Consider the following 56,097-nt stretch of genomic DNA (forward strand, 5'->3'; position numbering starts at 1 on the left):
GCGCGGCATCCTCACGCCCGCGCTGGAACGCCTCGGCATGCCCCTTCACCTCGGGCATCTCGCCCTCGACGGTTTCCAGCCAGCCTTCCCAGCGCTGCTGCATGGGCCGGATCAGGCCGCCGCCGACACCGACGACGAGCACACCGCCGATGACCGCGAGCACGGTGACGAGGATGGGCATGGTGACCGACGTCGCCACCCCGATCTGATTGAGCGCCGCGACAATGCCTACGCCCCAAATGAATACGGCCGCGATCCGGCCCATCATGCGCCCGTAGGACAGGCCGCTGAGCATATTCGCGATCATGTCCATCACCACGCGCGCGATGGCGCCCGCAATGCAGACGATGACGATCGCGACCGCCAGTTTGGGCAGCCAGCCGACGATGCCGTCGAGCATGGTGCTGATCGGATTCGGCCCGAACACACCGAAACCCAGCTGCAGCGTGATCAGCAGCACCGCGTAATACACCAGCTTGGCCATGATGCCGGTGGCGTCGTAGCTGCTGCGCGCCAGCATGTCCTGAATGCCGCCGCGCTCAGCCAGCCGGTCGAAACCGACCCGATTCAGAACCCTGGTCACCAGCCGGGCGATGATCTTCGCCACGATCCAGCCGACAATGAGAATGGCCAGGAAACCGACAAATTTCGGCACGAACGTGGCCACCGAGCTCCACGCGTCCGAGAGGCCCTGCTGGAAATCGATAGCCGAACTCGAGGTGGTCATGAACCCCGTCCCTTCGCTATCTGCTCCGGTTGTCCCGGCCGAATGCCGGAACTACTCCAAGGGCGGTTATACCCCGCTGTCGATCACCGGATTCGGCGGTTTGCGAAATAGTTGCCAAATCGGGTGCCTGTGATTTGCCGGACATTCACGCGGAACGCCGAAACCCTCCCGGAGCGAAGGCTCCGGGAGGGCTCTGACGGGGTCGGAACGAGTGCGAGCGCGCTGCCGGCTCGGTCCGCGCTACGCGAGGCTCAGTACGCGCTGTTGACGTTGTCCATCGAGCCGTAGCGGGCGGCGGCGTAGTTGCACGCGGCCACGATATTGGCGACCGGATCCCAGACGTCGGTCGAGGTGCCGCTCACGTGGTACGCGTTGAAGGTGGGATCGATGACCTGCAGCAGGCCCTTGGACGGGATGCCCATGGCCGCATTGGAGTCGTACAGGTTGATCGCCTGCGGGTTGCCGCTGGACTCACGCAGCACATTGCGCAGGATGCCCTCGTAGCTGCCGGGGATGCCGTGGGCGGACATGATGTCCAGCGCCTGACGAATCCAGCCGTCCAGGTTGTTCGCGTAGGACGGCGCGGGCGGTGCGGGCGGCGCGACCGGAGCGGGCGCCGGCATGGGGGCGGGGGCCGGAGCCGCGGCCGGAGCCACCTTGGCCACAGCCGCCGGAAGGGCCGCGGCGGCCGGGGCAGCGGGAACCGTCGCGGCGGCCAGGGTCTCCTTCAGGGCGACCGGGTGCACGTCACCGGAGGCGGTGCCCGCGGCGGTGATGATGGAGCCGAAGACTCCGAGCGCAAGAGCGGCGGTGCCGACCGTACGGGCGGCAGCAACCACCTTGCTACGTCTAGCAGGGCAACGCAGAGCAGTCAGGGTATTCGTAGGCATGATGGATGTAGATTCCTGTTCGGTTTCTGGGGCTCGCAGGCCTGAAAAAGGCAGCGCTCGACTACGGGACGTCTCTCGACGTCCGGCGTTGCACTGGGGCTGTTTCTGGTTTCTGTTGTGAGACCCGTTACGGGCCAGGGAAATTCGGTGCTTCAGGAGGTCTGCGGAGACTGCGTCGGCCGCTTCGGGCCGCGGTGCCTCATCACACCGCTGTCGTGTTCGGGTTCCGCATCTGTGTCGACATCTCCTCGCACCAACCAGACTTGTGGTCTGTTTCCAACAAGGTCACAGCTTGATTGCGCTCGTTTAACACAGCATGAATCAAACATGAACAGAAGGTGAACCGGCCCGCTTGGAGATCCTTAGACCTGCATCAATACAAGCACTGACCTGGTGATCCAATTGAAACCATTAAGTGTTTCAGATCACAGAACAATTTAGCCCGACTTTTGCGATATACCCGTTTCAGCCCATTTCTCGGCGTTTCGCGATAGCCAGGCGATCATTCAGCAATGCCCGGTGCCAATCACACGCGTATCACTGGACAACCTGCGTAACGGCAGATCGCGGTGAGCCGAATCGCCGTAAAGCGCGCATGAGCAGGGGCAGTGTGAACATCACGAGCAGTAGCCGAATGGTCTGCACACTGGTGATGAGCGGCAGATTCGCATTCATTTTGTCGGCCGTCGCGAGCACCGCGTTGATTCCGCCGGGCGTGGTCGCGAGATACAGATCCGACAGCTCCAGATCGACGAACTGCGCCAATCCCAGCGCCATGGCCGCCACCAGACCCGACAGCGCGAGCACCGCGACGGCCATGGCCGGAATCATGCGCGCCATCTCCCGCACCACCTGCCGGGTGAAGCGGGTGCCGACCTCGAACCCGATGAGTACGAACAGCAGATCCTTGAACAGATGCGTGGGCGCATAACCGTGACTGACACCCGCGGCGGTGAGCACCGCGGTCAGCAGCATGGGGCCCAGCAGCGCCGCATTCGGCAGTCCGATGCGACGGCCGACCCAAATCCCTATGAGGCACAACATGATTGCCGTCGAGATTCCGGCGACCTGATCACCGCGGCCGACGATCATCCAGTACGGCAGTGAGGGATCCGTCACCGAACCGCCGAGAGTCGCTGAGCTGTAAGCGATTCCCTCTTGGTCGTCGAGCAGCGCGGCCACCGCGGGCGCGCTCAGCGCGACCAGCGCAACGCGCAGATACTGCATGAAAGCCACTCGGCGCGGGTCCGCATCGAGCTCATCGGCGGCGGAAACGACGGCGGCGGAACCACCGGCCAGCATGCCCAGCGTCGCGGTCGGCACATCCACCTTGGCGACCCGGGCGAAGACGAGAGCCACCGCGACACTGACCAGAATGGTGGCCGCCGTGACCAGCAGCACGGGCAGCAGATCGAGGCCGATCGAGGTCAGCAGCGATACCTGCAGATAGCTGCCCATCAGCACGCCCAGCATGGCCTGCACGCCGATACTCACCTGGCGTGGCAGCGGCCGCGGCAGGCGATTGGTCATGGCCAGGACCGCACCCACCACGATCGCGAGAATCATCTGCGGAGCCGGAAACCCCAGGCGATCCAGCAGCGTCGCACCGCCCAGCACAGCGGCCGACAACGCTACCCAGGTCAGCAACTGTCTCGGGTTCATGGTCACCAAGCCTGCCCGGCGACCATGAACAGACAGTAACGATGCAGTTATCTCACCGGCCGGACGCCGTGTGATCTCCGATGCAGGAGCGAACTACGCAAGCGCTCCGTCGCTGAGGAAGCCCAGCAGGTCGTGGCGGGTGATGACGCCGACCGGCTTGCCGTCGTCGACCACCATGAGTGCATCGGTGGACTCGAGCAGCTTGGTCGCCGCCGACACCGGCTCGCCGGAGCCGATCAGCGGGAATGCCGGGCTCATATGCTGCGCCACCGAATCGGTGAGCTTGGCCCGGCCCTCGAAGACCGCGGACAGCAGATCGCGCTCGGTCACGCTGCCCGCGACCTCGCCGGCCATGACGGGCGGCTCGGCGCCGACCACCGGCATCTGCGAGACGCCGTACTCGCGCAGGATCTCGATGGCATCGCGCAGCGTCTCCTGCGGGTGGGTGTGCACCAGATCCGGCAGCTCACCGGTCTTGCCGCGCAGCACATCGCCGACGTGCACCTCGGCGGTCGAACCGTCCAAGCGCGAACGCAGGAAGCCGTAGGAGCTCATCCACTGATCGTTGAAGATCTTGGACAGGTAGCCGCGGCCACCGTCCGGGAGCAGGACGACGACCACCGCATCGGGATCGCGCTCGGCGACCTTGAGCGCCGCCACCACGGCCATACCGCAGGAGCCGCCGACCAGCAGGCCCTCCTCGCGCGCCAGGCGACGGGTCATCTCGAAGGAGTCCGCGTCGGAGACGGCGATGATCTCGTCCGGAATGGCCGGGTCGTAGGCGCTGGGCCAGAAGTCCTCGCCGACACCCTCGACCAGATACGGGCGGCCGGTGCCGCCGGAGTACACCGAACCCTCGGGATCGGCGCCGATGACCTGGACCTTGCCGCCCGAGATCTCCTTCAGGTAGCGACCGGTGCCGGTGATGGTGCCGCCGGTGCCGACGCCCGCCACGAAGTGCGTGACCTTGCCGTCGGTATCGCGCCAGATCTCCGGGCCGGTGGTCTCGTAGTGCGATTCCGGACCGCCCGGATTGGAGTACTGGTTCGGCTTCCAGGCGCCGTCGATCTCGCGCACCAGGCGATCGGAGACGTTGTAGTAGCTGTCCGGGTCCTCCGGCGCGACCGCGGTCGGGCAGACCACGACCTCGGCGCCGTAGGCGCGCAGCACATTCCGCTTGTCCTCGCTGACCTTGTCCGGGCAGACGAAGACGCAGTGGTAGCCGCGCTGCTGCGCAACCAGCGCCAGGCCCACACCGGTATTGCCGGAGGTCGGTTCGACGATGGTGCCGCCGGGCTTGAGCAACCCGGCTTCCTCGGCGGCGTCGATCATCTTGACCGCGATGCGGTCCTTGGAACTGCCGCCGGGGTTCAGGTACTCGACCTTCGCCGCCACCAGTCCGGAGTTCGGGCCCACCACGGAGTTCAACCGAACGAGTGGGGTGTTTCCGATCAGATCCACGACGGAGTCAGCGATGCGCATACCCCTCATCGTTGCAGAAAGGAGATCGAGGCTTTCGCGCACGTAGGCGATCTCACCGTCGCGGGAAATTACCATCGGCGCATGAGGAGCCCGACCTATGTGCGCGCAGCCCTGATGTTCGGATCCCTCGTGGGCGCGACCATGATCGTTTCCGCCCCGCCGGCCCAGGCTCAGACAGTGGAATTTCCGCAGGTACCGACCATGTTCCGGGACGGGTTGTGCGGCGGCAGCATTCGCGTGTGGGCCGACACCAGTCCCGACTGGCCGGGCCGGGCCATCATCAATGTGCGGGCCCAGCCGATCGTCGGATTCGGTCCGGGCGAGTGGAGCTTCGCTCCCCTGTGCGAGAACCTGACCACTGTCGCCTGGCGCAATATGAACACCGGTGCCACAGGCGAATACCGGGTGGTCGTGACCGCGGGCATCTACGGCAGCGTGCAGTACGCGCTGTTCCAGGACACCGGGCCCGGACACATCGTGGTGACCTCCTACACCGACATGGCCAACATCCCCCAGACCGGCGCTTTCGACGTCCCGCGATAGGTCCCCACTCCAGGTCGTGGCCCGAGAGTGAGGGATATTCCACAGTTCAATGACTGGGATACCGGCCTACCGGATGTTTGATGCAGGACACACCCGTCGTAGATTCGAAGTGGTTCACCCCCGCACTTAAAGGAGTCCTCATGGCTGAGGCCGTTATCGTTTCGTACGCCCGCTCGCCCATCGGCCGCGCTGGCAAGGGTTCGCTCGTGGGCATGCGACCGGACGACCTCGCGGCTCAGATGGTGCAGGCCGCGCTCGACAAGGTTCCCGCCCTGGCCGCCAGCGATATCGACGATCTGATGCTGGGCTGCGGTCAGCCCGCCGGTGAGTCCGGTTTCAATATGGCTCGCGCCGTGGCCGTGCAGCTGGGCTACGACTACCTGCCCGGTGTCACGCTCAACCGCTACTGCTCCTCCTCGCTGCAGACCACCCGGATGGCGCTGCACGCCATCAAGGCCGGCGAGGGCGACGTATTCATTTCTGCAGGCGTGGAGACGGTTTCGCGCTTCCCGAAGGGCACCGCCGACGGCTGGCCCGACACCCACAACCTCACCTTCGCCGAGGCCGAGGCCCGCACCAAGGCCACCGCGGAGTCCAACGCCACCTGGATCGACCCGCGCGAGAACGACATCCTGCCGGACGTCTACATCGCCATGGGCCAGACCGCGGAGAACGTCGCCACCTACACCGGCATCTCCCGTGAGGACCAGGACCACTGGGCCGTGCGTTCGCAGAACCGTGCGGAAGAGGCCATCAAGTCCGGCTTCTTCGAGCGTGAGATCACCCCGGTGACCCTGCCCGACGGCACCATCGTCACCACCGACGACGGCCCGCGCGCCGGCACCACCTACGAGAAGATCTCCTCGCTCAAGCCGGTCTTCCGCCCCGACGGCACCGTCACCGCCGGTAACGCCTGCCCGCTCAACGACGGCGCCGCCGCGCTGGTCATCATGAGCGACACCAAGGCCAAGGCGCTGGGCCTGACCCCGCTGGCCCGCATCGTGTCCACCGGCGTCTCCGGCCTGTCCCCCGAGATCATGGGCCTCGGTCCGATCGAGGCGGTCCGCAAGGCCCTCGGCTACGCCGGCATGACCATCGGCGACCTCGACCTCTACGAGATCAACGAGGCCTTCGCCGTGCAGGTCCTGGGTTCCGCCCGCGAGCTGAACATGGACCACGACAAGCTGAACATCTCCGGTGGCGCGCTCGCCCTCGGCCACCCGTTCGGCATGACCGGCGCCCGCATCACCGCCACCCTCATCAACAATCTCCAGACCCAGGACAAGCAGTTCGGTCTGGAGACCATGTGTGTCGGTGGCGGCCAGGGCATGGCAATGATCATCGAGCGTCTCAGCTGAGTGTGATCTGATCGAAAAGAGGGCCCGGAGCATTCGCTCCGGGCCCTCTTCGTATTACCCGCGAGGTAATCGACTTCGGTACCGCGAGCGAGAAATATCAAGGGCGCCAAAGCAGTACGCAGTATCTAAGGAGCCCCTGATGCCCGGTTACGCCATTGCGCAGCTTTACGACGTGGATCTCAATGCGGAGATTGTGGAGTATCTCGAGCGGATCGACTCGACACTGGCCCCGTTCGGGGGGAAGTTCATCGTGCACGGCGGCGCGCAGCAGGTCATCGAGGGGCCCGCGAGCGCGGTGGCCATTGTCATCGAATTCCCGGACTACCAGGCAGTTCAGGACTGGCACCAGTCCGCGGCGTATCAGGCGATCCTGCCGTTGCGGACCGAGAACTGTTCCAGCATCGCGGTTCTCGCCCAGGATTGCGGCAAGGATCATGTGGCGACGGATGTACTGAAAGAAGCGGCCTCATAGGCCGCAAAAGGGCGGGCCCCGGAATTCCGGGGCCCGCCCTTTCAGGTATTCAGTTGCGCACCACCGTTATCAGTCGCGCTGGAAGTAGCTCAGCAGGCGCAGGATCTCGATGTACAGCCAGACCAGGGTGACGGTCAGGCCGAATGCCACGCCCCACGCGGCCTGCGCCGGTGCATTGGCGCGGATGAGCTGATCGGCCGCGTCGAAGTCCAGCAGGAAGCTGAACGCGGCGACGGCGATGACCACCAGGCTGAAGATGATCGACATGGTGCCGCCGTCACGCAGGCCCAAACCGCCGGGCGTGATGAAGGAGGCGATGAGGTTGCCGACCATCAGCACCAGGATGCCGATCATGGCGGCGACGATCATGCGGGTGAAGCGCGGGGTGACGCGGATGGCGCCGGTCTTGTAGACGACCAGCATGCCGAAGAACACGCCGAAGGTGCCGAGCACCGCCTGCGCGATCAGCCCGGAGCCGCCGACGCCGCCGAAGGAGACATTGGTGAACATGAACGACAGCGCGCCGAGGAACAGACCCTCGAAGGCCGCGTAGCTGAGCACCAGGGCCGGATTGTTCTGCTTACGACCGAAACTCGCGATCATGGCGAGCACGAAGCCGACCAGGCCGCCGACGATCACGAACGGTGCGGCAAGCGAGTGGTTGGACGCGGTGAGCGCGTAGGAGATGATCGCGCCGACGGTCACCACACCCAGCGTGATGCCGGTCTTGGTGACGACGTCATCGATGGTCATGGGCCGGGTGAGCGGCACCGCGGGCTGATTGGGCTGCTGGTACCCGTAGGGCGGGTACTGCGGGGGCTGCTGACCGTACTGGGGATTGGGCTGTCCGGCTCCAGCGGGCGCCGAGCCGAAGCCGGCATAGCCGCCGTTCTGCTGGGGCGTCAGGTTCCGGAAAACCGGGTTGGAGGTGGTGCGCAAGGCGCTTCCCTTTCTGGAGTCGCGGCCCACGGTGGTCGTGGCCTCGTTCTACCGAATCAACGACCCGTACCGCTGGCAAGTTCCCAAGTGGCACGGATCGGACTAGTCGGACTTTACCTGACCTTTACCGTACGTGCTGCCCGGCAAACGTCGGGCATAGTTCCCGGCCATGCCCCGCAGCAGCGGGAAACTAGCCCAGCTGGCTCATGACCCGGTCGGCGATCAGCGCCAGGTGATCCAGATCCCGCAGATCCAGCATCTGCAGGTAGACCCGCGTGGTTCCGGCGATCTCGGCGTAGCGGGCGATCTTCTCGACCACCTCGTCCGGACTGCCGGCCAGGCCATTGGCCTTCAGCTCGTCCACCTCCCGGCCGATGGCCGCCGCGCGCCGAGCCACCTCGGCATCGGTGGCGCCGACACAGGCGACCAGAGCATTGGAGAAGGTCAACTCCTCCGGATCGCGGCCGATGGCCTTGGCGGCCCGGCGAACCCGGTCGAACTGCTCGGCGCAGGTCTCGGGCGATTGGAACGGCACATTGAATTCGTCGGCGTACTGCGCGGCCAGTCGCGGTGTGCGCTTCGCGCCCATACCGCCGATGACCACCGGGATCTTGGCCTGTGCGGGCTTGGGCAGTGCCGGTGAATCGGTGAGCGTGTAGTGCTCGCCGGTGTAGGAGAAGGTCTCTCCGGCCGGGGTGCCCCACAGGCCGGTGATGACGGCCAGCTGCTCCTCGAAGCGCGCGAACTTGTCGGCGGGGAACGGAATGCCGTAGGCGGTGTGCTCGGACTCGAACCAGCCTGCGCCGAAACCGAAGTCGACGCGGCCGCCGGACATGGCGTCGACCTGCGCGACCTCGATGGCCAGCACCCCGGGCGGACGGAAGGTCGCGGCGGTGACCAGGGTGCCGAGGCGGATGCGGCTGGTCTCGCGGGCGAGACCGGCCAGGGTGATCCAGGCGTCGGTCGGCCCGGGCAGCCCGTCGGCATCGCCCATGGCGAGGTAGTGGTCGGAGCGGAAGAAGGCGTCGTAGCCCAGGTCCTCGGTGGCCTTGGCCACGGTGAGCAGGGTGTCGTAACTGGCGCCCTGCTGAGGTTCGGTGAAGATACGAAGATCGATTCGGCCCATGCCTCTATTGTGCTTCCACCGCGGTGGAGGTGTGCAGCCCGCGTACCGAGCGGGTGACAGTGAATTTGCGATTGCGGCCCATCACCTCGGTCTTACCGACCATGCGCTCCATGACCCCGCGGTAATTGAGGTGCGAGTTGTAGACGGTCCACAGTTCGCCGCCGGGACGCAGTACCCGACCGGCCTGCTGGAACATCTTGATGGCGGAGCCGGTGTGCACGGCCGCGCCGACATGGAAGGGCGGATTGCACAGCACCAGATCGGCGCTGTTGTCCGGCGCGCTCGACATGGCGTCATCGCGCAGCACGGTGATCCGATCGGCCACCGCATTGGCCTCGGCGGTGGCACGGGTGGAGGCGACGGCCGCGGCCGACTGATCGGTGGCGGTAATGCGGATTCCGGGCCGGGCCTTGGCCAGCGCCACCGCGAGAATGCCTGTGCCGCAACCTAGGTCGATGGCATCCCTGGCATCGGGCTTCATCCGCCTGAGGTAGTCGAGCAGGAAGCGGGTGCCGATATCCAGCCGCGAACCGGAGAACGCGGCGCCGTGGGCGACCACCTCGAGGCCCTGATCGTCGAGCTGGTTGCGTACCGGAAACTGAGGATCCCCAGCGGTTTTCGGTTCGGTGGCCAGCAGGACGCGGGATTTCTGCCGCCCGCGGCTGGCCTGGACGGCGCCGAAGGATTCGGCCAGCACGTCATTCATGGCGGGGGTCAGGTACTTGTCCCGGCCGCCCGCGTACACCCGCACCTCCGGGGACGCGTAGCGCGCAATGGCATCGGCGATTTCGGCGAGTCCGGACAGCGCGCGCGGCAGCCGCCACAGCACCACCCGCACGTCCGCGAGCAGCCGCTCGCCCAGTTCCATGGCGGTGTATCGATCCGCCAGTCCGACCAGGCGCGCATTATTGGCCAGGGCGAGTTCACCGGTGAGCAGATCCTGGTGCACCCGAATGCCGCGCAGGTCGTAGGCGGCGACGGCGCCGAGCGTCAGCGCGCCGTAACCGTCGTCGATCACCGCCACCCGGCCATCCCCCGCTGCGGCAAGGGAATCGGCGGCGACATCCAGTAGCAACCGATCAGCGGCATCGACCGCATAGAGGTTCACCGCCTCCACATCCGGATACCGCCGCAATCGGCTCAGCACGTCCTCGACCTCAACCACACCTACAGTGTGCTGGATCATTGCCGACGCGTCCCATCGGGCCCGTGTCTGGCGGATGACAAAGGTTGCTCGACCAGCCAAAACGGACAAACCAAACCGATCGGTTCTGCGGCTTGACCCGACTAGTTTCGCGGCATGGTGGCTGCCGCCGCGATCATGACCACCGCCATGGCCGCGACGCCGAGAAAGACCAGGTGGATGGCGGGCGAGAGATCCTGCGGCGCCGGATGTTCGGTGCGGCCGATACGGGAATTCACCAGCGCGCCGAAGAGCGCCACGCCGAGTGCACTGCCCAGCGAGCGGGCGAACATATTGGTGGAGGTGACCACGCCGCGCTCGGACCATTCGACACTGGACTGTGCGGCAATGAGAGTGGGGCTGGCCACCAGGCCCATGCCCGCACCGACAATGAAGCAGCCCAGTGCCACCTGTAGCAGTGTGGAGCCCTCGTTCACCAGCAGGAGCGTGGCCGCGCCGAGGGCCGCGAGCACACTGCCGATGAGAGAGGTCGCGCGGAATCCTATGCGCAGGTAGACCTTTCCGGCCTGTGAGGCGGTCATGGGCCAGCCGAGCGTGAGGGCTCCGACCGTCAGCCCCGCCACCAGCGCACCGGTGCCGAGCACACTCTGCGCGAAGGTCGGCACATACGAGGTGAGGCCGAGCAGTACCGCGCCGACGAGCAGTGAGACCAGACTGCTGGCCACCAGCACGCGGCGGGTGAGAACCCACAGCGGCAGAATCGGATTCGCGGCCCGGCGCTCGACGAGGCCGAACAGAATCAGCACCAGCAGGCCCGCCGCGAAGAGCGCGATGCTGGCCGGCGAGGTCCACGCCCACGCCTGCCCGCCCTCCAGCAGCGCCAGCATGAGCCCGCCCGCTCCGACGGTCAGCAGCCCCGCCCCGAGATAGTCGATGCGATGTCGTTGCCGCGGTGCGCTTTCGGTGAACTTCCGCAGGATCATCCAGGCCGCCACCGCGGCCAGCGGCAGATTGATCAGGAAAATCCAGCGCCAGCTGATGTATTCGGAGAACACTCCGCCGAGCAGTGGGCCGAGCACCGAGGAGGCCGCCCAGACGCTGGCCAGATAGGCCTGCACCTTCGCCCGCTCCTGAACGGTGTAGATATCGCCGGCGATGGTGATGGCCATCGGCCCCACCGCACCCGCGCCGATCCCCTGCACCGCCCGAAAGACAATGAGCCCCAGCATGCTGGTGGCCAGCCCGCACAGCAGCGAACCCAGCGCGAACACCGCAATCCCGAAGAGCATCACCGGCTTCCGCCCCACCATATCGGCGAGCTTCCCGTACACCGGCACCGTCACCGCCTGCGCCAGCAGATAAATACTGAACAGCCAGGGGAATTGCGCGAACCCGCCGAGCTGATCGGTAATCGTCAGCACCGCCGTGGCGATAACAGTCGAGTCCAGCGCCACCAGCGAGGTAGCCAACATAATGGCCCCCAGCACCGGCCCCCGCTCCGACCGCAACCCCACAGCCGCCGCCGATTCGGTAGCAGTCACCAGCAACCCCCTCATCACCTCGACCCGATAATCAAGTCGAACACCGTGCACCCGCACCTATTCCGAAGCCACCGACAGCCGGCCCGCAACCGCGGTAACCGACAAATCGCCCGTGCTCCCCGATCAGAGAATCACACCCGACCCTTCCCCGTCAGGCCCTCCCCCGGCGCGACGGACGGCCGGGCATGGCTCGGCCTGGGATCAGAGGGTGGCGACCAGGTTTCGGAGGACGGGGAGGCTTACGGAGCCGGAGCCCAGGACCTTGTCGTGGAAGGTTTTGATGTCGAAGGCGGGGCCTAGGCGGCGTTCGGTGGCGGCGCGTTGGCGGCGGATTTCGAGTTGGCCGACCTTGTAGGCGACGGCTTGGCCGGGCATGGCGATGTAGCGGTCGACCTCGGTGCGGATTTCGTCTACGCCGACAGGGGCGTTGGCGACCATGAAGTCGATGGCCTGCCGGCGGGTCCAGCCCTTGGCGTGCAGGCCGGTGTCGACGACCAGGCGGCAGGAGCGCCAGGAGTCGGCGGCCAGCATGCCGATGCGGGTGAGATCGTCCGGGTACAGGCCCATTTCGTCGGCGAGGCGTTCGGTGTAGAGCGCCCAGCCCTCCACGAAGGCGGTGTTGGAGAACGACATGCGCTGGAAGCGGGGCAGATGGTCGAGCTCATTGGCAATGGTGAGCTGCAGGTGATGGCCGGGGATGGCCTCGTGGTAGGCGACCGAGGCGGTCTCATACCTATTGCGGCCCTTGGGATCATGCTGGTTGACGAAATACGCGCCGGGGCGCGAACCGTCGGCGGCGGGCGGGAAGTAGTAGGCCGCGGGCGCATCGGCCGCCAGGAACTCCGGCACGGGAAGAATGTCGCAGGACTCGCGGGGCAGCCGGCCGAACCAGTTCCCCATCTCGGCCTGTGCGGCGGCCAGGCACTGCCGCGCATCGACCATGATCTCCTCGCCGTCGCCGTAGCGCAGCCCGGAGTCCTCGCGCAGCCGGGCGAAGATCTCGCCGAGGTCGGTGAGACCGAAGAGCCGGCCGCCCACCTCGGCGTATTCGGTACGCAGCCCGTCCAATTCGTCGAGCCCGAGCTGATGGATCTCGTCCGCGCCCAGATCGGACAGGGTGGTGTGCTGACGCAGCAGGGTGCGATAGATATTCGCGCCGTCCTCGCCGAGCCAGCACAGCCCGGGCTGCTCATCGGAGCGCGCGGCGGGGAGCAGCTCGTCTGCGAGCACATCCCGGTAGGCGCGGAAGGCGGGCCGGATGACATCGCGTGCGACCTCGGCCAGGTCTGCGCGCCAAGCGGTTTCGCCGTCCCAGTTCGGCGGGCCGGGGAAGGTGACGAACGGGTCGGCGGCGATTTCCGAGGCCAGGTACCCGTCCAGCTGGTTGAGCGAACGCTCGATGGCAATGCGCGCCGGGGTGCGCCCGGCGGCCAGCCCGGCGCGGAAGCGCTGCACGGCCTGGTCCAGGAGCTGACCGAACTGCCGGTAGCGCTGCACCAACTTCAGCGCGTTCTCCGGCTCCGGCGCATTGAGCTGCGGAGCCATGGTGAGCAGACTCGCGTGCACACCGGTCATCTGGTCGGAGGCCAGCTCGATCGGCCGCCATTCCAGATTGGCTGCGGCGGAGGCCAGCTCGGTGCGCAGCAGACTGCGGGTGACCTGGTCCTCGGCGGTCAGCCCCTCGGGATCGAGGGCGTCGACCTCGGTCAGCAACTCCCGCCAGGTACCGAGCAGCCGCTGTTCGGCGGCCTCCGACAGATCCTCGATCCGATCGTCGAATCGCCTGTCCCCCAACAGGGTTGCCTCACTGGGCGCCGCCTCCAGCATGGCGTCCCAATACCGGTCGGCAAGAGCGATCAGTTCCTCATGCGCATCCATACGACCCACTGTATCTTTGGCCTCCGCTTCGCTCCGGGGGGTGAAGGCGAGCGTGCCTGGTAGGAAGTTGATCAGCGGCGCGGCGGCAGCGGAATCCGCATCAGATCCTCGGCCACCACGATCTCACCGTCGAACTGCGCCCGAGCCTCGGCCAGATGCACATCGAGCGTCCGATACCGCTGCGAGAAATGCGTGAGCACCAGTGTCCGCACCTTCGCGCGCGCCGCCACCGCACCCGCCTGCCCCGCGGTCAGATGACCGAATTCCGTGGCGAGATGCGTATCGGCATCCACAAAGGTGGCCTCGATGACCAGCATGTCCACCCCCGCGGCCAGTTCGTGCACACCCGCGCACAGCCGCGTATCCATGACGAATGCGAAGCTCTGCCCCCGCCGCAGCTCACTGACCTCGTCGAGCCGAACGGTTCGCCCGTCGAATTCCACCTCGCCGTCCCGCTGCAATTTCCCGACCACGGGCCCGGAGAGCCCGAACTCCCGCAGCCGCTCCGGCACGATGCGGCGCCCGTCGGGTTCGGTGAGCCGATAGCCGAAGGCCTCCACTGGATGCGACAGCGGAGCCGTATGCAGTGCGAAAGGCGCTGCGGGCCCGGGTAGTTCACCGGCTTCGGAGATCGGGTGCGGCCGCAGATCCCCGGTCTGGTGGTACGAGGTGGAGCTGCACAGCCGCTGGAAGTACTGCTCACCGGACGCCGGGTAGTAGACGTCCACCGGGTGCGGCACCTTGTCGAGGCTGATGCGCTGGACAACCCCGGCCAGTCCGAGGCTGTGGTCGCCGTGGAAGTGGGTGATGCCGATGCGGGTGAGATCGGTGGCGGAAACCCCCGCATAGATCATCTGCCGCTGAGTGCCCTCCCCCGGATCGAAGAGCAGTCCTTCGCCGTCCCAGCGCAATAGATATCCATTGTGGTTGCGCTGTTTGGTCGGTACTTGGCTGGCTGTTCCCAGAATGACCAGTTCGCGCTGTGACACGGCGTCAGACTAACGTCCGGCCCGCGTCTACTCCTGGCAGTGCCGTTCCGGGCGCGCCATCCGAACGCCCCGGGCGCGCCCTCCGGAGATACCAGGCGGGGGTATTAGAATGGCCGCCGTGGTGGAACAGCAGGCACACGAAACCCGGTACATCCGGGCATTCGGGCTGTTCACCCTGCTCGCCGGAATCGCGATCATGCATTCGGTGATTTTCGGTATGGGTTCGAGCCATCACGAGTCCACCATGGTCACGGACTCCACCATGGTCACGGACTCCGCGATGGTCACGGTCGCGGGCGCGATGAGCGCCGAGCACACCACGACCGTGCCCGGCTGCCCCGGTGGCGATTGCGACAGCGGCCACGCCGGAATGCACGGCTGTCTCTTCGTACTCACCACGCTCCTGCTGGCGCTCGGATTGGCCCTGCTGGGCCGGCTCCGTCTCCGCCGGCGCGATGCCCCTGCCACCAGGGTGCGGCGATCGAGCCCGCACCGCGCCCGTCCGCCACCGTGGACGGTGCTCTCTTTGGCCGAATTGGCGATTCTGCGCGTCTGATGGACCGCCGCTGCCGCGTATCACGCACGCGGAAGCGGGTTTTCGCATGCTCACCCCCCGGGTCTTCGCATGCCTATCACCAGGTTCTCGAGCAATCACCAAGGAGCACAACCATGTTCACCACCACCCGCATCAAGTTCGCCGTCGTCGCGGGCACCGCCGGACTGGCCCTGATCGCCGCGGGCTGTAGCACCGACGATCCGTCCTCGACTCCCGCCGCGACCGGCACAACGTCCATGTCCGGCATGGATCACGGCTCCGCGACGAGCACGGCGGCACAGCCCGCCACCCGCAGCGATTTCAACGATGCCGATGTCACCTTCTTGCAGATGATGTACCCGCATCACGCGCAGGCGGTGGATATGGCGAAGCTGGTCCCCAGCCGTTCCCAGAATCAGCAGTTGATCACCCTCGCCAAGAATGTGGAGCAGGCGCAGGCGCCGGAGATGCAGCAGATGACAACGCTGCTGCAGGCTTTCGGCAAGGGTGCGCCCAGCGACACGATGGGCCATGAGGGCATGGCCGGCATGATGTCGGCCGATCAGATGAAGTCGCTGGAAGCCCTGTCGGGCCCCGAATTCGACAGGCAGTGGATGCAGATGATGATCGAGCATCACCGGGGCGCGATCGCCATGGCGAATACCGAACTCGCGAGCGGCACGAACGCCGATGCGAAGGCCATGGCCCAGGCGATCGTCACCGGCCAGCAGGCCGAGATCGATCAGATGAACACCATGCTCGCCCAGTAGTCCCCACCGGAAATGGCAACGGGTGCACCGGTTTCCGGTGCACCCGTACCTTGCAGCCGCCGATCGCCGAGCCGGGTCGCAGCGCGCCCGCGATCAGTTGCCGATGACCGTATTCATGATCGTTCCGGCACTGGTGGCGGTGGCGCCGCCGATCATGGCGCCGGCCACCATCTTCGGCGATTCCAGACCGCCGCCGCTCCACTTCTCCCAGGCGAAGCGGCCGCCGCCGTAGGTGATGGCGGTGACGCCGGAGAGCATGGTGAACCAGGTGAAGTACCGGACCAGCTTCATCAGCTTGTCCGCCACCGGCGGGGTCTCCGGTGTCGGGTTGCCGATCTGCGCGACAACAGTCGTGTATGTCTCGTGCATGGCGAGGAGCATGCTCACGATCGGTTCCTCTCGGATGCTGAGGTGATGCCGGTGGGGCGGATCTTGTGTCGCAACTCTCACTAGTTGGAGTCATTACACCTCATCCGGCCAGGTGGAGTCATGACGACACACCACCGGCATCGAACTCGAGCAGCCGATCAGCTACTGATTTTTGGTAACTTCCCGATTCGCCCTGCCGAGCAGCGAATGCTTGCGGCCGTAGAGGAAGTACACGGCGAAGCCGACGGCCATCCAGATGACGAACCGCAGCCAGGTCTCCACCGACAGGTTGAACATGAGCCAGGCACAGGCGATGACCGCCAGAATCGGCACGAACGGCACCAGCGGCACCCGGAAGCCGCGCTTGAGATCGGGGCGGGTGCGGCGCAGCACGATCACGCCGAGCGACACCAGCACGAACGCGAAGAGCGTGCCGATATTGACCATCTCCTCCAGGGTGCCGAAGTCCACGAATCCGGCCAGCACCGCACAGATGACGCCGACGATGGCGGTAATGCGGACCGGCGTGCCCCGGGATCCGGTCTTGGCCAGCTTGCGCGGCATGAGCCCGTCACGCGACATGGCGAACAGCACCCGGGTCTGGCCGAGGAACAGCACCATCACGACGGTGGTCAGACCGGCCAGCGCGCCGATGGAGATGATGTTCTTGGCCCAGGTGACCCCGTGCACCGCGAAAGCCGTGGCCAGAGTGGCGTCCTCACCCTGCAGATCGGTGTAGGGCACCATGCCGGTCAGCACCAGCGACACCGCCACATAGAGCACGGTGACGATGGCCAGCGAGCCGAGAATGCCGCGCGGCACATTGCGCTGCGGGTCCTTGGTCTCCTCGGCCGCAGTGGCGACCACATCGAAGCCGATGAAGGCGAAGAACACGATGCTGGCCGCCGCCAGCAGGCCGTACCAGCCGAAGCTGCTGTGCCCGCCGCCGGTGACGAGCTGGAACAGCGTCTGATGCAGCTTGCTCGTCTCGGCGCCGGTGTTGGGCACCGATTTCGGGATGAACGGCTTGAGATTGGAGGCCTTGAAGTAGGTCAGGCCGACCACGACCACCAGGGCGATGACGGCCAGTTTGATGGCGACCGCGACCGCCGAGACCCGCGAGGACAGCTTGGTGCCCATGGCCAGCAGCACCGCCAGGATCGCGATGAGAAGTACTGCGCCCCAATCGAATTTGATCGAGCCGAAGTGCCAGATCGCGGGGCGGTCACCCATGACCGTGCCGAGGTACTGCGACCAGCCCTTGGCGACGACGGAGGTGCCGAGCGCGAATTCCAGAATGAGGTCCCAGCCGATGATCCAGGCGATCAGTTCACCGAAGGTGGCGTAGGAGAAGGTGTACGCGCTACCGGCCACCGGCACGGTCGAGGCGAATTCCGCGTAGCAGAGCGCGGCCAGCCCGCAGGCCACGGCGGCGAAGACGAAGGCCAGCGAGACCGCGGGTCCGGCCATCTGACCGGCGGTGCGCGCGGTGAGGGTGAAGATACCGGCGCCGACCACCACCGCGACACCGAAAATGGTGAGGTCCCACGAGGTCAGGTCTTTGCGGAGTTTGGCATCCGGCTCGTCGGTGTCGCGCAGGGACTGCTCGACGGACTTGGTGCGGAACAGTCCGGTGGTACGGCCGGCGGGCGGCCCTGACACCTCCGGCTGCGGGTCCGATATCGCCACTATGTCTCCTCTATCTGGCTTCGCGGCAACAATGCAGTATTCCTTGCCATCGCATGCAACCGGCAGACAGAAACCCTGGTCCTGCCCCGGTCAGTGCTCTCGGTCTCGGGGCGAGACCTGAGTTGTCGGCGTCACATCGCACCGTATCACCAACTGGTACGAACCAGTTCAGCAACTGGACGGCCAACATTCGCCGGATTGGCATGGATGACGGTTACCCGCACATCGTCGAACGAACCGCTCCAATCGGTCGCATCTACCCCTTCCCACATATGACAACGGGCTCGGCGGCGGCAGTTTCCTGCCGCCGCCGAGCCCGGCGCGGATCGATGATCAGGGGACGAGTACCGCCCGGCCCCGGATCTGACCTTTGTCCAAGCGCTGCAAGGCTTCTGCGCCGTCGGCGAGATCGAAGCGCTCGACTTCTATGCGCAGCAGGCCGGCCTGGGCCAGGCCTACGCAGTCGTAGAGGTCACTTCGGGTGCCGCCCAGCGACTTTCGCACCGTGGCGCCCCAGGGCCAGCCGGGTCCACCGGCGGGGCCGGAGGTGATTTCCGGTGCGCCGCCGCCAATGCCGACCATGCGATAGGCGCCGTTGGGCGCCACGGTTTCCACTGCCAGCTTGGCGGTGGCGTCCACGCCGACGAAGTCGAAGACCGCTTCCGCGCCACGGCCGCCGGTCAGCTCGAGAATCTCCTTGGCGGTGTCGTCGCCCACCAGCAGGCCCAGGTCCGCACCGCAGGTGGCGGCCAGATCGAGCTTCTCCTGAGCCACGTCCACCGCGATCACCCGCACACCGCTGATGGCCCGCAGGATCTGCACGGCCACATGCCCGAGTCCGCCGATGCCGATGGCGAGGGCGGTTCCACCGGGCCGCAGCACATCCCGCGCGCCGCGAATGGCGTGGTAGGCGGTGAGCGCGGCGTCGGCGACCGGTGCGGCCTGCAGGAAGTCCAGATCGCCGATGGGCACGAACGAGGTGGCCGGAATGCGGACGTACTCCGCCATACCGCCCTCGAGGGTGAGCCCGGGGCACGGCGGCATGGCGGTGCGACCGGCGGCAATGCAGACGTTCTCATTGCCGCTCACACATTCGCGGCAGACCCCGCAGGTCCAGAACAGGTACACCAGACCGCGTTCGCCGATATCGCGTCCGCTGACATCGGAGCCGATGGCCTCGATGGTGCCCGCGATCTCGTGGCCGAGGGTGAGCGGATCTTCGCGCAGCTGGTACGGGAAGTTGACCAGGGTCACGTCCGAGTGGCAGACGCCGGCCGCGCCGACCCGCAGCAGCAGGTCGTTCGGTCCGATATCAGGGACCGGAATGTCGTTGACCGCGACTTTTTCGGGACCGGTCCACTGGAGTGCTCGCATAGTTGTTCCTCGGCTCGACCTTGTGATCTGTCGCACAAGGTAGCACTCACTTTACATTGCGTCTAGCCACTAACAGATTGTCTACCGATATTCGGAAAAGGCTCCCGGGCGGCCGGACGCACACCTAGGCTGCGGTGCCATGAACGAACCGCGGATCGCCATCGTCGGCGCCGGGATCTCCGGCATTGCCATGGGCGTCGCACTGCGGCGGGCCGGATTCACAGATTTCACCCTGTTCGAGAAGGCCGCGGATTACGGCGGCACCTGGCGCGACAACACCTATCCGGGCCTGGTGTGCGATGTGCCGTCGCGCTACTACCAATTCACCTTCGCTATGAATCCCGAATGGTCCCAGCTGTATTCGGGCGGTCCGGAGATCAAGGAGTACCTGGCCGGGGTGGCGCGCGATCAGGGTCTGCGGCGCCACACCAGATTCGGCGCCCAGGTGGTCGGCGCACGGTTCCAGGAGAACGGCTGGCAGGTCACGCTGGCCGGCGGCGAGGTGGAGCGCTTCGACTTCCTCATGTGCGCAACGGGATTCCTGCATCACCCGAATCGACCGGCCATTGCGGGTCTGGACGATTTCGCCGGACCGGTCATGCATTCGTCCCGCTGGGATCACGAGGTCGACCTGACCGGTAAGCGCGTCGGGGTGATCGGCACCGGCTCGACCGGCACCCAGCTGGTGAGCGCACTGGCCGGGCAGGTGCCGAAAGTCGTGATGTTCCAGCGGACTCCGCAGTGGATACTGCCGACGGTCAACAAACCGTATTCGGAGCTGGCCAAGCGGGCGTACCGGCGGCTGCCCGCACTCGGCTCGGCCGCCTATCACACGAATCGCGCGTTCTTCGCGGCCTTCTCGCAGGGCCTGGTGCACGAGGGCCGGGTCCGCAGGCTCATCCAGTGGGTGGTGGAGCGAAACCTGAAGTCGGTCAAGGATCCTGAGCTCCGCCGCAAGCTGACACCGGATTACCAGGCCATGTGCAAACGCCTGGTGGTGTCGGATCGCTTCTATGCCGCCGTGCAGCGACCGGATGTCGAGCTGGTCACCAGCGGCATCGAGGAGGTGCTCGAGAACGGCGTCCGCACCGCGGACGGGCAGACGCACGAGCTCGATATCCTGGTGCTGGCAACAGGATTCGATTCGCACGCCTATATGCAGCCGATGGCGCTCACCGGCGCCGGTGAGCGCACCCTGGATCAGGCCTGGGCGGACGGCCCGCGCGCCTTCGAGGGCGTCATGATGCCGGACTTCCCGAATTTCTTCATGCTGGTCGGCCCGCACAGCCCCTTCGCCAATCATCCGCTCACCGCCGTCGCCGAGGCCCAGTCCTTCCGCATCGTGAGCTGGTTGCAGCGTTGGCGCACAGGAGAATTCGCGGCTGTGGCGCCGACACACGCCGCCACCGATCGCTACAATGCGCAGATGCGGGCCGCCGCCTCGAGCACCGTGTGGACCACCGGCTGCCAGAGCTGGTACCTGGGCAAGGACGGATTGCCCGAGCTGTGGCCGTGGAGTCCGGGCCGCTACGAGAAGCTCATTCGCCGCGCGCCCGATCCGGTCGACTACCACCTGAACCGTCAGATCATGAGCCGGAAATGAGTCCGCTGTGCTGAAATCCCTGTTGCGCTTCACCTCCCGGCTCATGGGCGCGTACTGGTTCGCCGCGGCCCCCGATTGGGAGCTGGCCCGCCGCCGCGCCGAGATGACCACCGCCAACTCGCGCGCACCGCGCAGCTGGACTTCTCCCCCGACTCCGCGGCGTTCCACTGCGGTCCGACCCGGGAACCGCTGATCACCCCCAGGGTCATCGAGCTGTTCCTCGACGCCTACCTCCCGGGGATCCCCGCGGCCCAGCGCCACGCCCTGTCCCCGCTCCACCGCGACCTCACGGGACTGCCTCCCATAGTGGTCCACTCAGCCGGCGAGGATCCGCTCTCCGGCGACGCCCGCCGCCTCGCCGCCCGCGCCACCGAACTCGGTGTCCCCCTGCGACATCGCGAGTACCGCAAGGTCTGGCACGTCTTCCACGCCATGCCCATGAAGTCCGGCCGAGACGCCACCCGAGACCTGGCCGCCATGCTCACCGAAGGCATCTACGGCCACCGCACCGGCTACCGAGCCACCAGCTAGGAACCGAATCACCCGTCATCCCGGCATGGGTTCGGCCGAGATCCACACCGGCAGTGCTCTCACCGGCTTCTGTGGATCCCGGCCAAAATCACGCCTGGATGACGGACCTGCCGCACACCGGGGTCCGCGATTTCAGGCGGCGCACGTCAGGCGATGACGCGGGAGATTGTCGGTGCGACGAATTCCTCGAGCATGGCTCGCTCTTCGGCATCGTCGCGCCCCGGCGCGGAGAGCAGCGAGACGATGATCCGGGTGAGCCAGCGCGCGAGGCGACTGCGTTCCGGGTCGGTGAGGCCCATGGGTGTAAAAAGCCCTGCCGCAATGGATTCGACAACAGTGGAATCCTGGCTGATGCGTCCGGCCGACCCGGCCTCGCCGGGCCGGAACCAGGCGATGAGCAGGGGGTCCGCGCGCACTTCGTGGACCGCCGCGAGCATGGCGTCGACCACCCATTCGCCCGGATCCTCGGTGGTGCGGGCCTGAGCCGCGATGCGCGCGGCAATGCGACGGGTTTCGCGGTGCACGAAGGCCAGCCGCACCGCCTGCCGATTGTCGAAGTATCGATACAGGGTGGCGCGTGAGCAGCCCGCGGCCTTGGCGATATCGCCCATGCCGACGGCGGTGACGCCGCGCTCGGCGAAGAGCGCGGCGGCGGCATCGAGTATGCGTTCGGCGGCGAGGTCGGCGCGATCATCGGACAACCAGTCCCGGCTCATATCGCCTCCCTTCCGCCTGAACACATTCGATCGAGACTACCGATGCGCCTGGAACGGCACGCTCATGGGCCAGCGCACGTAGTTTCCGTTGGACCAGGTGACATTCTCGAGGTCGACGGAGAAGTCGGGGCAGCGGGCGAGCAGTTCTTCGAGCGCCACCCGCGCCTGCATACGCGCGGCGGCCGCGCCGAGGCAGTGGTGATGTCCGTGGCTGAAGGTCATGATCCGCTTGGGATTGCGGCGCACGTCGAGTTCGCCTGCGGTGGCGCCGAATTCCCGCTCGTCGCGATTGGCGGATCCGTACAGCAGCAGCACCTTGCGCCCGGCGGGGATGGTGGTGTCGTGCAGCTCCACATCCCGGGTGGCGGCGCGGGCCAGCCCCTGGACGGGCGAGGTCATGCGCAGGAATTCCTCCACCGCATCGGGGATGAGTTCCGGATTCTCGACCAGCAGTCGCCGCTGCTCGGGGTACTGCTCCAGCAGCTGCACCGCGCCGCCGAGATTGCCCGTGGTGGTGTCGTTTCCGCCGGTGATCATGGTGAAGGCGAAGCCGAGAATGGCCAGGATGCCCTCGTTGTCACCGTCTTCACCGAGTCCCGAGGAGAGCAGATGCGAGATGGTGTCGTCGCCGGGCTCGGCGCGGCGGCGCGCGATGAGCTCCGCGAAGTAGCCCACCATTTCGCCTACGGCAGAGGGCAATTCGCCGCCCGCGGCGATCTTCGCACCGTCGATGGCGCCGCCGACGATGGCATAGGTCCACTCGTCGAACTTGCCCTGATCCGCCTCCGGCACACCGAGATAGTGCGCCACGACCATGGTCGGCAGCGGCTTGAACAGCTCGCCGACAATGTCCCCGGACCCGGCTTTGCGCAGCTGCTCGAGGCGCTCCACGACGAAGGCCCGCACCGCCGGTTCCACCGAATTCACCTGGCGCGGTGTGAATCCCGCCGCCACCCGGCGCCGGAAATCGGTGTGCTCGGGCGGGTCCATGAAGACGAACGGCTTGATCGGAATGCCCGCCGCCTCCAGGCTCATATAGTCCACGGTCAGTCCGGAGGCGGAGGAGAACGTCTCGGGGTCGCGCGCCGCGGCGTAGACGTCCTCATGGCGGGACAGCACATAGAAGTCGTCCTGTTCCCGGTCACCGGGAACGACGCGATGCACCGGATCGTATTCCCGCAGTGCCGCGTACATCGGCCAGGGATTACGCCAGGTGTCCCCCGACATCAGCTCGAAACGCACTTCCTGAGACGCCATTGAACTCATGAACCGACGGTAAGACAAATGGCGCAGTTTGTCTAGAACTTGTTTCAGAAAGCAGCTGCTGTCGCCCCCGATCACGTTCCCTGTATGAGCACGAAGGTGAACTCGGTATCACCGATCCGCACCCGGACCCCGTCTGCGAGAACGGCGCTGTCCACCACCCGCATGCCGTCGACGTGCACACCGTTCGACGACATCAGATCCTTGACCACATAGGTCAGGCCGTTGTCGATGATCAGGGCGTGGTGCCGGCTGACCCGGCCGTCGGCGAGCGCGATGTCATTGTCCGACAGCCGCCCGATACGGGTCATGGCTCCGGTGATCGGGTGCACATTGCCGTCGTGATCCCGCAGAATCGCCTGTGGCTCATGCCAACTGCGGTCGACAATGGTCGTCGCGCGGGTGGCGGAGGCGGCGCCCGCCGCACCCGCGGTGAGCGGATCCTGGCGCAGTATGCGCGCCTCCAGCTCACGAATGCGCGGGCTCGGGTCGATGCCGAGCTCCACGGCGAGCGTGGCGCGCAATCGCCGCGCCGCCTCCAGCGCGTCCGATTGCCGCCCGGCGAGATAGAGCGCGGTAATCAGCTGCTCCCACAGGGATTCGCGCAGCGGATGCTCGCGCACCAGCAGTGTCAGTTCGGCGATGACCGAATCGGCGCGCCCCTGGGCGATATCGGCCTCGGCCCGCGCCTCGATCACGCCCAGCCGCTCGTCGTCGAGCGCCACCGCATAGGCATCGGCGAATTCGAGTCCGCGCAGATCCGACAGCACCGGCCCGCGCCACTGTGCCAGCGCCTCGGACAGCGCCTGGCCCGCCGCCGGAAACCGGCCCGCGGCCAGCGCGCGCAGACCGACCTCGCGGCGGGTCCGGAAGCGGAAGACATCGCAGGCGGCATCGTCGACCACGATCCGATATCCGGTGCCCATGTGCTGCAGCACCGTGCGCGCGTCGATACCGCCGTCGCGCAGCGGTTTCCGCAGATTGGAGACGATGGCGTGCAGACTGACGCGCACATCGGGCGGCGGCGTCTCCTCCCAGACGGCGGCGGCGAGCGCATCCACCGATACCGGCCGGTTCGCATTGAGGGTCAGATACGCCAGTACCGCACGCTGTTTCGGCCCGCCGAGCTGCTGGGGCACACCGTCGATGGTGAGTTGCACCGGGCCCAGTACGCCCACCTGTGCGCGTACCTCGGCCATCGCCGAACTCCTCACGCCCGCCCCTGCTGATCGACCGCAACTCTAACTTTTCCATCGCCGTCGCGCGGGCCGCTGTGACGAACCGGGAGATGAGAAACCGGCCGCCCGGCTCGATAACTCAGCGGGAGCGGCCGGTCTTCGTACGCCTAGGTATCGAGGCGGTAGACCTCCATATTGCCCAGCATCGTCACCGGGAAGTTGGCCTTGACCCAGGCGGTGATCTGCGCCGAGGTCGACTCGGTGTCCGAGCGCCAGCCGCCGTCCTGCTTACGCTGCTGGACCAGGTAGTAGCCCACCTGATGATCGGCCACATAACTCTGGAACTGCGCGAGCGTCGGGGATTCGTCCCGGCCGCTGAAGCCGCCCACCGCCAATAGTGCTGCGCCCGTGCGCAATTCGATGGCACTGACCTGCGATGCGCCGACCGCCGCGGCGGCCCAGCGGTTGTTCGCCGCGGTGATGAGGCTGTCGAGCTGCGGATCGGCGCTGCCGCCGTCCCGGCCGCCCTGCCCGTGCGACGGACGCGGCGGGCCGGCGATCGGACTGCCGCCCTCCTGCGTCTGGGCGACCGTCTCCAGCGTGTACACGGTCGGTCCGATCAGCGCGGAAAACAGTGCGACACCGGCGATCACCAGTCCGTAGCGCCGGAACCTGGTCACTCCCAGCACCATGGCGGCGGCCGCCAGTGCCAGCACGGCGATGCTCCAGCGCAACCCGGGCAACCAGTCGGGCGTGCGGTGCAGCAGCTCGAAGGTCCAGACGCCCGTGGCAATCAGCATGAGCGCCAAGATGATTCGGGCCGCGAGCTGATCACGCCGCTGCCACAGCTGAGTCGCGCCGATGCCGACCAGCGCGGCAATGGCCGGCGCCAGCATGACCGAGTAGTAGGAGTGGAACGAGCGGCTCATATAGCTGAGCACCGCGGCCGTCACCAGCAGCCAGCCGCCCCACAGCACCAGTCCGGCGCGCACCCGGTCGGTGCGGACCACGCGGCGGGTGAGCCACAGTCCGGCGATCAGCCCGATGAGCGCGGCGGGCAGCAGCCAGGAGAATTCGGTCGCGAGTTCGCCGTGGAACAGCCGGGTCACACCGGGGTGGCTGTCGCCGAATCCCCCGAAACCGCCGCGCGGTTGGCCCCCGCCACCGGAGGCCACCACGGCGTCCACCGGCGGAGCAGGTTTCGGCTGCGGTGTGGCGGCGGGATGCCCACCGCCGCCGCCGTGATTGCCGAAGACCCGGCCGAGGCCGTTGTAATCGACGGCCAGCTCCCAGAGCGAGTTCGAGGTGGAGCCGCCGATGAACGGCCGCGAATCCGCGGGCCACAGCTCCACCAGCGCCACATACCACCCGGCCGAAACCACCAGCGCGGCACCGGCGGTCGCCAATTTCGCTATGCGAGAAAGGATTCCGCCCGCTCCGGCGAGCAGCACCACCAGCGCGAGACCGGGGAGCACCAGGAACGCCTGCATCATCTTGGTGAGGAAGCCCAGGCCCATCAGCACGCCCGCGCCCACCAGCCAGCCGGTGCTCTCCGACCGCCAGCGCGCATCGGGCGCGTCAACGGCCCGCACCGTGCAGTAGGCCGCGCCGACCAGTACGAGCGTCAGCAGTGCGTCGGGGTTGTCGTAGCGAAACATCATGGCCGCCACCGGAGTCACCGCGAGCGCGGTTCCGGCGAGCAGTCCGGCCGCGGGACCCGCCCACCGGCGGACAGTGGCGAACAGCAGCCCCACGGCGGCGACGCCCATGAGCGCCTCGGGCGCGAGCATGGACCACGAATTGAATCCGAAAACGCGGCCGGACAGGGCCATGACCCACATGGCGGCCGGCGGCTTGTCCACGGTGATGGCGTTCTGCGGATCCAGCGAGGCGAACAGCAGCGCCTTCCAGCTCTGGGTTCCGGACTGCACGGCCGCGGCGTAGTACGGATTGGTCCACCCCGCACCGCCGAGTCCCCACAGGTAGACCACCGCGGTCACTATCAGTAGGGCAAACAGACCGGGCCGCTCCCAGCGGGGGCGATCCGGCGGGCCGAAGATCAGCGGCTCCCACCGCGATCGGTGGACCGCTTCCACCGATATCTCTTCTTCCGCAACGCTGATGGCTGCCGTCATGCCCGCAGAACCCTCCTTCTACTCCACACGTCTTCGAGCTGGACTCGCGCAGGATATGCAGGTTGTGTGTGGTTCGGGTCCAGCGAAGCTGGGAGTCGCCTGTGAGCGAAAAGTGGCCGATCGCAGCCATCGGCCCGAAGGTCAGTGCCGAACGGTCGGCAGCGTGAAGGCGGCGGTGCGGACCACATCGCCGTGCTTGAAGTCCAGAAAGAGCCGGTAGGTCCCCGGTCCCGGCACAGCGGTGTGGAAGGTGATATCCGGGCCGGGCGCGGTGACGCCGTCGCCGGGCGCACCGTTCGGGTGGACGTGCACGTAGGCCAGATCACCGGCGCGCAGAATCACCAGGTGCCCGTACGCCGCGAGGTACGGCTGCAGATCGGTGACCGGACGGCCGTCCTTGCGCACGGTGAGGGTCAGCAGGCGGCCCGCACCCGGGACGAGATCGCCGTCGAGGGCCACCTCGTACCCGTCCACCTCGGCGATCCGCGCGGGCGCGGGCACCGGCTGCGGGTCGTAGGCGCCCGCAACGGCGAAATCGGCGCCGAGCGTGATGGTCTTGCCGAGCGCGCGCGGCGCGATATCGGTGAACGCCCGATATGCCCCTGCCGCAGGGAGATTCAGCCGCACCGACCAGGCGCCGTCGGCCGCGAGTTCCGGATGCACATGCCAGAAGCCGGTCAGCTCCCGCTGCACGATGATCAGATGCAGCTCGCGATCGTGCAGCGGAGCGTAGTCGAGCACCGCCTCGCCATCCGGTCCGAGAATGCGGAACCGGAACTCGAATTCACCGGTGTGCCTGATGGTTTCGGCGAGTTCGAGGGTGTACCCGTCCTGGCTGACCTGCAAGCCGCCGGGCAGTGCGGCGGCGTGCCCGGCATGGGCGTCGTGACCGGCGTGCGCAGCGTGCGGATCGGCTGCGACGTGGTCGCCGCGAGTGAAGTGGACCACTACCTCCGCCCGTACCGCGAGAAGACGGCCCACAGTGCCGCGCCCAGAATCGTTGCGGCGAAGCCCATTTCGCAAACGGGAAGCCATCCGCCGGCCTGGTACGCCACTCCCGCCGACACCGAACCGGTCACGCCGCCGAGGAAGTAGGTGACCATATAGGCCGTTGTCAATCTGCTGCGCGCCTGGGGAGCGAGGACATAGATGGCGCTCTGGTTGGACAGATGAATGCCTTGAATTCCGAAGTCGAACACCACCAGCGCCACGATCAGCACGACGACCTGATGGCCGCCCCAGGCCAGCAGACCCCAGCTGACCAGCAGCACCGCCCACATCAGCGTGGTGACCAGCCGCAGATATCCGCGGTCGGCGAGGCGGCCCACCACCGGTGCGCCCAGCGCGCCCGCCACCCCGGCGAAACCGAACAGGCCGATGACGAACTCCGGATAGTGGAACGGACTCGAGTGCGCACCGGCGAGCAGGAAGGCCAGTCCGGTCCAGACCGCCGAAAAGCACGCCATGCCGATGAATCCGAATGCCATGCGGTGCCGCAGTACCGCATGCGTCCGAATGAGCGCCGGGATGGAGGCGAGCACCTGCGAGTACCGCTCCTTCGGTGCCGTCGGGGCCGTATTCGGCGCCAGCAGGTACACGCTCACCGCCATGAGCAGCTGAATTCCGGCCGCCACCAGGAGCACCGCCCGCCAGCCGCCGAACTGCGCGATGGCACCGGACAGCACCCGGGACAGCAGAATGCCGAGCAGCAGTCCGCTCATCACCGTGCCTACGATTTCGCCGCGCCGCTCCGGATCCGCGAGCGCCGAGGCCCACGGCACCACCACCTGCGCCGCCGAGGCGGTGATTCCGGTGGCGAACACCGCGATCAGCAGTATCGGGAAGTTCGGCGCCACCGCGGATATCAGCAACGCGGCGACGGAGGTGGCCAGCAGCGCCGGAACCATGCGGCGGCGGTTCAGGAAATCGCCGAGCGGCACCAGCAGCGCCAGGCCGGACAGGTAGCCGACCTGGGCGGCGCTGACCAGCAGGCTCGCGGCCACCGTCGATATCCCCAGATCATCGGCGACCTGCTGCAGCAGCGGCTGCAGATAGTAGTTGCAGGCGGCCGAGGACCCGGCCGTCAGCGCGAAGACGAGCACCGTCAGACGGGTCAGCTTCGCGGTCGCGGCGGGGGCAAGCGTGGTAGTCACACAAGCGATCTTCTGCGTCATTGCCGATCAATGGAAGCGATGAATTTCGATGCCACTATCTATGAAATCGATAGCTGCTTAGGATCGGGTCATGGAGATCCGCCAGATCGAGTGCTTTCTCGCCTGCCACGAGCATCGCTCCTTCACCGCGGCGGCCAAGGCGCTGAATCTGGTGCAGTCGGCCGTATCGACGAGTGTCGCGAAACTGGAGCATGAGCTCGGCGCCCGGCTGTTCGACCGCACACCGCGCGCGCTCGAGCTCACCGATGCGGGTCACGCCATGGTCGAACCGGCGCGGTCGCTGCTGCGCGCCCGCCGCGATATCGTCGATGCGATCGATACGGCGCACGGACAGGTGCGCGGTGAGGTTGTCATCGGCAATCTCATGAACGTGCACAGTGTGGACCTCGCCGCGGCGATCGCCGACATACACGAACACTTTCCACAGGTGACAATGCATATGCGACAGAGCATTTCGGGTGTGGCGGGCAATATCGCCGGATTGCGCGACGGCAGTCTGGACATCGCGTTCCTGATCGGATCGACCATGGATCTGCCGGGGATCACCCAGCACCTGGTGAGCGCGGAGACCCTGGTGCTGTGCACCGCGCCCGAGCATCCGCTGGCGGGCAGGCCCTTTCGCGCCGCGGACCTCATCGGCGTCCGGTTCATCGATTTCGCCCCCGGCTGGGGTATTCGGACCATTGCCGATACCCTGTTCCCCCAGCGGCTTCCGGTCATCGAGGTCGCCGATCAGGTCTTCGCATTGGAGTTGGCCGCGCGGAATTTCGGTATCACGCTGACCGCGCGATCGGTCGCCCAGCGCATGCCGGGAATCGTGTACGCGGAACGTATCGGCGAGCCCATACCCTGGCAGATCTCCATCGGTCACGATGCCCGGCGCACGCCCTCCCATGCCGCTCGCACCGTGATGGACGCTCTGCGCCACGGTGCGGTGCCCCCGGGAACGGGTCATCATGCGCGGTGACGGCGACGGCTGGTCCCGTGATCTCGACGGCGTCCGGCACTGGGGCCGATTCGGTGCGGCCGGGCTGCTGCTGCGGGCGCCACTGGACGAATATGGCGGCGCCGCAGTGCTTTTGCAGCTTCGGGCGCGGGGCCGGGCGGACACCCGGGGCACCTGGACCATCCCCGGCGGTGCGCGCGACAGTCATGAATCCGCCGTCGAGGCGGCGCTGCGCGAGGCCTGGGAGGAGACCCGCGTCGACCTCCGGCGGGTGATCGTGCGCGGTGAGCGCGTCTCGACCACCGCGATCGGCGGGTGGACGTACACCACCGTGGTCGCGGATGCCGCAGCGCTGCTCCCGACCGTGCACGATCGGGAGAGTGATGAACTGCGCTGGCTGCCCGAAGCCGAAATCGAGGCGCTGCCTTTACATCCCGACTTCCGGGCGGCCTGGCCGCGACTGCGGGCGCGACCGGTGTATCTCGGCGGCGACGACGAACTGCACCACCAGGCCGCGCGCACGCTGCCGCGCACCGTCGATCTGGGAGCGCAGGGGTTCGTGCGGTTGTACCGGTCGGGGGCACCGCGGGGCCGTACCGCGCGGCTCACCGAGGGGCCGATTCCCTTCTACCAGAAGCCTTCCGAGGAATTGCTGCTGCGACCGGACCAGGTCTTCGATCAGCAGCAGCCGGCATGATTTCGCCCAGCACTTGACCTCAACAGAGGTTGAGGTACCAGACTGTCGATCATGAGTCGCCGCGACTCCCCCGATCCCTCGCACCGCCTGCCGGCGCGAGCCGCGCCCCGCCGAGTTCCGTACACCCGTCGGCGGGGCGCGAAACCTTTCCAACGCCGCTGCGGACGGTCATGGGCGCTCGATCGGCCCGAGAGCAGATACTCACAGCCCGAGAGCCGATACTCACAGGATGAGTTCCGATGCCCTGGCGGCCCTGCGCACCGAACGCGAGACACTGCTCGGCTTCTGCCGCGATCTCACCGACGCTGAATGGGCGACGCCGAGCCTCGCGGAAGGCTGGCGCGTGCAGGACGTGGTGGCGCATATGACGGCGCTGTCGCGCGCGCTGATCACCCCGGCCGCGATCACGTCCATGTTGTCGCGGGATATCGAGCAGTCGAACAATGCCCCGGTCGACAAGGCGCGATCCCAGTCGCCGCGGCAGGTGCTCGACGGGTTCGAGGCCTGGAGCCGTCGCGGGATCACCGCGCTGCGGGCGTTCACGCTGCCCGGTGTGCGCCGAATCCCCTTGCCGGTGGCGGAAATCGGGACCTATCCGCTGCGCATCTTCCCGTCGCTGTTCCTCTTCGACTGGCACACCCATCTGCGCCACGACATCGCACCCGCCCTCGGCCGTCCCGCCCCGGATACCGACGCCCCGCGCATGGCCGCCATCCTGGCCTGGCTGATGACGCTGCTCGAGCAGTCTCAGCGGACCCGGCTGAACTGGCTCGACGCACCCCTCACCCTCACCCTCGACGGACCGGGCGGCGGCACCTGGCGCATCGAACCCGCCACCGGCGGCCGCCTGCGCGTCCGCCCCGGCGCCCCCGGCGGCGCGGCCGCCCACATCACCGCCCGGGCCCTCGAATTCCCCCAGTGGTCCACCACCCGCCGCCCCTGGACCGAATCCGACGTCACCCTCACCGGAAACACCGACCTCGCAACACATTTCCTCAACTCACTCAACCTCGTCTGAGCTACTGATTGCGGGTCGCGTTGCGGGCGGTGCCGCGGTGGGCGGTGAGGGTGGCGGGGTCCTCCGGCCAGGCATGTTTGGGGTAGCGGCCGCGCAGTTCGGCGCGGACCTGGGGCCAGCCGGTGCGCCAGAAGGAGGCCAGGTCGGCGGTGACCGCGATCGGGCGCCGGGCGGGCGAAAGCAGGTGCAGGAGAATGGATGCGCGGCCGTCGGCCAGGCGCGGCAGGTCGGTCCAGCCGAAGATCTCCTGCACTTTCACCGCGAGCACCGGCGGATCGGCGGAGTAGTCGAGGCGGACATTGCTGCCGGAGGGCACCTCCAGGCGCTCCGGAGCCAGCTCATCGAATCGCGCGGCCTCGGGCCACGGCAGCAGGCGGCGCAGCGCCTGTCCGGCATTGACGCGCTCCAGGTCCGAGCGACGGTGGGCAGTGGAAAGCTCTGGGCCGAGCCAGATTTCGGGATCGGCGAGCAGGGTCGCGTCATCGACGGCGGGCCAGGGTGCGCCGAGGGTGCGGTGCAGAAAGTCCAGGCGCTGACGCAGGGCGACGGCATCGTCGTTCCAGCGCAGCAGCCCGAGTCCGGCCGATTCGAGTCCGCGGCGCAGCGCCTGACCGACCAGGGCGCGATCCGGATGACGTAAAGGCTTCTCGGACAATACGATCGCCCCGAGTCGCTCGACCCGGCGCGCAATGACGTCGCCGTCGACCCAATCCACCTCGTCGACAGTCGCGACCAGACTCGGAGCGGCCCGGCGGGCGAGTTGCTCATCGGCGGTGGCCGCCAATCGAATGCGCCCCTCGGCCTGACCGGGATCACGGGAGGCTCCCGCCACCGCCAGCCAATCCGATTCGGCGACACCGGAACCCGGCGGCAGCGTCACCGCCGTTCCACCCGCCATCAGATAGCTCGCCGACCCGGCCCCGCGCCGCCGCGCCAATCGCTCCGGATATGCCAGTGCGGCAACAAGAGCCGGATCGTCCACCGATGCGGCGGTGCGAGCCCGGCCCGGCGCGCCCTCCGACGCTTCCGTCACCAGCCGGGTGAGCCGCTCGACCTCCCGCAGCCAGCGCGCGGGCCGCTCGGCCCGCAGTGCGCGAATCCCCGCCACCAGATCGACCTTCGACACCACGGTGTCATCGTCGAGCAGCGCGACCACCTCGGCGGCCGACCGCGCTCCCACCTCCGCGGCGCCGTCGAGCAGCGCCCGCGCCAGCCGCGGGTGCAATCCCAGCGCGGCCATTCGCCGTCCGCGATCGGTCACGCCGCCGTCGCCGTCCACTGCGCCCAAGGCCCGCAGTACTTCTCGCCCGGCCGCCAGTCCACCGGCCGGCGGCGGATCCCACCAGCCCAGGCCCGAACCGTCGGGGGTGCCCCAGCAGGCCAGCTCCAGGGCCAGCCGGGTCAGATCGGCGGCCCGAATCTCCGGCTCCGGATAGGCGGGCAGGGTGGCATGCTCGTACTCCGGCCAGCAGCGCCAGACGTGCCCCGGGGCCTCACGCCCGGCTCGCCCCGCGCGCTGATCGGCCACCGCGGTCGAAACCCGCACTGTCGCAAGGCCGGACAGACCACGCCGATGATCTACTCGCGGTATCCGGGACAGTCCGGAATCCACAACGGCCCGCACGCCCGGCACGGTGAGGCTGGATTCCGCTACGGCCGTGGACAATACGACCCGCCGCCGGGTTCCCGGGCGCAAGGCGACATCCTGGGCGGCCGCCAACAGCCTGCCGTGCAGCGGGACCACATCGACCTGCCCCAGACCGGACAGCCGCTCGGCCGTCCGCCGGATCTCAGCCGCACCCGGCAGGAAAACCAGGACATCCCCGTCGATTTCGGCGAGCGCGGTGCGCGTCGCCCGCGCGACCTGCGCCTCGATTCGCTCCTTCGGCAGCGGCGGAACATACGACAGCTCCACCGGATACGCACGCCCGTGCACCTCGAGCACCGGAGCGGGCCGCGCACCGCCGAGCAGCACCGAAAGCCGTTCCGCGGCAACGGTTGCCGAGGTCGCGAGCACTCGCAGATCCGGCCGCAGGCCGCTGCGCGCATCGAGCAGCAGCGCAAGCAATAGATCGGCATCCAGATGCCGCTCATGGCACTCGTCGAGCACCACCACATCCACCCCGGCCAGTTCCGGATCGCTCTGCAAACGCCGCACCAGCAGCCCGGAGGTCACCACCTCGACCCGACTCCGCGCACTCACCCGCCGGTCCCCACGCACGGAATATCCGACCGTCTGCCCGACCTGCTCCCCCAGTAGCGCCGCCATCCGCCCCGCCGCCGCCCGCGCCGCCAATCGCCGCGGCTCCGCCACCACGATCCGCCCACTCGTCCCCGCCGCCAGAGCCAGCGGAACCAGCGTCGTCTTACCGGTCCCCGGCGGTGCGACCAGCACGGCCGTACCCCGCGCGGCCAATGTCCCGACAATCTCGTCGAGCGCGGCACGAACCGGCAGATCAGGAAGTTCAGGCAGCTTCATTGCCGACCAGTCTGCCGCCCGCACCCGATTCGCCTCGACATCAGGGCCGCGTCAGCAGAGTTGCTGCTGGTCGGCCGCGACTCACCAGGCGAAGATGCCCGGCAGCGTCTCGTGCAGCGGCGGCAGACCGTCGTCCTGGCGTTCGGTCAGGCTGAACATTTCGATATCGCGCCAGGGGTGCGCCCAGCGCAGCGAATCCATCTGGAAGGTGACCTGCTCGCCCGATTCCGGCTCCACCACGATCACGGTGTCATCGTCGTACTCGCTGGGACCGACCGCGGTGTCCCACATCCGATCGAAGTGCGGATTCACCTGGCACGCGTGCCGGATCGCGGCGATCTCGTCCTCGGGCACGAGGCCGATCGAGTTCTCCTTGAGGATGTACACGAGCCGGTGCACGATGCTTTCCCAGTTGTAGAGCACCCGCTGCGCCCGCGGGTCGGTCATCATCTGGACGATCACATTCACCGGGCGGTCCGGTGTGCCCAGCGCCGGGTTCAGCCACGGGAACATATCGATCGCGCGCGCATTGGCCGCCAGCACGTAGTACTCCGGAACGCGGTGCAGGAAGGCGGGTCCGGGCATCCGATTCATCAGGTGCAGTTCGCCGGCGGTGACCGCGGACAGCGATCCGGCAGCAATGGCGAGATCCTCGCCCATCACCATCGACCACACCTTGCGGCGCTTGTGGCGGGGCAGGGCGAGCGCATTGCACCAGGAGCGGATCGTCGCCACCGTGGGCACCCGCTGTCCGTTCTCGTACTTCTCGAATCCCGAGTTCGACATGAACAGCAGCGCGGCGACCTGCGCCTGCGTCAGTCCGAGTTCGAGCCGCTGCCGCTGCATGTAATTGCCCAGCATCTTGTGCTCACTGCCCTGGGACTCGGCCTGAACGGCACGCATTGCTCTCCCCTTGCTCTCTCGTCTGTGCTGTGTCAAATAGTTTGGCGCGCAGGCATACACGCCTCATCGTTCAAGCCGGCGGCGAGGTCCAGAACGAGATCGGCCATGGCGGCCAGCGCGAGGACATCGGCATCGGGCGACGGCAGGCGCAATGCCTCACGCACGGCCGAGCGGATCAGCAGCCCGGCCTCCACCAGCGTGTCGGCATTGGTCGCCAGGCGCAATCGGGAGATTTCGCGCGAGCCCTCGACGGTGTCGTAGCGGCGGGGCGCGATCGCCACGATCTGCTGCGCCAGAGCCTCGGTGCGAATCAGCAAGTTGTCCAGGTCATCCCACGCCATCCGCCGGCGCACGCGCGCGGTCGGCCGGGAAGGGGAGATCTGATCGACTTCGCGCACAATGCGTCTGGCGAGTGCGATGAACGCCTCGATTTCCCGCAACCGGTAGGTGCCTGGCAGTTCGTCCGCCAGTGTCGGATCCATTCCCCATACCGCACTAACGGTAGCGCTGTAGCGCTGGAGCATTGCCAGAACGGCCACAGCGCGATGCTGCTGCCCTGCAACGGGTCCGGAACCGAGCCTGATATCCATCCCCTGCCCGATGGCAGCACAGAGCTCCGCACAGTCTCGCTGTGTGCCGCTCGTGCCCGCAACCATGTGGTGAGCGTGTCACGAACCTATAAGTGGCCACTAAATAGTCACGGCCGCAACACAATAAGCGCGCGCCAAGAGAGCATCGACGCCGACGCTGGAACGACTTCGATTGTGCAGCAGCGGCTGCCGGTTCCGCACCGCCCCGAGGCCACCCAAGTTGGGCGGGTTAGTTCAATTGACACGGTGTCGAGCGTCAGTGAGGCGCACCACTTGGCCTTCGACTACGGCGTTGGGTAGCGTCGGCCCATGATCAGGTCGATTAGGCGTTTCGGGGCATTGGCAATTGCGGGAGTTGTCGCAGCCTCACTGTCCACCGTATTGAGCACCGGCACCGCGATCGCCGAGGACAACAACGATCCGATCATCGCATCGAAGAAACTGCTCGCGGATCCGGTGGCTCCCGACGGTTCGAAGCTGGTATCCGGAACTGTCGACGGCCGCAATTTCACACTGCAGGTCCACTCCACCGCGATGGACAAGAACATCACCGTCAAAGTCCAGCGTCCCAATGACGCCTCGCAGCCGCGGCCGGTGCTCTATCTCCTGAACGGCGCGGGCGGCGGCACCGATATGGCAACCTGGTGGCACAACACCAATATCGGCGATTTCCTCGCCACCAAAGATGTGAATGTCGTGATGCCGGTCGGCGGCGCATGGGCCTATTACACCGACTGGAAGCAGGACGATCCGGTCCTCGGGCGCAATGAATGGAAGACCTTCCTGCTCGACGAATTGCCCCCGCTGATCGATCCGGCCCTGAACACCAACGGCGCCAGCGCCATTGCGGCCAATTCGATGACCGCCACCGCGGTGCTGCAGCTCGCGATCGCCAAGCCCGGCTTCTATCAGGCCGTGGCCGGCTACAGCGGCTGCGCCCAGATCGCCGATCCGATCGGCAAGCGTTTCACCAAGCTGGTCGTGGAAACCTACGGCGGCGGCGACGTCAGAAATATGTACGGCGATGACGACGATCCGGCCTGGGCCGCCAACGATCCGGTCATCAATGCCGAAGGCCTGCGCGGCACCAGGCTTTTCCTCTCCGACGGCAGCGGCCTCCCCGGCCCGCACGACCATATCGGCGACCCCACCATGCTGAACCCCACCCAAATGGGCCTGGCCAACCAAATGATCGTCGGCGGCGTCATCGAAGCGGCGGTCAACTACTGCACCCACAATCTCCAGAACCGCCTGAACGACCTGAATATCCCCGCCACCTTCGACTTCCAGCCCACCGGCACCCATTCCTGGGGCTACTGGCAGGACGCCTTCTACGCCTCCTGGCCCACCCTCGCCGCCGGCCTGGGCCTCCCCGCGTAACTCCCCCTCCGGATAGCCGGCAAGTCGAAGCCGGCGCACAACCTCACAGCCCGCATCCTGCGGCTGTGAGGTTTTGTCATTCCAGGGCAAGACAATTCGGCTCAGCTAATTTACAGTTATCGAGATTTACGGGGTCCCCATCGCTGTTTTGCGCTGAATCAAGGAGATATACGACGATGACCAAGGTATTGATCGGCGCGCTTGTGACCGCCTGTACGGTTTCCGGGGTGTTCGCCGCCTGGTCGGCGCCGGAGGCGGCGGCCGTGCCGACCCTCATTCCCGAGCAGGCGACCGTCGGCTACGGGCCCGAGCAGACGTCATTCGTCTCCGCATTCGCCTACAACGTGGCCAATCCCCATGTGGCGCCGGTCGGTGCGAACGATTGGTCGTGCACACCCTCGGCAGAACATCCGCGGCCGGTCGTACTGGTGCACGGCACCTGGGTCAATGAGTACAACAGTTTCGCGCGCCTCTCACCGGAGCTCGCACGGCAGGGCTACTGCGTTTTCGCGGCCGTCTACGGGGATGAAGAAGACAGTCTCATCGGCAGGCTGCCCGTCATTCGCGGCTCCGGTGACCCGGTCGCGGGGGCCAAGGAGGTGGCGCGGTTTGTCGATGCGGTCCTCGAGCACACCGGCAGCAAACAGGTAGATATGGTCGGCTATTCGCTCGGCGGGCCGGTGACCAGACAGTACCTGCGGTTCGAAGGTGGAGCCGATCGCGATGATCCCGCGAAGAACAAGGTGAAAACCGTTGTGACGCTGGGCGGAACCAATCACGGGACCACCCTCGACGGCATCGGCGCGCTCGGCGCGCAGATCAATGCGATCGGCCTGGATGTGCTCGGCCTGACGCAGGTCGTCATCGGGCCCGCCGGCATCGACCAGGTGGTCGGCTCGGACTTCGTGCGAAACCTCAATGCGGAGGGCGATACCGACCCCGGCATCGACTACACCGTGATCGGCACCCGCTTCGATGAGGTGACCACGCCACCGCAATCGACGTTCCTGGGCACCGGCCGCGGTGCGACCGTTCGCAATATCTGGCTGCAGGACGGCTGCACCAGCGACTTCGCCGATCACCTGAGCATGATGTACGACCCGCGCGCCCTCCACTACGTCAGCGCGGCACTGGATCCGACCGCCTACGCGAACCGCGTCCCGCCCTGCGGTTTCCAGCCCCCGGCCTTCTGATCCCGACTACCGCTTGCACATTTCGGTTAATGGCATTAACTTCTAGTTAGTGCCATTAACCACGCTGCAGGAGCTGACATCATGACCGCAATCGCCACCACCCGCACCACTGCCGGGTCCCTCCGCACGGTTCCCGCTCTCGCCGGAATCGGGTACGCACTGTCCTGGGTGATCGCCCTCTCGGTTCCGGTGCCCAACTCCGCATTCGGTGATTCCGGGAGTGCGCTGGTCACCAAGATGGCCGGGCATGCCGTCGCCATGGATGTGAACAACCTGTTCAGCGAGGGACTTCCGGCGATCGGGCTGGTTCTGGTCTCGCTGTGGCTGGCGCGGGCGGCCGGCTGGTCCCGGGCGGGCCGCATTACCGCGGCCGCGGGCGGGGTGGCGGCGGCCATCTCGCTGGTCGAGTTCGGCATCGGACTCGCACTGGCCCGGACGACCACCGCCGATACCGCGCACCTGCTGTTCCACTCCCTGAACCGGCTCGACGGAGTCAAGATGTTCGTGCTGGCGGTGATGGGTGTGGCCGGCGCCATGACCGGGATGCTGCCGCGCTGGCTGCGCTACACGGGGATTGCCATGGCGGTCGCCATTGCCGGATCGGGCTTCGCGTATCTGTTGCTCAGCTCCGGTTTGGCTACCCTGGCCTACGTGTCCCTGCCATTGCTCATCGTGTTCGTCACCGGTACCGGCATCGCCCTCGGCCGATCGGCCGAATAGATGCCCCGTGTCGGCCTGACTCCGCAAAGGATCGTCACCGAGGCCGCGACCGTCGCCGATGAGGTGGGCCTGGACAGGCTCACGCTGGCGACGGTCGCGAAGCGCTGTGGCGTCTCACTTCCCGGGTTGTACAAGCATGTCGACGGACTCGACGCCGTCAAGCGGGACATCTCCGTTCAAGCCACGCGGGAGCTGACCGCGAAGCTCGCGGCGGCCACCTCCGGTGTAGCGGGAAAGGAAGCGCTGCAAGCGCTTTCGGCGGCATACCGCGAGTACGCCAGGGCTTACCCCGGCCGCTATACGGCGAGCGTCCGGGCGCCCGCCGCCGATGATCGGGAGCACGAGGAAGTAGCGGTGCAGGCGGTCGGCGTCATCAGCGCCGCCCTCAAGGGCTACCGGCTGGAAGGCGCGGATCTGATCCACGCCATTCGCATCTGGCGCATCGCCTGCCACGGCTTGGCATCCCTGGAAGGCGCGGGAGCCTTCGGCCTCCCCGACCCGATGGACGAAACATTCACCCGCTTGATCGACGCCCTGGACGCATCCTTCCGCGCCGACAGCTGAGCCGGTCCCCGGAATGCGCTGCGGCGCAACCGTTCAGCGGTAGAGCGTCGGTTCGATCACCAGATCGAAGAATGGAACGTCGACCCGAATCGGAGCGAGCGCGGTCGCATCCAATGTCGCCGGGTCGGTATCCGGCCCCGCGAAGACGCAGTGCCCGTTCGGATTGATCACCAGCGACCGCCCCGGCGCACCACCGCCGGCGAGTGCCGCGGCGCCGGGAATCTGCACCCGAGCCGCGCCCCGCAGTTCGACGGCAGTCCCCGGAGCCACCGGAATCACCTGGTGCACCCAGGGCGCGATGAACGGATGCGCGACAACGGTCGTCCCGTCCTTCCCGTCCCGCACCTCCGCCCGCGGCACCTGAATCGGCGAATATCCCGGCGTCAACAGCTGATCCTGACCGTAACCAGCACCATTGGCCACCTGTGAGTAATCCGGGCTGAACGTTTCGGCCCGGGCACTCCCCGCCCCGAGCAGCGTGCACGCAACGCCGATTCCCACTGCGATGCCGGTGCCGATAGCGAGTGTCCTCATGCCTCAGAGTGTGCGGATCGAGGCACCGCCCGAATAGATTTACAATCAGGGCGATTGGTCCTATTTGGGGCTGATGTTTCGACTACAGCGTGATTCCCACGGCCGCGTTCTGCTCCCGGTCCGCCATCCAAAACCCATAGTTCGCAGCGGCTCCGGCGAATCGGGCAAGGTCCTGCGGGGTCGGCGGCGTGAGCGCCTCGCTGACCGGCCTGCCCGCATCCCGCATGAACCGGCCCAGCCGGTTGGTCGCCACCACCAGCACGATCGCCGGAGTACTGCCGATATTGCGCCAGGCGTGCGCCGCCGCGCCACCCATGTGCACGTAATCCCCCGCCGCGGCCCCCAGCCACTCCGGCGGATTGTCACTGTCTCCCCGCAGCACCTGCACCGCACCGGAGACCACGACGAACCCCTCGGTGTCCGAATGACTGTGCAATGGCACGAATCCGCCGGGCGGAACCACCCCGCGCATGACACAGAAATCGTTCTCGTCGTCGTCCGGTGCGGTCATGAATTCGATGGTCGGACCGAGCAGGTCGATGATCATCCCCGTTGTCGGGTTTCTGTCGATACTCATGAAAACCAGCCTCGGGCAACACCTTCGGCAGCGGAATCACGCGGCGGCGAAACCGCGGATTCTTCCACCCGAGCGCAGTGTCGTGACCGATATTTCCACCCGAATCGCGATGCCTGTCAGAGGCAATGGCCGGTATGCCAATCCATGACGTCACCCCACGCCTGAATGACCGGATCGTTCTGCAGCACATCCACCGACGCGCCCCCGAGCACCGCGGTTTCCGCCTCCGCCTCGATCGCGGCGTCACCGGTGAGCTCGGCCGGCGCATTGTCCCGGAACCCCTGCGCCCGAGTCACCGCGCCCGCCCGGTCAGCAGGCGGATTGTTATGGGCCAGATCGGTATAAAGCCCTGTGACATAGGCACTCTCACCACAGGTGTCATAACCGACGGGCGTCGCCGCGGCGACCCCACCGGCAACTCCGCCGATCGCGGTCAGTGCGACGAACACTCCGGCAAACGCGGTCAGTCGATACATGGGAATCTCCGATTCGATTGCAGTGGAAGAGCTGCGGCGAAACTAGAGCGACCGCCTTTCAAGGCCATTACAAGACGGCGCGCTCAAGCCGAAGGCGATCGATTCGCGGCCACGAGGAATCTCTCCAGCACGTCGTTGAACGGCTTTCCGGTATCGGGCACCAGATGACCGCTACCGGGACAAACCGCGCGTGCCGCGCCGGTCCGCTGCGCGATGGTGTCGCAGATGATCTCGTTGGCATCCATATGCCCGCCGGAAACAACCAGCATCGGGAACGGCGCACGCCGCAACCGCGACAGTGGCAACTCGGCCTCGTCGGGTGGTCGCGCACCGAGCAGCCGGCGCATTCCGTCGATCAGAACCGGTGCGGGCGGATCGGCCAGTTCGACCTGCGCACCGACGACGGCCAGAAACTCGCGCAATGCCGTCGCGGGCGGAAGTTCGACCGCTTCCAGAGCCGCCCGCACCCTCGCCCCGAACGCGTCCACAACCGGAACACCGCGCGCCACTCCGCTCGCAGGCGGTTCGATCACCGTCAGCGACAACACATTTCGAGGACTGCGCACCGCCGCGTACATGGCGACGATCGCACCGTAGGACGTGCCCACAAGATGGACAGGCCGGTCCAGTAATTGCTCAGCGACGAGCAAGGATTCGATCTCGAAATCCTGCCTGCCGACCCCGGGCGTCCGCCCGTGCCCAGGCCGGTCCGGCGCAAGCAAGGTCCACCGTTCGCTCAACTCACGCTGCGCCCGCCACGTCTCCCGCCCGCCCAGCACACCCCCGTGCACAAGCACGACCCGCGGTCCCCTGCCCCACTGATGGATGTACATGTCCGCAACGGTAATGGCCAGGCCTTTCAACGAAATTAAAGGACCGGAGTGTTCTTTGCGGAGACACGGTCGAGGGCGGACTCGCTGCGTTGTCCGCCGGTGGGTCAGCGGGCGGCGCGGGCGATTACTTCGCGGGCCAGGGCTCGATACTGTTCGGCGCCGCCGGATTTGGGGGCCCAGGTGGTGACCGGTTCACCGGCGATGCTGGCGTCGGGGAAGCGGACTGTTCGGGAGATGCGGGTGCCGTAGACCTGGTCGCCGAAGACTTCGACCACTCGGGTGAGCACCTGGCGCGAATGCAGGAGGCGGCGGTCGAACATGGTGACCAGAATGCCGAAGAGGCTCAGGCGCGGGTTCAGTCGGTCGCGGACCTTGTCCATGGTGTCGGTGAGCAGCGCGAGGCCGCGCAGGGCGAAGTACTCGGGCTCCATCGGGATGATCACACCGTCCGCGCAGGCGAGTGCGTTCACGGTGAGCAGGCTCAGCGACGGCTGGCAGTCGATGAGGATGTAGTCGTAGCGATGACGGATCGGCTCCAGCACCCGGCGCAGCGACTGCTCCCGGCCGACCTCGTTGACCAATTGGATCTCCGCGGCGGACAGGTCGATATTGCTCGGCAGCAGATGCACATTGTCGACGCCGGTCTCCATCAGCACATCGTCGACCGGCGGCGCGGATTTCCCGAATAGGTCGTAGACGGTCAGCTCGAGGTCGTTGACGGCAACGCCCAGCCCCGCGGACAGCGCACCCTGCGGATCGAGGTCGACTAGCAGCACGCGCCGGCCCTGCTCGGCAAGTGCGGCACCCAGATTGATGGTCGACGTGGTTTTACCGACGCCACCCTTCTGATTGCACAGAGCAACGATCTGCGCTTCGCCCTGGATCGCCTGCGCTTCGCCCGAAAGGGTTGCCAACATGTTGCCAGGCTAGCCGGACAGCTCCGTTTCGGGCCGAAGCGACGCATGAGTCATTGCTCACGAATCGACATCCGCAGGTGCAGGCCATCCCGACAAGCCGAAATGCTCATCGCGCCAGAACAGTTCCAGACCCGCATCGGTGTAGGGCACCGTATCCGCCGGAATCTCCTCACGATGAAACCACCGCAGGTCCGAGCATTTGTGCGGTTCGGCATTGAACGGTTCGCCGATCCATTTGTCGGCGTGAAAGAAGAACCCGACTCGCCCCTGCCCATCGGGCGCCCGCAGATGCAGTGCGGCGACCATACGAATATCCTTGCGGCTCAGCTGTATACCGATCTCCTCGTGCGCCTCACGAATCATCGCGGCCTCCAGGTCCTCATCGGGTTCGAGCTTTCCGGACGGCAGATTCCACAGCCCATCCGAGTACCCGGTATTCGCACGGCGCGCGAGCAGGATCTCATCGCCCCGAGTCGCGATGAGCAGCACGTCGACGAAACTTGTGTAGGTCATCCCGTATTCCTTCGGTCAACTCTTGTGCGTCGGTCGACTGACGGGCAGTGAATGCCCCGTCTCCAGCAGGGATTTCAGATCGCTGAGCATGAACGGGTAGCCACCGCCGAAACCTTCCGATTCCAGGTCGCCGGAGATGATGATCGAGATGAGCGGGGCGCCGGCGACGTCGTGAATGACGGTCAGGGCGCAGGTGCCGTCGCCGCGGTCGCGAATCTCGTAGCGCAGATAGGTTTCCGGCGCCGCGGCGAGGTTTTCGTCGCCGAGGAAACGGATGCGGGCGCCCCACAGTGTCGGCGGGGCGTAGTCGGTGACCGTGCCGCGAATGATGATTTCGGGCTCGGTATCGATCGGACGGGGTCCGGACGGAGCGAATACCGTGAATGCGCCGCCGATCCGGGGTTCGATCATGCTGCGGCCGCCGAATCCGTAGCGCACGGTCCAGTCCGGATCGGTCACGGCCTGCCAGATCCGCGCGGCCGGCGCGGCAATGATCACGCGATGGATCTGCGTCGTCTCCGGGCGCGCCCGCGCGAGGACTTCGTCGAAGCTCACGATTCCAGGTCCCTTTTCAAATCGGTCAGTGCGGAGATCTGCTGTTCGGTGAATTTGTCGATCCAGCGATCGTGAATCAGCCGAATCGGCACGGGATTGAGGTAGTGCAACTTCTTCCGCCCGCTGCGGACGGAAGTCACCAAGCCCGCTTCCTCGAGCAGCCGGAGATGTTTGCTGATGCCGAAGCGGGTCATCTCCGACCCGGATTCCAGCTCGGTCAGCGTCTGGCCGTCCCTGACGAACAGCGCGTCCAGCAGTTGCCGCCGGGTGCGATCGGCCAGCGCCTTGAACACCGCGTCCTCGTCCACGCCCGCCACTTTATACGAGACCTATCGGTCACATGATCATTGACATGTGACCTTTTGGTCACCTATCGTCGAGGCATGAAACGCTACATAGTCCTCTACCTCGCACCCCTGTCCGTCGCCGAACGATTCGCCCAGGCCACGCCCGCGGAAGCCGCGAAAGGCATGCAGCTGTGGGCGGATTGGAGCAATCGGATCGGCGCCGGACTCGTCGACGGCGGCAAACCGCTCGGCAATGCACGCCGCATCACGCCGACCGGCGTCTCCGAGACCGACAGCGGCGTGATCGGAATGTCCATCCTCCAGGCCGAGTCCATGGACGAGGCGCTGGAAATGGTCGACGGCCACCACCACCTGCACTGGGCCGAGCAGTGCGAGATCGTCGTACTCGAGGAACAACCGATTCCCGAACTGCAGCACTGACCCCCGGCCGCCGGGGCGAAACAATTAGAACGTGTTCTATATTCGGGGGACCGTTCCGGCGATCCCTTGGGAGCTCACGACATGTACCAGTGGTCCGACGAAGACCTGATGTTCCGCGACGCACTGCGCGGGTTCATCGACAAGGAGCTCAAGCCTCACGTCGACCAACTGGAGAGCGGCGCACTGCCGCCCTTCGACATCATCCGCAAGATGTACGCGACCTTCGGGCTGGACGAGATGGCGCGCGAAGGGCTGGAGAAGACCCTGGCCCGGGAGGAAGCGGGCACCACGGGCAAGTCGGGCGGCGGGTTCAGCGGGGCGGGCAGTATGGGGGTAATCCTCAATAGCGAGCTCGCCGGAATCAGCCTGGGCCTGGTGGCGTCGATGGGCGTGAGCCTCGGGCTGACCGTCGGCACCATCCGCACGCGCGGCACCCTCGCGCAGAAGAAGCGCTGGCTGCCCGAACTGGTCACCATGGAGAAGGTCGGCGCCTGGGCGATCACCGAACCCGATTCGGGCTCGGACGCTTTCGGCGGTATGAAGTCCTATGTCCGGCGCGACGGCGCGGACTACATCCTCAACGGGCGCAAGACCTTCATCACCAACGGCCCGTACGCGGACGTCACCGTCGTCTACGCCAAGCTGGACGAGGAGGACGGCACCGATCGCCGCGACCGCAAGGTGCTGACCTTCGTCCTGGACAAGGGCATGCCGGGATTCGTGCAGAGCGCCGCGTTCAAGAAGATGGGCATGAACTCCTCCCCCACCGGCGAGCTGTTCTTCGACAATGTGCGCATCACCCCCGACCGTCTGCTCGGCGAGACCGAGAGCCCCGCCAAGGGCGACGGAAAGGACAGTGCCAAAGAGTCTTTCGCCGCCGAGCGCATCGGCATCGCCTCACTGGCGCTGGGCATCATCAACGAATGTCACCGGCTCAGTGTGGATTACGCGAAGTCGCGCAAGCTGTGGGGTAAGGAGATCGGCCAGTTCCAGCTCATCCAGCTCAAGCTGGCCGAGATGGAGATCGCTCGAATCAATGTGCAGAACATGGTGTTCAACGCCATCGAGCGCACGGCCGCCGGTGAGAAGGTCTCCCTGGCCGAGGCCTCGGCGATGAAGCTGTACTCCTCGCGCGCCGCCACCGAGGTCGCCATGGAGGCCGTCCAGCTGTTCGGCGGCAACGGTTATATGGCCGAGTACAAGGTGGAGCAGCTCGCCCGCGACGCCAAGTCTCTGATGATCTACGCGGGCAGCAATGAAATCCAGGTCACCCATATCGCCAAGGGCCTGCTCAGCCGCTAGTGATACGAAAGCTGCTGGGCTCGAATCATTCTCGAACCAGCAGCAGATCGACGCTGATGTTCCCCCGGGTTGCCCGTGAATACGGGCACACCTGGTGGGCGAGGTCCATCAGCCCGGTGGCCAGGGCGGGATCGATGCCGGGCAACCGCACGGTCAGGGTGACGGCGAGGCCGTAACCGATATCCTCCGGGCCGATTCCGACCTGTGCGTGCACGGCCGAACCGGCGAGATCGACGCGGGCGCGGCGGGCGACGATGCGCAGCGAATTGTGAAAGCACGCCGCATATCCCGCGGCGAACAGCTGCTCCGGGTTGGTGTGCCCCACGTCGCCGAGTTCGTGAACGGCCAGATCCAGATCGAGCAATTTGTCGTCGGTGGCGACGTGACCGTTCCGGCCGTCTCCGGTGGCGAGGGCAACCGCGGTGTAGCGGATCTCATCGGGCATGAATCCAGCTTCCCCCCTCAGTGCGCGCCCGGGCGCACGATCATGAGGACGACGACCGCCGCCCAGAGCAGGTTGTAGATCCCGGCCAGCATGGAGAGTCTGCGCAGGCGCTCACCGTCGTCCGGCTTGTCGAGAGCCTCGCGCTGCAAAGGGTGAATGAACGCCGCCAGAAGACCACCGGCGAGGAAGGTCAGCGCCATGGCGAGGGTGATCCAGATTTCACCCATGCGGCCTTGAACCTCGGCCAGAATGATGCCCACCACCGGCACTACGAGCGACAGCAGTGCATAGCTTCCGGTGATTCGGTGAAATGCCTTGGCCACTGCGAGATTTCGCTCCTCCGCGGGAGGTCCCGCGGTGATGGCCACCGGCGCGTAGCGCGGGAACAGGCTCGCGGCGACCGCCGATCCGCCCACCAGAACGATCGCGGCCAGCACGTGTATCGACAGCAGCGCCTTTTCCATGACTCCCCTTCCATCCTTCAGTCACACTGAAGCATAGTGATGAGCTTCAGTCTGGTTGAAGGTTGTGCGAAAGCTCACGGAATGCGCGAAACCTGGAATCAGGACGCGTTTCGACGCGCGAACGCGGCGGCGATGGCCGCGCCGACCTCTCGCCGGAACAGGTCCGCCTCCGACCCGAACAGCTGCTCGTCCACCTCCGCGACAACTTCTTCCGCAGCCCGCAACAGTCGCCCGCCCTTGGCGGTGAGTTCGATCGTCGACGCCGACCCCGCACGCGCCGTACGGTCCCGCACCAGGCCGCCGGCAACCATCGCTTTCACCGCGGTGTGCACGCTCTGAACACTGATCGCGCCCATCCGCGCCAGATCACTGAAGGACGCCCCCGGCACGCTCGCAATATGACCGAGCAGCGCGAGCCGGGCAACGGTGAGATCCAGCGGCGCCAGCGCCGCACCGAGTTCCGCCTCCACCCGATGCGCCAAGGTCAACACGATGATGGACGCGCTGGCGGGCGGCGGCGCGGGGCGATCGCTCTCAGTGGTCACCGGCCCATTTTCCAGTACCGGTCCATTCGCCATCGCGAGGCACCCGGGCCGGGGCTGTATCAGCGACCGTGTCAGCCCGCCATCAGCGCGCTGTCAGCAGCACCGGACAAAGTACTCCCATCGAACAAAACAGCCCCGGACCACACCGGCTCCGGGCAACTGCCACAACAGCTTTCGAAGGAGCACACCATGTCCGCCACCCTCGCCCTCACCGACCAGCACAAGTCCACCGTCCGCTCCGCCGCCTACGGCGCCGTCTCCCTCATCAGTGCCGCCTCCGACAAGCCCCACAAGGCCGCCATCGCAGGCTCCCTCGCCCTGACCTCCGCAACCGGCCACATCGGCCACGTACTCAACGCCAAGTCCAAAGACATCCACCTCAGCGGCAAAACCGTCGCCGACCTCGCCGACCAGGTCCTCCCCGCCCTCACCGCCGCCGCAACCCTCCTCGACCAGCAATCCCCCACCGAGGCCGACAACTTCCGCACCACAGTCCTCGTAGCCCTCGAAGCCGCCGCGACAGCAAGCCGCCCCAGCCCCGTCGTCACCGACATGACCCGCAAGGTCACCGCAGCCCTGCACACCGCATGATCTGAAATCGCCGAGAGGGCTCTAGCGGTGGGCCTTCTCGGCATGTCACCACCACCAGAGCCCACTCGCGGACTGGTGCTACTTCTGAGCCGAAAGGGTGCTCAGGAGGCCACCGATCACCGGAATGGAGCTCGCGCTACCCGTTCCACCAGTAGGCGGGGTAGGAGGAGTGCAGCTCGCTCCAGCGGGAGCGGCCTGGACGACGTTGATCATCCCCGACCCGACGGTTTTAGGGCCGGAGACGTACGGATTGAAGGAAGCCGCAGCGTAGATCTGATGCTGCCCGACGCCGGTTGGCGTCCACTGCACGGTGACATCCTGTCCAGCGACATAGGACGCAACGTCGGTGACATGAGTGTTCGCTTGGGTCGCAAACGAATAGTCGAAGAACGAGAACTCTGCGAAGCCCGGCGCCTGAGACTGCAATGTGGCAGCGTCAGCAGCGGGCAGTGTTGCCGTGTAGGTCGTACCCACGCAGTAGGCCGACGACGCGACAACGGACATATCTGCTGATGCGGTCGTAGCCGAGACGATGGTGGCCACCCCCATCGCCGCAACCGCGGCGATACCGACTGTCGAACGAGCAAAGACCGACATTTTCATACTTCACTTCTCCCCAGTTATCGAAAGTCCCCGTGTGTCAAGGGGACTGACGCAGCGTATCGCAAGTGACCGACAACCTTTTCGGATTGGCAAACCGTGACACCGGGGGGCCGGTCTCCGGCCCGAACACTACGACGCTGGCGGTTGTCGTCGGCGGCGGTCCGCAGCAGGTCAGTCGCGGCAAGGCTCAGGTGACCTGGTACCCCACTGCGACAGGAGCTCACGGCATCGCATTCGGCGGATGGGACGCGAGCGGCAATTTCGTCAGCCGGGGCGGAACCGGCGTTGCGGTGAGCCAGCTTTCGAAAACGCCCGGATCGGCTGGAACCGAGCCCACCGGCGGCAGCCTGACCGAAGCGGGCATCACGACCAGCGGACTTGTCCACCAACCGAATACGACCTATACGCTCAGCGTTTCCGCGGCGTCACTCCCCCGCCGGAAACACCGTCTACTTCGATGACAACGGCGGCACGGTCAATCTGGGCCAGACCACCGTCATGGTCACCACCCCGGTAGCGGCCACCACCCCCGCCGGCACCGGCAGCGCCAACTCCATCCCGGTCATCGGCCCCCTCCCGAGTTCGCTCAGCGCGGGGACATCGCACCAGGCGGACGGGTCCGTGCGTCCGGCTCGGCAATGCCACGCGGACGCACGGACCTCCCGGGGTTATCACCCGGCGAAGACCGAAATCTCTTGGAGCAGAGAAGTTTTCATCACCGAAACCGCGACGGCGAACACATCTTGTCGCCCGTGACTCGGTGACGACCTCAGGGCTGGATCAATTCGTAGGATGTGCTGCGGCCCCCGGAGTCCGAGCGTTGCAGCGCTCCCAGTTCGACCAATTCGTTGATGTCCCGAAGTGCGGTGTCCTGCGAGGATTTCGTGATCACCGCCCATTTATGGGTGGTGAGTTTGCCGTTGAATCCGTCCAGCAGGCGGTTGAGCATGGCGATCTGGCGAGCGTTCATCGCGACTTGTCCCCAATGTCGCCAGAAACGAGCCTTCAGCAGGACCGTGTCGACGGTCTCGTCGGCGTGGATGATGGCGCGCTGCAGTGCACCGAGGAACCACAACAGCCATTCGGTAACGTCGAGCGGGCCTTTCTGGGTGCGTTCCAGGATCGTGTAGTAGTCGGTACGGTCTCGCTGGATCTGCGCCGAGAGGCTGTAGTAGCGGCGTGAATTGCGGTCGGCGCGGGCCAGCCACAAGTCGCCCAGCGCACGCGCGATACGCCCGTTGCCATCATCGAATGGGTGCACGGTCACGAACCACAGATGTGCCAGACCGGCTTTGACGATCGCGGGCTCATCGGCATCCCGGTTGAACCAATCCAGGAACCGGCGCATTTCGGTGTCGAGCCGGGCGGCCGGCGGCGCCTCGAAGTGCACCCGCTGCGGGCCGTAGGGACCGGACACCACCTCCATCGGCCCGGTCGCGTCGGTTCGCCATGCGCCGAGGCTCACCCGGGAGATCCCGGAGTATCCGGTCGGAAAAAGCCCGGCATGCCAGCCGAACAGCCGTTCGGCGGTCATCGGCCGATCGTGGTCGACCGTCGCGTCGAGAATCATTTCGACCACACCATCAACGTTCCGATCGGCCGGAACCGCTGCGCCGATATCCACCCCCAGACGCCGTGCGATGGAAGATCGGACCGACGCGACGTCGAGCAACTCGCCTTCGATCTCACTGGTCGTGACCACATCTGCGGTCAGAGCGGACAGACTCGCTTGCTCCTGTACCGCGGTCTCGGTATCCGCGAGCCTGCCCATTAGATGACCATGACCGAACGCGACCTCGGCGATCGAATCAGCCAACCGGGCGACGTCATATCTCAAATCAGGCCAGTCGGGCCCTTCCCAGATGTACTTGACGTACCCGTCACCCATGCGGTGATTATACCACTATTCGCCGCATTATCTGCGGTGAATATCGCATCGCGCCACTCGAGACGCTAGCGAGGGGTTGGCGACTTAGTCCAGGATCAACGAGTACAAGGTGACCGCGCGACCGTCCGAGCCGGCCACGATCGTGCACGACGTCGCCTCGAACGTCGCGGCGCCGAGGCCGACCCCGAACACGGTGTTGCCGTTCGCCATCGAGTCTTTCCATGCAGTGAGGTTCGAAGCGACACCGTTGTGAACTGCGGTTCTACAGACGGCGAAGTGATGTGATGCAGTGCCCCCGGGTGATACGTACAGTCCACAACAACGCGGATTCGCGACCTGGCTGCGGCATCTCTCGAGAGGCCTCCTCTTATTTCCGCACCCACCCACGACGTTCCAGGGCCACGATTCCTTTGGCAATATCCGCATACCCTGGCGAGTCAGGCCAATCGGGATCCCAAGCATAATTGTAAATATCCACGTCCATGACGACTTCACCGAAATATCGGTATATTCGAATCTCGATGGGCGCGTTGATTTCATCCGATAGAGGACCGGGGAACCAAGCGGATCCCGCTCTCCATTCTATCGGGTGCAGTACAGCGGTACCCCGATGATCGAGGGACCGAAGATGATCGTACGCGGAAGTGAATTGATCGGATATTTTCGGAAGTCTCACATACGTCGATCGAATTTGGATTTCGGTCCAACTTATATCCGCGTGTGGATCCAGCTGCATATCCGCATCGAGAGTCTGCCGGTAGAAGCTGAGTGCGAGATCGCGATCGATGACATCTGCAGATGCATCGCTGACGGCCTGACTACTCCATGATGTCTTAAAATCACGGGCATAACGCGATGTCGTACGCAGGAGTCGGCCTGATGGCTCCGGCCTGCCGGGCACCTCCCCGGAGCCCTTGGGCATATCAAGTTCTTCATCCCAATACCAGGTCGACAGGTCCATCGTCAACGGTATGCAAAAGTCTCCCATGAATTCATACAATGAGTCCAGGATGATTTCCCCCAATCTGATCCCCCCCTCCCCCGTATCAGTTTCGCGGGAAAATCCAAGATGCCATGGATTCTCCACAATTTGCAATTGGTAGGGAACATCTTCGGGGTAACAGTTCATTTCGTCCTCTTCCAACCGGAGTCTCGTCGTGCGAATTCCGCCAGTATCTTGCCCGGGTTCGCATCGTTCACGATGGTCACCTTGTCGATTTTATCACTGTTCTCTACACCACTCTTTCGCGGTTTCAGGTTATCGTTCAGCAGATCCTCGAATTCGTCGAACATATTATTCGGCTGTCCGATCTCCGTTCCGTCCAGCCTCGTTCGAGTTATCGTGCCTTCCGCGTTTATGTTTGTAGCTATCCCCTTCTTGGATGATGATCCTATTCTTATGTTTACGTAGACACTCACCTCCTTTCGCGTGGTAATCGGCATCCCGGCTTCCTCTCTCTTGAGGACTTTTTCTATCGCTTGCTTCACCGGACTATTAAGGCGGTCTGCGTTTTCCAGTGGGTCTCTCAGCGTCTTCACTTCGACCCGGCGGGTGATTTCACTATGGCCGGGCTGCATGATGCCGATGTCGAATTCGCTGAGTGTCCCGCCGGTGATCGGATGTTTCGGGGTTATCGACGCGTTGTCCAGCGCAGGGGTGCCTGTCGATTCGGGTGAAATCTCGAGTTGGCGGCGGAGTTCGCGTACCTCGTTGAGCGAGTTGTGGACCTGCGGCGGGCGTGTCAGAGGACCGTGCCTTGTGGCCCACTCATCGATGCCAACAGCGCGATCTGCGGTTCGTCCGAGGATCTGGGTGGCTTCGTTTTCTGCGCCGATGTAGGCGTTTAAGCTGGCAGAGTGTGATGGTGTGTCCGCTGCGGTGTCGGCTGAGTCGGGCCGGACTGTTCCGGGTGGGGTGTCGTGTCCCGCTGGTGTGGTGCCGTCGGCTGCATGTGTCGGTGCGGGTAAATCACTTTCTGCGGCCGGATTGCTCGGTGGCCTCCGGTCAGGTCGGTCTGCGTCGCCGGGATGTGGCCTACCCGATGCCGGCGGGTCGTCTTGGATCAGCGCCGCGGGTGTGTCCGAGTTCACTACCGTTGTGGGGTTGTCCACGGCTTGTTGACCGGCGTCCTTGCCTGCTGCCACCGCAGCTGCGTCGTCGACGGCGGTGCCCACGTCCTTCCCGGCCTGGATAGCGGCTTTTTCTGCCGCGTCTGTTGCGGCGGCGGCGCCGCGGGTGAGTGCGGCGGTGGGGCCGTCGAGTGCGATTCCGGCGCCGAGGTCGAGGCCGAGTTTGGTTTGCCAGTACTCGGGTCCGTGTTCTTTGAGGTCGTCCCAGCGGATCACGGCGGCACCGAGATCGGTGAGCGCGTCCGCGCGGGGTTGCGGGTTCGAACCGGACCAGGTCTGGCCGAAGCTGGTCACTCCGCGCGCGAGCGTGCTCCAGCTGTGGGTGAGTCCGGACCACCCGCCACCGCCGGTCAGGTTCGTCTGGAACCGGGTCGCACTCAGTCCGAGTTGCCACATCTCGTTCACCCAGTCGCGGGTGGCTTGCGCTTTGGGATCGGTCGGGTTTTGGGTGTGCGGTGACGAAGGTGATGGAGGGACCGGACGTTGGGTGATGCTGATCGAGGTGTGCCCGTCGGGTCCGGTGACCGCGGTGAGTGTGGTAGCTCTGTCACCTGTGGTGGTGGTCTGTTGCTGGATCTGGGTATTGGTCAGTACGCCCAGCAGCGCCGCGTTGGAGTCGGAGGAATTCTGACTCGCCTGCTGTATCGCTTGACTGCCCGCCTGGATGTCCGCGGGGACAGGACCGGTTCCGGTGAGCGCGTTGAGCAACGCCGAGGAGGTCGGCCCGGCGCCGGTCTTGGGGCCCGCCGAGGCGGGAGGTGTAATGCCTTGTTGCCCAGCGGGGATGGCGACCGTGAGGGTGGCGTCGCCTCCGATGGTCTGTTGATGGATCTGGGTATTGGTCAATGCGCCCAGCAGTGCCGCGTTCGGGTCGGGGGTGGTTTGCGCTGCCTGTTGTACTGCGTGGGTGCCGGCTTGTAGGTCCGCGGGGGCCGGACCGGTTCCGGTGAGTGCGTTGAGCAATGCCGAGGAGCTGGCAATGGGCTGAGCCGCCGGTGTGACCGGTGCGAGCGTTGGTGCAACGAATGGAATCGTGTCGTTCGGCTGCGGTACCGGGACGGTTTGCGCGTCAGGACTCGGCTGCGAGTTCTGCTCTGGCCGTAGGTGAGCGCCCGGGTTGGGGACGCTGCCCGGCTGCGGCACGACGAAACCGTCCGCATCGAGCGTGGCACCGGCTTCGGGATCGGCGATCGGCTTGGCCTGCAGCGCTATCGGGGCGTGGCCGGGTAGGTCCTGTTGCGCGGAAGCCGGAACCGAACCGGCAAGCCGGGATCGCGGACCGGCTGAATCGGCGGATGCCCGCTCGATCATGTCCTGGGAGGTCGAGATGCGGGCGTACTTCTGAGCTGCGTCGGCCCCGGACTTCACATTGTACGAATAAACCCGGGGACTCGCCCGCCCAGATGCCGCCCCCGAGGCCTGGTCGACCGCGGCGGTGGGAGCCAAACTTGCTATCCACGCAGCCCCCCACGCCGGATCATAGGAAGCGCTCATCACGACTGGCCCTCGCCGGAACCTGTGTGTTGTTGTCCTGTAACGGGTTTCGTGTCGGTCGAGTGAAAGCGATCGCTTCCGAAGCGGATGAGTGTCGTGTTTTCGTTGTCGGACAAGAGGTTCGACCGTCCTTCTGAATCTGGGCATGAAAGAACCCAAGCCCTGCAACAGGCTTGGGTTGGCAAATAATCGGAGACCCGTCCCCGGAGCCAGAGACGAAGCGGGGCGTGCTGTTACCGGGCGCTACCCGGGAGTCCTCTGCGCGGAATCTGTGTCACGGACTCTGCGTACGGGGAGCCCCGGATCCGTTCGCGAGGCGAACGCGGGAGTGGCCGGCCCCCGACCCTTCAACGACCAAGCCCCGATCCTGTGCGGGTTGAGGGCTTGCGCCGAAGAGGACGAACAGAAGTGTGCCGAACCCCGTGTCCGAGTGATATTTCCGAAGACATTCCGGATGAAGGCACAACCATGGCGCTGCGAAAAGCTTGACTTAAGAGAAGCCCAGCGTCAAGACTCAGAGCGGAACTTCATTAGAAGTCGCAGGTAGATCACTACTTTTACGCCCGCCGTCGTTGGGAGGTAGTTCGTCACGCAGCTGTCATGGGAGCAGGCCCACTGCTTTGCCTCGACCATCCCCACATAGGCAGATTCGCAGCCGCTGGTGACGCTGCTCGAACCGCCCATCGCAGAATCTCGGAAGATCAACCAGCAGTATCTATCTGGGAGCGCCCGAAGCCGAGGGGACCTGGCCTTGTCAGGTGAGGAGCGTCGGTCTTCGAAGTCGCCTTCAGCGATGTTCGACAACCGACATCAGTGCTGCTCGTCGAGGGGTTGCCGGAGCTCGTCGTTGATGCGTTCGGCCTCGGTGAGCTGATCCTCCAGGATCACGATGCGGCACGCGCCCTCGGGGGTATTGCCATCATCGATCAGCTGGCGTACCCGTGCGGCAATCCGCAGCTGTTACCGCGAGTAGCGGCGGTGCCTGCCCGCTGAGCATTGCGGGGCAAGGAGTTTCGCCGTGTCCAGGGCGCGTAGGAACACTTGGGTGACACCGAGGAGTTCAGCGGCGCGTCCCACGCCGTAGGCGGGGAACTCGTCATCGTCGAGCCGGTCGCCGGGGTTGGGGCCGTCGGCGGAAGTCATCTCGGATCGATGCTCGGCACCTTGGTGTGATGTCACGACATCAGGGCCCCGGCGCTGAGTGCGCTGAGGCCTGACGTCGATTGCGAAGGGTATTGGATTCAATGTTGTTGCCGATTTCCGGCCGGTGTCCGCTCGTGTCGACACGGACGCGTCATGCGTGGGTGGGTTACTCGCGGAACACCTCCCGGCACGTAGGCTTCGCTGCCCGCCCCCAACTTTCGAGGCGGTGTCGCCGGCGGGTCACTGTGGGCGACTTCCGGCGCGTGGTGCGGTGTTTCCGGTTCCCTCCAGCGGTAATACCTATTGCCATGTTCTTTTTTCTTCGCCGGAGGGAACCGGGCTAACAACTGACTTCCCTACCCGCAGCGCATTCGGCTTCCTACTACGGCGCCTTGCCATTTCTTAACTTCCGAACGAGAGAAACAGTACAACGATCTGCGAGGATTGTCTACACCCATCAATAGAGATTTATTGGGCGTGAATCGGTCGTCAGAGAGCGTGTGTGCTGCCGGGGCCGGCGCGCAGCTGGTCGCGTTCATCGGTCAGCGCGATGTTGGCGTCTTCCAAGTCCAGGATGCGTCCGATACCGGCGAGGTTGACCCCCTGCTCGGCCAGAGCGGTGATACGCCGCAGGCGCGCGAGATCGTCACAGCTGTAGCGGCGGGTACCGCCCGCGCTGCGGTGGGGGTGATCAAGCCGTGCTGCTCGTACAGACAACTCTCACCGCCGTTCAGCAGGTCATCTACACCGACACCGCTACCGCGCCCAACATCGCGCGGCC

The 56,097-nt window shown here is 66.0% G+C and carries 57 protein-coding genes and 2 pseudogenes (1 of these 59 cut by a window edge); 19 read left to right on the forward strand and 40 right to left on the reverse strand.

Features of this window, described 5'->3' with window-relative positions:
- From OG326_RS38650 to OG326_RS38665, 4 genes are all read right to left on the reverse strand, one after another.
- Positions 1–727, reverse strand: the 5' portion of a protein-coding gene (locus OG326_RS38650; protein ID WP_327142050.1) for a mechanosensitive ion channel family protein. Its footprint begins 320 nt before the window's first position; only the first 727 of its 1,047 coding nucleotides appear in the window; it begins with the start codon at positions 725–727; the stop codon falls past the left edge of the window.
- Between the two features lie 251 nt (positions 728–978).
- Positions 979–1,566, reverse strand: a complete 588-nt coding sequence (locus OG326_RS38655) for a transglycosylase SLT domain-containing protein (protein ID WP_327142051.1) — start codon at positions 1,564–1,566, stop codon at positions 979–981.
- A 588-nt stretch (positions 1,567–2,154) separates the two neighbouring features.
- Positions 2,155–3,279 carry an AbrB family transcriptional regulator gene (locus OG326_RS38660; RefSeq protein WP_327142052.1) on the reverse strand — a complete coding sequence of 375 codons (1,125 nt, stop codon included), beginning with the start codon at positions 3,277–3,279 and terminating at the stop codon, positions 2,155–2,157.
- A 93-nt stretch (positions 3,280–3,372) separates the two neighbouring features.
- Positions 3,373–4,761 (reverse strand): cystathionine beta-synthase, encoded by a 1,389-nt coding sequence (locus OG326_RS38665; RefSeq protein ID WP_327142053.1) that lies wholly within the window; start codon positions 4,759–4,761, stop codon positions 3,373–3,375.
- Between the two features lie 81 nt (positions 4,762–4,842).
- On the opposite strand from OG326_RS38665, the gene OG326_RS38670 reads away from it, so the two are divergent.
- The 3 genes from OG326_RS38670 to OG326_RS38680 all read left to right on the forward strand — a co-directional run bounded on the left by OG326_RS38670 (position 4,843) and on the right by OG326_RS38680 (position 7,134).
- Complete coding sequence (locus OG326_RS38670) at positions 4,843–5,304, forward strand: hypothetical protein (protein WP_327142054.1); 462 nt, start codon at positions 4,843–4,845, stop codon at positions 5,302–5,304.
- 140 nt (positions 5,305–5,444) lie between these two features.
- Positions 5,445–6,662, forward strand: coding sequence for an acetyl-CoA C-acetyltransferase (locus OG326_RS38675; protein ID WP_327142055.1), 1,218 nt, complete (start codon positions 5,445–5,447; stop codon positions 6,660–6,662).
- 139 nt (positions 6,663–6,801) lie between these two features.
- A complete protein-coding gene (locus OG326_RS38680) occupies positions 6,802–7,134 on the forward strand; it encodes a DUF1330 domain-containing protein (RefSeq protein WP_327142056.1) in 333 nt (110 codons plus the stop codon).
- 69 nt (positions 7,135–7,203) lie between these two features.
- On the opposite strand, the gene OG326_RS38685 is transcribed toward OG326_RS38680, so the two are convergent.
- The 6 genes from OG326_RS38685 to OG326_RS38710 form a co-directional block, all read right to left on the reverse strand.
- Complete coding sequence (locus tag OG326_RS38685; protein ID WP_327142057.1) at positions 7,204–8,073, reverse strand: Bax inhibitor-1/YccA family protein; 870 nt, start codon at positions 8,071–8,073, stop codon at positions 7,204–7,206.
- A 190-nt stretch (positions 8,074–8,263) separates the two neighbouring features.
- Positions 8,264–9,190, reverse strand: coding sequence for an LLM class F420-dependent oxidoreductase (locus OG326_RS38690; protein ID WP_327146723.1), 927 nt, complete (start codon positions 9,188–9,190; stop codon positions 8,264–8,266).
- Between the two features lie 13 nt (positions 9,191–9,203).
- Positions 9,204–10,364, reverse strand: coding sequence for a class I SAM-dependent methyltransferase (locus OG326_RS38695; RefSeq protein WP_327142058.1), 1,161 nt, complete (start codon positions 10,362–10,364; stop codon positions 9,204–9,206).
- A gap of 122 nt (positions 10,365–10,486) precedes the next feature.
- Entirely contained in the window at positions 10,487–11,899 is a 1,413-nt protein-coding gene (locus tag OG326_RS38700; RefSeq protein WP_327142059.1) for an MDR family MFS transporter, read from the reverse strand.
- Positions 11,900–12,085: 186 nt separating this feature from the next.
- Positions 12,086–13,762, reverse strand: coding sequence for a DUF885 domain-containing protein (locus OG326_RS38705; protein ID WP_327142060.1), 1,677 nt, complete (start codon positions 13,760–13,762; stop codon positions 12,086–12,088).
- A 71-nt stretch (positions 13,763–13,833) separates the two neighbouring features.
- Positions 13,834–14,751: a ribonuclease Z gene (locus OG326_RS38710; protein ID WP_327142061.1), complete on the reverse strand. Its 918-nt coding sequence runs from the start codon at positions 14,749–14,751 to the stop codon at positions 13,834–13,836.
- Positions 14,752–14,869: 118 nt separating this feature from the next.
- On the opposite strand from OG326_RS38710, the gene OG326_RS38715 reads away from it, so the two are divergent.
- Complete coding sequence (locus OG326_RS38715) at positions 14,870–15,307, forward strand: DUF6153 family protein (RefSeq protein ID WP_327142062.1); 438 nt, start codon at positions 14,870–14,872, stop codon at positions 15,305–15,307.
- Positions 15,308–15,420: 113 nt separating this feature from the next.
- The gene (locus OG326_RS38720; protein WP_327142063.1) at positions 15,421–16,056 is read left to right on the forward strand and encodes a DUF305 domain-containing protein; all 636 of its coding nucleotides are present in this window, start codon (positions 15,421–15,423) and stop codon (positions 16,054–16,056) included.
- 93 nt (positions 16,057–16,149) lie between these two features.
- Here the strand turns inward: OG326_RS38720 and OG326_RS38725 are convergent, their stop codons facing one another.
- The 3 genes from OG326_RS38725 to OG326_RS38735 all read right to left on the reverse strand — a co-directional run bounded on the left by OG326_RS38725 (position 16,150) and on the right by OG326_RS38735 (position 19,488).
- The gene (locus OG326_RS38725) at positions 16,150–16,437 is read right to left on the reverse strand and encodes a hypothetical protein (protein WP_327146724.1); all 288 of its coding nucleotides are present in this window, start codon (positions 16,435–16,437) and stop codon (positions 16,150–16,152) included.
- A gap of 150 nt (positions 16,438–16,587) precedes the next feature.
- Positions 16,588–18,114, reverse strand: coding sequence for an APC family permease (locus OG326_RS38730; protein ID WP_442790880.1), 1,527 nt, complete (start codon positions 18,112–18,114; stop codon positions 16,588–16,590).
- Positions 18,115–18,447: 333 nt separating this feature from the next.
- Positions 18,448–19,488 carry an NAD(P)-dependent alcohol dehydrogenase gene (locus tag OG326_RS38735; protein WP_327142064.1) on the reverse strand — a complete coding sequence of 347 codons (1,041 nt, stop codon included), beginning with the start codon at positions 19,486–19,488 and terminating at the stop codon, positions 18,448–18,450.
- A 139-nt stretch (positions 19,489–19,627) separates the two neighbouring features.
- Between OG326_RS38735 and OG326_RS38740 the strand changes: the two genes are divergently transcribed.
- A complete protein-coding gene (locus OG326_RS38740; protein WP_327142065.1) occupies positions 19,628–21,091 on the forward strand; it encodes a flavin-containing monooxygenase in 1,464 nt (487 codons plus the stop codon).
- Between the two features lie 75 nt (positions 21,092–21,166).
- Positions 21,167–21,622, forward strand: coding sequence for an alpha/beta hydrolase fold domain-containing protein (locus OG326_RS38745; protein WP_327142066.1), 456 nt, complete (start codon positions 21,167–21,169; stop codon positions 21,620–21,622).
- Positions 21,623–21,768: 146 nt separating this feature from the next.
- On the opposite strand, the gene OG326_RS38750 is transcribed toward OG326_RS38745, so the two are convergent.
- From OG326_RS38750 to OG326_RS38775, 6 genes are all read right to left on the reverse strand, one after another.
- Positions 21,769–22,338 (reverse strand): TetR/AcrR family transcriptional regulator, encoded by a 570-nt coding sequence (locus OG326_RS38750; protein WP_327142067.1) that lies wholly within the window; start codon positions 22,336–22,338, stop codon positions 21,769–21,771.
- 36 nt (positions 22,339–22,374) lie between these two features.
- Positions 22,375–23,604 (reverse strand): cytochrome P450, encoded by a 1,230-nt coding sequence (locus OG326_RS38755; RefSeq protein WP_327142068.1) that lies wholly within the window; start codon positions 23,602–23,604, stop codon positions 22,375–22,377.
- Positions 23,605–23,675: 71 nt separating this feature from the next.
- On the reverse strand, positions 23,676–24,800 hold the full coding sequence (locus tag OG326_RS38760) for a BTAD domain-containing putative transcriptional regulator (protein WP_327142069.1): 1,125 nt from the start codon (positions 24,798–24,800) through the stop codon (positions 23,676–23,678).
- Positions 24,801–24,946: 146 nt separating this feature from the next.
- A complete protein-coding gene (locus tag OG326_RS38765) occupies positions 24,947–26,914 on the reverse strand; it encodes a glycosyltransferase family 39 protein (protein WP_327142070.1) in 1,968 nt (655 codons plus the stop codon).
- 141 nt (positions 26,915–27,055) lie between these two features.
- A complete protein-coding gene (locus OG326_RS38770; protein WP_327142071.1) occupies positions 27,056–27,862 on the reverse strand; it encodes a hypothetical protein in 807 nt (268 codons plus the stop codon).
- The gene (locus tag OG326_RS38775) at positions 27,862–29,067 is read right to left on the reverse strand and encodes an MFS transporter (RefSeq protein WP_327142072.1); all 1,206 of its coding nucleotides are present in this window, start codon (positions 29,065–29,067) and stop codon (positions 27,862–27,864) included. Before OG326_RS38775 ends, OG326_RS38770 begins: the two co-directional genes overlap by 1 nt.
- 91 nt (positions 29,068–29,158) lie before the next feature.
- On the opposite strand from OG326_RS38775, the gene OG326_RS38780 reads away from it, so the two are divergent.
- The 3 genes from OG326_RS38780 (at position 29,159) to OG326_RS38790 (ending at position 31,749) form a co-directional block, all read left to right on the forward strand.
- Positions 29,159–30,055: a LysR family transcriptional regulator gene (locus OG326_RS38780; protein WP_327142073.1), complete on the forward strand. Its 897-nt coding sequence runs from the start codon at positions 29,159–29,161 to the stop codon at positions 30,053–30,055.
- On the forward strand, positions 30,045–30,731 hold the full coding sequence (locus OG326_RS38785; RefSeq protein WP_327142074.1) for an NUDIX hydrolase: 687 nt from the start codon (positions 30,045–30,047) through the stop codon (positions 30,729–30,731). Before OG326_RS38780 ends, OG326_RS38785 begins: the two co-directional genes overlap by 11 nt.
- 229 nt (positions 30,732–30,960) lie before the next feature.
- Complete coding sequence (locus OG326_RS38790) at positions 30,961–31,749, forward strand: maleylpyruvate isomerase family mycothiol-dependent enzyme (RefSeq protein ID WP_327142075.1); 789 nt, start codon at positions 30,961–30,963, stop codon at positions 31,747–31,749.
- A 1-nt stretch (position 31,750) separates the two neighbouring features.
- Here OG326_RS38790 and hrpB read toward each other — a convergent pair whose 3' ends face one another.
- From hrpB to OG326_RS38805, 3 genes are all read right to left on the reverse strand, one after another.
- Complete coding sequence (gene hrpB, locus OG326_RS38795) at positions 31,751–34,228, reverse strand: ATP-dependent helicase HrpB (protein ID WP_327142076.1); 2,478 nt, start codon at positions 34,226–34,228, stop codon at positions 31,751–31,753.
- An 81-nt stretch (positions 34,229–34,309) separates the two neighbouring features.
- Complete coding sequence (locus OG326_RS38800) at positions 34,310–35,131, reverse strand: helix-turn-helix domain-containing protein (RefSeq protein ID WP_327142077.1); 822 nt, start codon at positions 35,129–35,131, stop codon at positions 34,310–34,312.
- A 32-nt stretch (positions 35,132–35,163) separates the two neighbouring features.
- The gene (locus OG326_RS38805) at positions 35,164–35,613 is read right to left on the reverse strand and encodes a hypothetical protein (protein ID WP_327142078.1); all 450 of its coding nucleotides are present in this window, start codon (positions 35,611–35,613) and stop codon (positions 35,164–35,166) included.
- A 417-nt stretch (positions 35,614–36,030) separates the two neighbouring features.
- Between OG326_RS38805 and OG326_RS38810 the strand changes: the two genes are divergently transcribed.
- The 4 genes from OG326_RS38810 to OG326_RS38825 all read left to right on the forward strand — a co-directional run bounded on the left by OG326_RS38810 (position 36,031) and on the right by OG326_RS38825 (position 39,578).
- Complete coding sequence (locus tag OG326_RS38810; RefSeq protein WP_327142079.1) at positions 36,031–37,101, forward strand: alpha/beta hydrolase; 1,071 nt, start codon at positions 36,031–36,033, stop codon at positions 37,099–37,101.
- A 176-nt stretch (positions 37,102–37,277) separates the two neighbouring features.
- Positions 37,278–38,294: an esterase/lipase family protein gene (locus OG326_RS38815; RefSeq protein WP_327142080.1), complete on the forward strand. Its 1,017-nt coding sequence runs from the start codon at positions 37,278–37,280 to the stop codon at positions 38,292–38,294.
- Positions 38,295–38,375: 81 nt separating this feature from the next.
- Entirely contained in the window at positions 38,376–39,014 is a 639-nt protein-coding gene (locus tag OG326_RS38820) for a hypothetical protein (protein WP_327142081.1), read from the forward strand.
- On the forward strand, positions 39,015–39,578 hold the full coding sequence (locus OG326_RS38825; RefSeq protein WP_327142082.1) for a TetR/AcrR family transcriptional regulator: 564 nt from the start codon (positions 39,015–39,017) through the stop codon (positions 39,576–39,578).
- 33 nt (positions 39,579–39,611) lie between these two features.
- On the opposite strand, the gene OG326_RS38830 is transcribed toward OG326_RS38825, so the two are convergent.
- The 8 genes from OG326_RS38830 to OG326_RS38865 all read right to left on the reverse strand — a co-directional run bounded on the left by OG326_RS38830 (position 39,612) and on the right by OG326_RS38865 (position 44,291).
- Entirely contained in the window at positions 39,612–40,112 is a 501-nt protein-coding gene (locus OG326_RS38830) for a hypothetical protein (protein ID WP_327142083.1), read from the reverse strand.
- 82 nt (positions 40,113–40,194) lie between these two features.
- Positions 40,195–40,689 carry a cupin domain-containing protein gene (locus OG326_RS38835; protein WP_327142084.1) on the reverse strand — a complete coding sequence of 165 codons (495 nt, stop codon included), beginning with the start codon at positions 40,687–40,689 and terminating at the stop codon, positions 40,195–40,197.
- A gap of 116 nt (positions 40,690–40,805) precedes the next feature.
- Positions 40,806–41,165: a hypothetical protein gene (locus tag OG326_RS38840; protein WP_327142085.1), complete on the reverse strand. Its 360-nt coding sequence runs from the start codon at positions 41,163–41,165 to the stop codon at positions 40,806–40,808.
- Positions 41,166–41,248: 83 nt separating this feature from the next.
- Positions 41,249–41,998, reverse strand: a complete 750-nt coding sequence (locus tag OG326_RS38845) for an alpha/beta fold hydrolase (RefSeq protein ID WP_327142086.1) — start codon at positions 41,996–41,998, stop codon at positions 41,249–41,251.
- A 104-nt stretch (positions 41,999–42,102) separates the two neighbouring features.
- Positions 42,103–42,915 carry a ParA family protein gene (locus tag OG326_RS38850; protein WP_327142087.1) on the reverse strand — a complete coding sequence of 271 codons (813 nt, stop codon included), beginning with the start codon at positions 42,913–42,915 and terminating at the stop codon, positions 42,103–42,105.
- Positions 42,916–42,972: 57 nt separating this feature from the next.
- Positions 42,973–43,428 carry an NUDIX hydrolase gene (locus OG326_RS38855; RefSeq protein WP_327142088.1) on the reverse strand — a complete coding sequence of 152 codons (456 nt, stop codon included), beginning with the start codon at positions 43,426–43,428 and terminating at the stop codon, positions 42,973–42,975.
- A gap of 15 nt (positions 43,429–43,443) precedes the next feature.
- Complete coding sequence (locus OG326_RS38860) at positions 43,444–43,983, reverse strand: SRPBCC domain-containing protein (protein WP_327142089.1); 540 nt, start codon at positions 43,981–43,983, stop codon at positions 43,444–43,446.
- Complete coding sequence (locus OG326_RS38865) at positions 43,980–44,291, reverse strand: ArsR/SmtB family transcription factor (RefSeq protein WP_327142090.1); 312 nt, start codon at positions 44,289–44,291, stop codon at positions 43,980–43,982. Before OG326_RS38865 ends, OG326_RS38860 begins: the two co-directional genes overlap by 4 nt.
- A 75-nt stretch (positions 44,292–44,366) precedes the next feature.
- Between OG326_RS38865 and OG326_RS38870 the strand changes: the two genes are divergently transcribed.
- Positions 44,367–44,711 carry a hypothetical protein gene (locus OG326_RS38870; protein WP_327142091.1) on the forward strand — a complete coding sequence of 115 codons (345 nt, stop codon included), beginning with the start codon at positions 44,367–44,369 and terminating at the stop codon, positions 44,709–44,711.
- Positions 44,712–44,792: 81 nt separating this feature from the next.
- Positions 44,793–46,013, forward strand: coding sequence for an acyl-CoA dehydrogenase family protein (locus OG326_RS38875; RefSeq protein WP_327142092.1), 1,221 nt, complete (start codon positions 44,793–44,795; stop codon positions 46,011–46,013).
- Between the two features lie 25 nt (positions 46,014–46,038).
- On the opposite strand, the gene OG326_RS38880 is transcribed toward OG326_RS38875, so the two are convergent.
- The 3 genes from OG326_RS38880 to OG326_RS38890 form a co-directional block, all read right to left on the reverse strand.
- The gene (locus OG326_RS38880; RefSeq protein ID WP_327142093.1) at positions 46,039–46,458 is read right to left on the reverse strand and encodes an Ohr family peroxiredoxin; all 420 of its coding nucleotides are present in this window, start codon (positions 46,456–46,458) and stop codon (positions 46,039–46,041) included.
- A gap of 17 nt (positions 46,459–46,475) precedes the next feature.
- On the reverse strand, positions 46,476–46,922 hold the full coding sequence (locus OG326_RS38885; protein ID WP_327142094.1) for a hypothetical protein: 447 nt from the start codon (positions 46,920–46,922) through the stop codon (positions 46,476–46,478).
- A 98-nt stretch (positions 46,923–47,020) separates the two neighbouring features.
- A complete protein-coding gene (locus tag OG326_RS38890; protein WP_327142095.1) occupies positions 47,021–47,467 on the reverse strand; it encodes a MarR family winged helix-turn-helix transcriptional regulator in 447 nt (148 codons plus the stop codon).
- 189 nt (positions 47,468–47,656) lie between these two features.
- Between OG326_RS38890 and OG326_RS38895 the strand changes: the two genes are divergently transcribed.
- Entirely contained in the window at positions 47,657–48,058 is a 402-nt protein-coding gene (locus OG326_RS38895; RefSeq protein ID WP_327142096.1) for a hypothetical protein, read from the forward strand.
- A 78-nt stretch (positions 48,059–48,136) separates the two neighbouring features.
- Here the strand turns inward: OG326_RS38895 and OG326_RS38900 are convergent, their stop codons facing one another.
- Positions 48,137–48,661 (reverse strand): hypothetical protein, encoded by a 525-nt coding sequence (locus OG326_RS38900; protein WP_327142097.1) that lies wholly within the window; start codon positions 48,659–48,661, stop codon positions 48,137–48,139.
- Positions 48,662–48,726: 65 nt separating this feature from the next.
- Between OG326_RS38900 and OG326_RS38905 the strand changes: the two genes are divergently transcribed.
- A complete protein-coding gene (locus OG326_RS38905; protein WP_327142098.1) occupies positions 48,727–49,122 on the forward strand; it encodes a hypothetical protein in 396 nt (131 codons plus the stop codon).
- Between the two features lie 308 nt (positions 49,123–49,430).
- On the opposite strand, the gene OG326_RS38910 is transcribed toward OG326_RS38905, so the two are convergent.
- The 5 genes and pseudogenes from OG326_RS38910 to OG326_RS38930 all read right to left on the reverse strand — a co-directional run bounded on the left by OG326_RS38910 (position 49,431) and on the right by OG326_RS38930 (position 55,250).
- Complete coding sequence (locus OG326_RS38910) at positions 49,431–50,549, reverse strand: Fic family protein (RefSeq protein WP_327142099.1); 1,119 nt, start codon at positions 50,547–50,549, stop codon at positions 49,431–49,433.
- Positions 50,550–50,633: 84 nt separating this feature from the next.
- Complete coding sequence (locus OG326_RS38915) at positions 50,634–50,759, reverse strand: hypothetical protein (RefSeq protein WP_327142100.1); 126 nt, start codon at positions 50,757–50,759, stop codon at positions 50,634–50,636.
- A 157-nt stretch (positions 50,760–50,916) separates the two neighbouring features.
- Positions 50,917–51,693, reverse strand: a complete 777-nt coding sequence (locus tag OG326_RS38920; protein WP_327142101.1) for a hypothetical protein — start codon at positions 51,691–51,693, stop codon at positions 50,917–50,919.
- A complete protein-coding gene (locus tag OG326_RS38925) occupies positions 51,675–53,990 on the reverse strand; it encodes a hypothetical protein (RefSeq protein ID WP_327142102.1) in 2,316 nt (771 codons plus the stop codon). The genes OG326_RS38920 and OG326_RS38925 overlap by 19 nt, the downstream gene beginning before the upstream one ends.
- A gap of 993 nt (positions 53,991–54,983) precedes the next feature.
- A pseudogene (locus tag OG326_RS38930) lies at positions 54,984–55,250 on the reverse strand (MerR family transcriptional regulator).
- Here OG326_RS38930 and OG326_RS38935 point away from each other — a divergent pair.
- Complete coding sequence (locus tag OG326_RS38935) at positions 55,215–55,346, forward strand: hypothetical protein (protein WP_327146774.1); 132 nt, start codon at positions 55,215–55,217, stop codon at positions 55,344–55,346. The pseudogene OG326_RS38930 and the gene OG326_RS38935 overlap by 36 nt on opposite strands.
- 459 nt (positions 55,347–55,805) lie before the next feature.
- Here the strand turns inward: OG326_RS38935 and OG326_RS38940 are convergent.
- A pseudogene (locus OG326_RS38940) lies at positions 55,806–56,053 on the reverse strand (MerR family transcriptional regulator).
- Positions 56,054–56,097: the final 44 nt, after the last annotated feature.

The organism is Nocardia sp. NBC_01327 (genome assembly GCF_035958815.1).
Taxonomy (GTDB): Bacteria; Actinomycetota; Actinomycetes; order Mycobacteriales; family Mycobacteriaceae; genus Nocardia.

Excerpts from the sequence above, each read along its gene's own strand:
- OG326_RS38670 (WP_327142054.1), top strand. The coding sequence starts at position 4,843 with ATGAGGAGCCCGACCTATGTGCGCGCAGCCCTGATGTTCGGATCCCTC.
- OG326_RS38855 (WP_327142088.1), bottom strand. The coding sequence starts at position 43,428 with ATGACCTACACAAGTTTCGTCGACGTGCTGCTCATCGCGACTCGGGGC.
- OG326_RS38720 (WP_327142063.1), top strand. The coding sequence starts at position 15,421 with ATGTTCACCACCACCCGCATCAAGTTCGCCGTCGTCGCGGGCACCGCC.
- OG326_RS38750 (WP_327142067.1), bottom strand. The coding sequence starts at position 22,338 with ATGAGCCGGGACTGGTTGTCCGATGATCGCGCCGACCTCGCCGCCGAA.
- hrpB (WP_327142076.1), bottom strand. The coding sequence starts at position 34,228 with ATGAAGCTGCCTGAACTTCCTGATCTGCCGGTTCGTGCCGCGCTCGAC.
- OG326_RS38810 (WP_327142079.1), top strand. The coding sequence starts at position 36,031 with ATGATCAGGTCGATTAGGCGTTTCGGGGCATTGGCAATTGCGGGAGTT.
- OG326_RS38725 (WP_327146724.1), bottom strand. The coding sequence starts at position 16,437 with ATGCTCCTCGCCATGCACGAGACATACACGACTGTTGTCGCGCAGATC.
- OG326_RS38680 (WP_327142056.1), top strand. The coding sequence starts at position 6,802 with ATGCCCGGTTACGCCATTGCGCAGCTTTACGACGTGGATCTCAATGCG.
- OG326_RS38765 (WP_327142070.1), bottom strand. The coding sequence starts at position 26,914 with ATGACGGCAGCCATCAGCGTTGCGGAAGAAGAGATATCGGTGGAAGCG.
- OG326_RS38925 (WP_327142102.1), bottom strand. The coding sequence starts at position 53,990 with ATGATCGAGCGGGCATCCGCCGATTCAGCCGGTCCGCGATCCCGGCTT.
- OG326_RS38885 (WP_327142094.1), bottom strand. The coding sequence starts at position 46,922 with ATGGAAAAGGCGCTGCTGTCGATACACGTGCTGGCCGCGATCGTTCTG.
- OG326_RS38790 (WP_327142075.1), top strand. The coding sequence starts at position 30,961 with ATGAGTTCCGATGCCCTGGCGGCCCTGCGCACCGAACGCGAGACACTG.
- OG326_RS38755 (WP_327142068.1), bottom strand. The coding sequence starts at position 23,604 with ATGAGTTCAATGGCGTCTCAGGAAGTGCGTTTCGAGCTGATGTCGGGG.
- OG326_RS38850 (WP_327142087.1), bottom strand. The coding sequence starts at position 42,915 with ATGTTGGCAACCCTTTCGGGCGAAGCGCAGGCGATCCAGGGCGAAGCG.
- OG326_RS38805 (WP_327142078.1), bottom strand. The coding sequence starts at position 35,613 with ATGGATCCGACACTGGCGGACGAACTGCCAGGCACCTACCGGTTGCGG.
- OG326_RS38660 (WP_327142052.1), bottom strand. The coding sequence starts at position 3,279 with ATGAACCCGAGACAGTTGCTGACCTGGGTAGCGTTGTCGGCCGCTGTG.
- OG326_RS38800 (WP_327142077.1), bottom strand. The coding sequence starts at position 35,131 with ATGCGTGCCGTTCAGGCCGAGTCCCAGGGCAGTGAGCACAAGATGCTG.
- OG326_RS38830 (WP_327142083.1), bottom strand. The coding sequence starts at position 40,112 with ATGAGGACACTCGCTATCGGCACCGGCATCGCAGTGGGAATCGGCGTT.
- OG326_RS38700 (WP_327142059.1), bottom strand. The coding sequence starts at position 11,899 with ATGAGGGGGTTGCTGGTGACTGCTACCGAATCGGCGGCGGCTGTGGGG.
- OG326_RS38705 (WP_327142060.1), bottom strand. The coding sequence starts at position 13,762 with ATGGATGCGCATGAGGAACTGATCGCTCTTGCCGACCGGTATTGGGAC.
- OG326_RS38880 (WP_327142093.1), bottom strand. The coding sequence starts at position 46,458 with ATGCCCGATGAGATCCGCTACACCGCGGTTGCCCTCGCCACCGGAGAC.
- OG326_RS38910 (WP_327142099.1), bottom strand. The coding sequence starts at position 50,549 with ATGGGTGACGGGTACGTCAAGTACATCTGGGAAGGGCCCGACTGGCCT.
- OG326_RS38735 (WP_327142064.1), bottom strand. The coding sequence starts at position 19,488 with ATGCGAGCACTCCAGTGGACCGGTCCCGAAAAAGTCGCGGTCAACGAC.
- OG326_RS38815 (WP_327142080.1), top strand. The coding sequence starts at position 37,278 with ATGACCAAGGTATTGATCGGCGCGCTTGTGACCGCCTGTACGGTTTCC.
- OG326_RS38780 (WP_327142073.1), top strand. The coding sequence starts at position 29,159 with ATGGAGATCCGCCAGATCGAGTGCTTTCTCGCCTGCCACGAGCATCGC.
- OG326_RS38875 (WP_327142092.1), top strand. The coding sequence starts at position 44,793 with ATGTACCAGTGGTCCGACGAAGACCTGATGTTCCGCGACGCACTGCGC.
- OG326_RS38915 (WP_327142100.1), bottom strand. The coding sequence starts at position 50,759 with ATGGCGAACGGCAACACCGTGTTCGGGGTCGGCCTCGGCGCCGCGACG.
- OG326_RS38835 (WP_327142084.1), bottom strand. The coding sequence starts at position 40,689 with ATGAGTATCGACAGAAACCCGACAACGGGGATGATCATCGACCTGCTC.
- OG326_RS38895 (WP_327142096.1), top strand. The coding sequence starts at position 47,657 with ATGTCCGCCACCCTCGCCCTCACCGACCAGCACAAGTCCACCGTCCGC.
- OG326_RS38760 (WP_327142069.1), bottom strand. The coding sequence starts at position 24,800 with ATGGCCGAGGTACGCGCACAGGTGGGCGTACTGGGCCCGGTGCAACTC.
- OG326_RS38840 (WP_327142085.1), bottom strand. The coding sequence starts at position 41,165 with ATGTATCGACTGACCGCGTTTGCCGGAGTGTTCGTCGCACTGACCGCG.
- OG326_RS38820 (WP_327142081.1), top strand. The coding sequence starts at position 38,376 with ATGACCGCAATCGCCACCACCCGCACCACTGCCGGGTCCCTCCGCACG.
- OG326_RS38675 (WP_327142055.1), top strand. The coding sequence starts at position 5,445 with ATGGCTGAGGCCGTTATCGTTTCGTACGCCCGCTCGCCCATCGGCCGC.
- OG326_RS38900 (WP_327142097.1), bottom strand. The coding sequence starts at position 48,661 with ATGAAAATGTCGGTCTTTGCTCGTTCGACAGTCGGTATCGCCGCGGTT.
- OG326_RS38785 (WP_327142074.1), top strand. The coding sequence starts at position 30,045 with ATGCGCGGTGACGGCGACGGCTGGTCCCGTGATCTCGACGGCGTCCGG.
- OG326_RS38825 (WP_327142082.1), top strand. The coding sequence starts at position 39,015 with ATGCCCCGTGTCGGCCTGACTCCGCAAAGGATCGTCACCGAGGCCGCG.
- OG326_RS38870 (WP_327142091.1), top strand. The coding sequence starts at position 44,367 with ATGAAACGCTACATAGTCCTCTACCTCGCACCCCTGTCCGTCGCCGAA.
- OG326_RS38665 (WP_327142053.1), bottom strand. The coding sequence starts at position 4,761 with ATGCGCATCGCTGACTCCGTCGTGGATCTGATCGGAAACACCCCACTC.
- OG326_RS38845 (WP_327142086.1), bottom strand. The coding sequence starts at position 41,998 with ATGTACATCCATCAGTGGGGCAGGGGACCGCGGGTCGTGCTTGTGCAC.
- OG326_RS38740 (WP_327142065.1), top strand. The coding sequence starts at position 19,628 with ATGAACGAACCGCGGATCGCCATCGTCGGCGCCGGGATCTCCGGCATT.